Origin of the sequence: Enterobacter soli (assembly GCF_964208575.1) — a bacterium.
GTDB classification, from domain to species: Bacteria; Pseudomonadota; Gammaproteobacteria; order Enterobacterales; family Enterobacteriaceae; genus Enterobacter; species Enterobacter soli_A.
This window is the reverse complement of sequence record NZ_CAXOFU010000003.1, coordinates 1-57671: the sequence shown is the minus strand read 5'-3', so window position 1 is coordinate 57671 and position 57671 is coordinate 1. Positions and strand designations below refer to the sequence as shown.

At 57.2% G+C, this 57671-nt stretch carries 48 protein-coding genes (1 of these 48 running past the window's edge); 31 read left to right on the top strand and 17 right to left on the bottom strand.

The genetic code is table 11. The features are described 5' to 3' along the window. Positions 1–453: the 3' portion of a helix-turn-helix domain-containing protein gene (locus AB6V08_RS03705; protein WP_368541420.1), read on the top strand. It extends 171 nt beyond the left edge of the window; only the last 453 of its 624 coding nucleotides appear in the window; its start codon lies beyond the left edge, outside the window; it ends in the stop codon at positions 451–453. On the opposite strand, the gene AB6V08_RS03700 is transcribed toward AB6V08_RS03705, so the two are convergent. Further along, positions 454–1110, bottom strand: coding sequence for a hypothetical protein (locus AB6V08_RS03700; protein WP_368541419.1), 657 nt, complete (start codon positions 1108–1110; stop codon positions 454–456). Beyond that, positions 1110–2684 carry a peptidoglycan-binding protein gene (locus AB6V08_RS03695; protein WP_368541418.1) on the bottom strand — a complete coding sequence of 525 codons (1575 nt, stop codon included), beginning with the start codon at positions 2682–2684 and terminating at the stop codon, positions 1110–1112. Before AB6V08_RS03695 ends, AB6V08_RS03700 begins: the two co-directional genes overlap by 1 nt. Before the next feature lie 149 nt (positions 2685–2833). Here AB6V08_RS03695 and AB6V08_RS03690 point away from each other — a divergent pair, with 149 nt between their 5' ends. The 16 genes from AB6V08_RS03690 (at position 2834) to AB6V08_RS03615 (ending at position 19303) form a co-directional block, all read left to right on the top strand. Next, entirely contained in the window at positions 2834–3031 is a 198-nt protein-coding gene (locus tag AB6V08_RS03690) for a hypothetical protein (RefSeq protein WP_368541417.1), read from the top strand. Further along, positions 2982–3713: a type II secretion system protein GspC gene (gspC, locus tag AB6V08_RS03685; protein ID WP_368541416.1), complete on the top strand. Its 732-nt coding sequence runs from the start codon at positions 2982–2984 to the stop codon at positions 3711–3713. Before AB6V08_RS03690 ends, gspC begins: the two co-directional genes overlap by 50 nt. A gap of 13 nt (positions 3714–3726) precedes the next feature. Continuing rightward, positions 3727–5655: a type II secretion system secretin GspD gene (gspD, locus tag AB6V08_RS03680; protein WP_368541415.1), complete on the top strand. Its 1929-nt coding sequence runs from the start codon at positions 3727–3729 to the stop codon at positions 5653–5655. 14 nt (positions 5656–5669) lie between these two features. Next, positions 5670–7148 carry a type II secretion system ATPase GspE gene (gene gspE, locus AB6V08_RS03675; RefSeq protein WP_368541414.1) on the top strand — a complete coding sequence of 493 codons (1479 nt, stop codon included), beginning with the start codon at positions 5670–5672 and terminating at the stop codon, positions 7146–7148. Further along, positions 7148–8356: a type II secretion system inner membrane protein GspF gene (gene gspF / locus AB6V08_RS03670; RefSeq protein ID WP_368541413.1), complete on the top strand. Its 1209-nt coding sequence runs from the start codon at positions 7148–7150 to the stop codon at positions 8354–8356. Before gspE ends, gspF begins: the two co-directional genes overlap by 1 nt. 4 nt (positions 8357–8360) lie before the next feature. Next, positions 8361–8810 carry a type II secretion system major pseudopilin GspG gene (gene gspG, locus AB6V08_RS03665; protein WP_234674577.1) on the top strand — a complete coding sequence of 150 codons (450 nt, stop codon included), beginning with the start codon at positions 8361–8363 and terminating at the stop codon, positions 8808–8810. Further along, positions 8810–9295 (top strand): type II secretion system minor pseudopilin GspH, encoded by a 486-nt coding sequence (gene gspH, locus AB6V08_RS03660; RefSeq protein WP_368541412.1) that lies wholly within the window; start codon positions 8810–8812, stop codon positions 9293–9295. The genes gspG and gspH overlap by 1 nt, the downstream gene beginning before the upstream one ends. After that, on the top strand, positions 9288–9674 hold the full coding sequence (gspI, locus tag AB6V08_RS03655) for a type II secretion system minor pseudopilin GspI (protein ID WP_368541411.1): 387 nt from the start codon (positions 9288–9290) through the stop codon (positions 9672–9674). Before gspH ends, gspI begins: the two co-directional genes overlap by 8 nt. Further along, positions 9671–10324 (top strand): type II secretion system minor pseudopilin GspJ, encoded by a 654-nt coding sequence (gene gspJ, locus AB6V08_RS03650; protein WP_368541409.1) that lies wholly within the window; start codon positions 9671–9673, stop codon positions 10322–10324. Before gspI ends, gspJ begins: the two co-directional genes overlap by 4 nt. Continuing rightward, positions 10321–11334, top strand: coding sequence for a type II secretion system minor pseudopilin GspK (gspK, locus tag AB6V08_RS03645; protein WP_368541408.1), 1014 nt, complete (start codon positions 10321–10323; stop codon positions 11332–11334). The genes gspJ and gspK overlap by 4 nt, the downstream gene beginning before the upstream one ends. Positions 11335–11349: 15 nt before the next feature. Continuing rightward, the gene (gspL, locus tag AB6V08_RS03640) at positions 11350–12495 is read left to right on the top strand and encodes a type II secretion system protein GspL (protein ID WP_368541406.1); all 1146 of its coding nucleotides are present in this window, start codon (positions 11350–11352) and stop codon (positions 12493–12495) included. After that, the gene (gspM, locus tag AB6V08_RS03635) at positions 12492–12977 is read left to right on the top strand and encodes a type II secretion system protein GspM (RefSeq protein ID WP_368541405.1); all 486 of its coding nucleotides are present in this window, start codon (positions 12492–12494) and stop codon (positions 12975–12977) included. Before gspL ends, gspM begins: the two co-directional genes overlap by 4 nt. After that, positions 12974–13771, top strand: a complete 798-nt coding sequence (locus AB6V08_RS03630; protein WP_368541404.1) for an A24 family peptidase — start codon at positions 12974–12976, stop codon at positions 13769–13771. Before gspM ends, AB6V08_RS03630 begins: the two co-directional genes overlap by 4 nt. Positions 13772–14027: 256 nt before the next feature. Then, on the top strand, positions 14028–16730 hold the full coding sequence (locus AB6V08_RS03625) for a glycosyl hydrolase family 18 protein (protein ID WP_368541403.1): 2703 nt from the start codon (positions 14028–14030) through the stop codon (positions 16728–16730). A gap of 136 nt (positions 16731–16866) precedes the next feature. Next, on the top strand, positions 16867–17313 hold the full coding sequence (iagB, locus tag AB6V08_RS03620; protein WP_368541402.1) for a type III secretion system invasion protein IagB: 447 nt from the start codon (positions 16867–16869) through the stop codon (positions 17311–17313). A 139-nt stretch (positions 17314–17452) separates the two neighbouring features. Then, positions 17453–19303, top strand: a complete 1851-nt coding sequence (locus AB6V08_RS03615; RefSeq protein ID WP_368541400.1) for a glycoside hydrolase family 19 protein — start codon at positions 17453–17455, stop codon at positions 19301–19303. 97 nt (positions 19304–19400) lie between these two features. Here the strand turns inward: AB6V08_RS03615 and AB6V08_RS03610 are convergent, their stop codons facing one another. From AB6V08_RS03610 to poxB, 4 genes are all read right to left on the bottom strand, one after another. After that, positions 19401–20414, bottom strand: coding sequence for an NAD-dependent epimerase/dehydratase family protein (locus tag AB6V08_RS03610; RefSeq protein ID WP_368541399.1), 1014 nt, complete (start codon positions 20412–20414; stop codon positions 19401–19403). Positions 20415–20507: 93 nt separating this feature from the next. Then, positions 20508–21944, bottom strand: coding sequence for an SDR family oxidoreductase (locus AB6V08_RS03605; RefSeq protein WP_368541398.1), 1437 nt, complete (start codon positions 21942–21944; stop codon positions 20508–20510). Between the two features lie 13 nt (positions 21945–21957). Further along, positions 21958–22959 (bottom strand): low-specificity L-threonine aldolase, encoded by a 1002-nt coding sequence (gene ltaE, locus AB6V08_RS03600; protein WP_368541397.1) that lies wholly within the window; start codon positions 22957–22959, stop codon positions 21958–21960. A 38-nt stretch (positions 22960–22997) separates the two neighbouring features. Next, positions 22998–24716 carry a ubiquinone-dependent pyruvate dehydrogenase gene (gene poxB / locus AB6V08_RS03595; RefSeq protein ID WP_368541395.1) on the bottom strand — a complete coding sequence of 573 codons (1719 nt, stop codon included), beginning with the start codon at positions 24714–24716 and terminating at the stop codon, positions 22998–23000. A gap of 151 nt (positions 24717–24867) precedes the next feature. On the opposite strand from poxB, the gene AB6V08_RS03590 reads away from it, so the two are divergent. After that, entirely contained in the window at positions 24868–25302 is a 435-nt protein-coding gene (locus AB6V08_RS03590; RefSeq protein WP_368541393.1) for a DoxX family protein, read from the top strand. Between the two features lie 133 nt (positions 25303–25435). Here AB6V08_RS03590 and hcr read toward each other — a convergent pair whose 3' ends face one another. The 4 genes from hcr to aqpZ all read right to left on the bottom strand — a co-directional run bounded on the left by hcr (position 25436) and on the right by aqpZ (position 29977). Further along, on the bottom strand, positions 25436–26404 hold the full coding sequence (hcr, locus tag AB6V08_RS03585; protein WP_368541392.1) for an NADH oxidoreductase: 969 nt from the start codon (positions 26402–26404) through the stop codon (positions 25436–25438). Positions 26405–26414: 10 nt separating this feature from the next. Beyond that, positions 26415–28067 carry a hydroxylamine reductase gene (gene hcp / locus AB6V08_RS03580; protein ID WP_368541391.1) on the bottom strand — a complete coding sequence of 551 codons (1653 nt, stop codon included), beginning with the start codon at positions 28065–28067 and terminating at the stop codon, positions 26415–26417. 144 nt (positions 28068–28211) lie between these two features. Next, positions 28212–29111 carry a lysine exporter LysO family protein gene (locus tag AB6V08_RS03575; RefSeq protein ID WP_368541389.1) on the bottom strand — a complete coding sequence of 300 codons (900 nt, stop codon included), beginning with the start codon at positions 29109–29111 and terminating at the stop codon, positions 28212–28214. Positions 29112–29281: 170 nt separating this feature from the next. Continuing rightward, positions 29282–29977 carry an aquaporin Z gene (aqpZ, locus tag AB6V08_RS03570; protein WP_368541388.1) on the bottom strand — a complete coding sequence of 232 codons (696 nt, stop codon included), beginning with the start codon at positions 29975–29977 and terminating at the stop codon, positions 29282–29284. A gap of 374 nt (positions 29978–30351) precedes the next feature. Here aqpZ and AB6V08_RS03565 point away from each other — a divergent pair, with 374 nt between their 5' ends. Continuing rightward, complete coding sequence (locus AB6V08_RS03565) at positions 30352–32010, top strand: ATP-dependent endonuclease (protein ID WP_368541387.1); 1659 nt, start codon at positions 30352–30354, stop codon at positions 32008–32010. Here AB6V08_RS03565 and AB6V08_RS03560 read toward each other — a convergent pair. Beyond that, on the bottom strand, positions 32007–32963 hold the full coding sequence (locus AB6V08_RS03560) for a VirK/YbjX family protein (protein ID WP_368541385.1): 957 nt from the start codon (positions 32961–32963) through the stop codon (positions 32007–32009). The two genes, AB6V08_RS03565 and AB6V08_RS03560, sit on opposite strands and share 4 nt — an antisense overlap. A gap of 159 nt (positions 32964–33122) precedes the next feature. Between AB6V08_RS03560 and macA the strand changes: the two genes are divergently transcribed. Both macA and macB read left to right on the top strand, forming a co-directional pair. Further along, on the top strand, positions 33123–34238 hold the full coding sequence (gene macA / locus AB6V08_RS03555) for a macrolide transporter subunit MacA (protein WP_368541384.1): 1116 nt from the start codon (positions 33123–33125) through the stop codon (positions 34236–34238). After that, positions 34235–36175: a macrolide ABC transporter ATP-binding protein/permease MacB gene (gene macB, locus AB6V08_RS03550; RefSeq protein ID WP_368541383.1), complete on the top strand. Its 1941-nt coding sequence runs from the start codon at positions 34235–34237 to the stop codon at positions 36173–36175. The genes macA and macB overlap by 4 nt, the downstream gene beginning before the upstream one ends. 70 nt (positions 36176–36245) lie before the next feature. On the opposite strand, the gene cspD is transcribed toward macB, so the two are convergent. Next, entirely contained in the window at positions 36246–36467 is a 222-nt protein-coding gene (gene cspD / locus AB6V08_RS03545) for a cold shock-like protein CspD (RefSeq protein WP_100777020.1), read from the bottom strand. 267 nt (positions 36468–36734) lie between these two features. Here cspD and clpS point away from each other — a divergent pair, with 267 nt between their 5' ends. From clpS to AB6V08_RS03530, 3 genes are all read left to right on the top strand, one after another. Beyond that, complete coding sequence (clpS, locus tag AB6V08_RS03540; protein ID WP_368541382.1) at positions 36735–37055, top strand: ATP-dependent Clp protease adapter ClpS; 321 nt, start codon at positions 36735–36737, stop codon at positions 37053–37055. A gap of 27 nt (positions 37056–37082) precedes the next feature. Beyond that, positions 37083–39362: an ATP-dependent Clp protease ATP-binding subunit ClpA gene (gene clpA / locus AB6V08_RS03535; RefSeq protein WP_368541381.1), complete on the top strand. Its 2280-nt coding sequence runs from the start codon at positions 37083–37085 to the stop codon at positions 39360–39362. Positions 39363–39801: 439 nt separating this feature from the next. After that, on the top strand, positions 39802–40239 hold the full coding sequence (locus tag AB6V08_RS03530; RefSeq protein WP_368541380.1) for a hypothetical protein: 438 nt from the start codon (positions 39802–39804) through the stop codon (positions 40237–40239). A 221-nt stretch (positions 40240–40460) separates the two neighbouring features. Here the strand turns inward: AB6V08_RS03530 and infA are convergent, their stop codons facing one another. The 5 genes from infA to trxB form a co-directional block, all read right to left on the bottom strand. Continuing rightward, positions 40461–40679, bottom strand: a complete 219-nt coding sequence (gene infA / locus AB6V08_RS03525) for a translation initiation factor IF-1 (RefSeq protein ID WP_002211347.1) — start codon at positions 40677–40679, stop codon at positions 40461–40463. Between the two features lie 286 nt (positions 40680–40965). Then, positions 40966–41670, bottom strand: coding sequence for a leucyl/phenylalanyl-tRNA--protein transferase (aat, locus tag AB6V08_RS03515; protein ID WP_368541379.1), 705 nt, complete (start codon positions 41668–41670; stop codon positions 40966–40968). A gap of 46 nt (positions 41671–41716) precedes the next feature. Further along, positions 41717–43438 carry a heme ABC transporter ATP-binding protein/permease CydC gene (gene cydC / locus AB6V08_RS03510; protein WP_368541377.1) on the bottom strand — a complete coding sequence of 574 codons (1722 nt, stop codon included), beginning with the start codon at positions 43436–43438 and terminating at the stop codon, positions 41717–41719. Beyond that, positions 43438–45204 (bottom strand): heme ABC transporter permease/ATP-binding protein CydD, encoded by a 1767-nt coding sequence (cydD, locus tag AB6V08_RS03505; RefSeq protein ID WP_368541375.1) that lies wholly within the window; start codon positions 45202–45204, stop codon positions 43438–43440. The genes cydC and cydD overlap by 1 nt, the downstream gene beginning before the upstream one ends. A 114-nt stretch (positions 45205–45318) precedes the next feature. Next, positions 45319–46287 carry a thioredoxin-disulfide reductase gene (trxB, locus tag AB6V08_RS03500; protein ID WP_368541374.1) on the bottom strand — a complete coding sequence of 323 codons (969 nt, stop codon included), beginning with the start codon at positions 46285–46287 and terminating at the stop codon, positions 45319–45321. 543 nt (positions 46288–46830) lie between these two features. Here trxB and lrp point away from each other — a divergent pair. From lrp to AB6V08_RS03465, 7 genes are all read left to right on the top strand, one after another. Continuing rightward, positions 46831–47325 carry a leucine-responsive transcriptional regulator Lrp gene (gene lrp / locus AB6V08_RS03495; RefSeq protein ID WP_000228469.1) on the top strand — a complete coding sequence of 165 codons (495 nt, stop codon included), beginning with the start codon at positions 46831–46833 and terminating at the stop codon, positions 47323–47325. A 135-nt stretch (positions 47326–47460) separates the two neighbouring features. After that, entirely contained in the window at positions 47461–51135 is a 3675-nt protein-coding gene (locus AB6V08_RS03490) for a DNA translocase FtsK 4TM domain-containing protein (protein ID WP_368541372.1), read from the top strand. A 129-nt stretch (positions 51136–51264) separates the two neighbouring features. Then, entirely contained in the window at positions 51265–51876 is a 612-nt protein-coding gene (gene lolA / locus AB6V08_RS03485; protein WP_368541371.1) for an outer membrane lipoprotein chaperone LolA, read from the top strand. A gap of 9 nt (positions 51877–51885) precedes the next feature. Next, a complete protein-coding gene (gene rarA, locus AB6V08_RS03480) occupies positions 51886–53229 on the top strand; it encodes a replication-associated recombination protein RarA (RefSeq protein WP_368541370.1) in 1344 nt (447 codons plus the stop codon). A 92-nt stretch (positions 53230–53321) separates the two neighbouring features. Continuing rightward, positions 53322–54614: a serine--tRNA ligase gene (serS, locus tag AB6V08_RS03475; protein ID WP_368541369.1), complete on the top strand. Its 1293-nt coding sequence runs from the start codon at positions 53322–53324 to the stop codon at positions 54612–54614. 210 nt (positions 54615–54824) lie between these two features. Beyond that, a complete protein-coding gene (gene dmsA / locus AB6V08_RS03470; protein WP_368541368.1) occupies positions 54825–57269 on the top strand; it encodes a dimethylsulfoxide reductase subunit A in 2445 nt (814 codons plus the stop codon). A gap of 10 nt (positions 57270–57279) precedes the next feature. Then, positions 57280–57671, top strand: a 392-nt coding sequence (locus AB6V08_RS03465; protein WP_368541367.1) for a 4Fe-4S dicluster domain-containing protein, incomplete at its 3' end; no start/stop codon positions are given.

The window sequence follows — 57671 nt, the reverse complement described above, 5'->3', positions numbered from 1 at the left end:
TCTGACGAGCTGTGCATGTTTACGCTGCAGGGCCAGTGCATTTTTGGCTTATCCGCCATTTTCTATAATTCCTCCCACATGTACGGCCTGGTGCGTTCTACCACGGTGGTTCGCGCCATCAAAAAAGAGGAATTTTGCCGTCTGATGACCGAAAAAAACCTGTGGCCGCAGCTTACCAAAGTGCTCTCCTGGTACATTTGCATGTTGAGCAAACGTGACGATGTGCTGGTGGCTCGCAGCGCTTATTCCGTAGTGCGTGAATTTTTATTAGAAATTAACGAACTGATTGTTAATCACCAGCGCGATATTAACGTTTACGATTATATTCAGGAATACACCAACCTGGCTCGCAGCACCATTATTAAAATCCTCTCCGACCTGAAAAAAGGGCAGTATATCGTCGTGGAAAAGGGTCGACTCCTGAACATCACCACGCTGCCAGAAAAATATTAACTATTCCAGCCGGTCTCCCTTCTCACTGAAGGGAGACTTTTTTATGTCCTGATGGTCAGTTTTCACTCCAGCGCTACCCTGCGTTTCGTCAACCGGCGGCGCGGGGGTTTTGCCTTGCGCAAAATCCTTCTGCTGTTCCTCTAATGCCTGCTCAAAAATCGCTTTTAGCGACGCATCGTCAGCGGTGTCCGGACTGCCGGACGCCGCCTCGTGCGCCTGGGTTCCCGGTAGGGTATCGCGCGAGGTGTCATGAGGCACATCCTGCTGAATATCGCCGTTGGGAGCCTGCTGCCAGTCGGCATCGTCGCCGCTGATGGGCAGATCCTGCATCGCCGGAACGTTTTCATGCACGGGCGCCGGCATCGGGGCCGGTTTTGGCTGCGGATGCGGGAACGGTTTGCTGACGTAAACGTAATGCATATCTGAAAGCTGCGTTTCCGGCGTGGCGACGCTCACCTTGACCTGCGGCGGTGGCGCAGGGTGGCGCATCGTCCAGTAAACGTGGGCGTAGACGCCGACGGCCAGCATGGCGCAGAGCATTGCCATCCATAAAAGGAAGATGCCGAAGATTTTTTGCAGGCTGGGGAGGCGGTAAGAAAACCAGACCGCTTCCCCCGTCGCGTAGCTGCGCTGAGCCGCGAGGCATATCGTGGACATTATGAATTTTTCTCCTGCGTTTTCGCGCCGGACGCGGCGTGTGATGCCTGAATCAGCACGCTCGGTGTGGTGTTGGTTTCACGCATCAGCTGCATCAGGGTATCTTCCCCCGGAATGCCGTCTACGTGCAGATCCATTTTTTGCTGGAACTCGCGGGTGCGTTTCATCATCTCCGCCGTCCAGGTCTGGGCGTGCGTTTCCGGCTGGGAAAGCGCCTGGCTCAGCTGCCCATCGAGCCAGGTTAAATCTTTGCTGCTGCTCGCGGCGCTGATTTCGTCTTTGCCGTCCGGCGTCAGGCGGTGCAGCTGCGTGTAGTTGCCGGTGGCGTGCCGGGTAAACCAGCTGCGGCTCACCTGCCAGGTGCGGTTGTTCAGCAGCAGATCCATCGAATCGGTTCCGACGCGGGCGACCACGGCGTAGTTAAGATGATCGCCGGTTTTCAGCTCGCTTATCCACGGATAACCCTCTTTCGCCAGCGCCTCAACCGGGGCGCTTCCCTGTTTACACATCAGGTTCACTTTCGCGGCGTTCTGGCACAGGGCATCTTCGGCGGACGCATCGTAGCCCCACATCACATACAGCTGATGCATGGCGTCGGGCTGGTTGACCATCTCATCGTCGATGCGCGGCACGACCGGCGCTTTCACTTTTGGCGTCTGGTGATGCCAGCTCACCGGAACCGGCAGCGGAACGGGCAGTTTTGCGTTGATCGCGGAGGTCATATACCAGCCGCAGGCGGCAAACAGCACCGAGGCAAAAAGGCCGACGGCTGCCAGACCTTTGCCGCGCTTTTTCGCCGGCAGGGTTTCACCCGCGGCCAGACGCAAATGACGTGGTCCCACCATCGGCGCACGTTCGGTCCACGCGGCGAGCAGCGCCATATGCGCCAGCTCGTTGAATTTACAGACGTGGCCCTTCGTCAGCGCGTGCATTTTACGCACGCGGGCAGGGGAGACAGGTGACGTGTCGGCGCCGTGTTCGTCGCACTGGGCCTGCACATAGTTCAGGTATTCCCGGCAGGTTAACGTGCGCAGCGCGTGGCGCGTGTGAACGTACTCCTGCAGGCCGGACTGCGCCATCAGCACCGCTTCCTGCTCCGCGTTACCCGTCAGCACGATGGATAATGCGAACTCAAGCTCCTGCGCGCGGGTCAGCAGCAGGGCCAGCACGTCGCGGCAACTCTCTTTCATCGCTTCCACGTGAGAAATCACCAGCACCTTGCGGTTCGCCTTACGGGAGGAGGCGTCCTGCCACTGACGCAGCACAGCGTCAACGGCCTGAATGCGGGAATGGCTCTCTTTGGTGCCGGGGTTGAGCTTATACAGCAGGCTGCTGGCGCTCAGTTTTGGAAACGCGTTAATCGCCAGCACCGCCAGGCTATTGGCTTTTAATGCGTCGCTAAACTGACCGAGCAGCTGCGCGTCGTTGCAAAAGAGTCCTGTAATACCCGCCTGCCGTGTTTTCTCTTTAAGCAGGTTGAACACATCCTGGTGATAAGGCACGAAAAAATCACCCGATGGACGAGTGACCTTTCTGAATGGCGGAATTTTAAAATTAAAATGACTCAGATACATAACGACTTACCGGCTCTACGTGAATAGCGATGGAGCGAAAGTACGGGAAGCCGTGAATATGGTCAATTTGCAATCAGAGTAAAAATAACCTGTTTGTAATCCCTAACATCACGTTTTTTAACGGTCAACCCTTTTCTTCATGAAAGTTAATGGCGAAGCAAGTGGTCGATAATGCGGCAGCTATTTACTATTTGCGTCACATATTGGCGCAGCACAACGCTGCTTATTTTCGCTTTGCTAAAGGCCAGATGAATAATGAGGTTCTCATTTCTTTCCCGGTTGATTACGCCCTTAATCATGTTCGTGATGCTGATTTTTTGTGGACAGCAGGGATATATGATCTTTAAAGATTATAAAAAAGTAACAACCAAGTTGGCGAATGCTGATAAGAAGCCACAAAAAAGCCGCCGTACCGATAATCAATTTGCGTTATTCACCGCCGCAGTACGCCAGGACAACCAGCCAAAAGCGGTGAAAGCCCCGCTGGCCGCGGAAATTGAAGGGATCGTCAGCAGTGACGAGGCCTGGCTGTCGTTTGCCGTGATTAAAACCCCGGGCGGGCAAAAGAGCTACCGGGAAGGTGAGAGTTTAAGTGGCTTTAACGACGCCTTTATTGAAGAAATTAATCAGGACAACGTCGTGATTAATTACGAAGGGGCTGAACAGGTCCTCGCATTAAAAAAACCGGAATATTTCAGGGGCGGCGTAGAAAGCGGCCCGGTAACCAAATCGACAAAAGATGCAGGCGCTGACAGTTTGCATCTGGATGATTATCTGGTGTTAAAACCGCTAATCGAAAAAGGCCACCTCGAGGGCTATAACCTCAACCCGCGGAATGCTTCATCTTTCTATAGCCATTCCGGGCTAAAGAAAGATGATGTGGTGGTGAAAATTAACGCTGTCGATATGACCGAAGCAGCACAGGCGAAAAGTATTATCGCCAGCTGGTCAAAAATGAAAGAAGCGGAGGTTGTCGTAAGACGTCACGCTCACCTGGAAAATATTCGGGTTAATGTTCTTAACAATTAACAAGTGTACAGACATGAAGAAATTTCCCTGGGCGTGCGTAGCGCTGACCGCATTGTCGTTATATTCCAGTTCGCTGCTTGCAGCTAACTTTAGCGCCAGTTTTAAAAACACGGATATCCGCGAATTTATTGATACGGTAGGTCGTAACCTGAATAAAACCATTCTGGTCGATCCGTCCGTACAGGGAACCGTATCCGTAAGAACCTATAACGTCCTGACGGAAGATGAATACTATCAGTTCTTCCTCAGCGTGCTCGACTTGTACGGTTTATCGGTGATTCCGATGGACAACGGCATGGTCAAAGTCGTGCGCTCCAGCGTCGCCCGTACCGCGGGCGCGCCGCTGGCGGACAGCAAAAATCCGGGCAAGGGCGATGAAATCATCACCCGCGTCGTGCGCATGGAAAACGTCCCCGTGCGTGAACTCGCGCCGCTGCTGCGCCAGCTTAACGACGCCACCGGCATCGGTAACGTGGTGCACTTTGAGCCGTCCAACGTGCTGTTATTAACCGGTAAAGCCTCGGTGGTGAACCGCCTGGTGGATCTGGTTGAGCGCGTCGACCACTCCGGCATGCAGCGCCGCGAGATTGTCCCGCTGCGCTATGCCTCCGCCAAAGAGCTTTCGGATATGTTGAACAACCTCAACAACGAAGAGCAGAAAGGGCAAAACGCGCCGCAGCTCGCCACCAAAGTGGTGGCCGACGACGAAACCAACAGCCTGGTGATCAGCGGCACGGAAGATGCCCGCGCGCGTACCCGTTCGCTTATCGGCCAGCTCGATCGCGAGCAGAACAACGAAGGGAACACCCGCGTGTTCTACCTCAAGTACGCCAACGCCACCAAGGTGGTGCCGGTGCTGACCGGGATCGGCGAACAGCTGAAAGACAAAGCGGGCGCGGCGAAAAGCAAAACCACGACCGCCAGTTCCGATCTGAACATTACCGCAGACGAGTCCACCAACTCGCTGGTGATCACCGCGCAGCCTAACGTGATGAACTCGCTGGAGAAGGTCATCGACAAGCTCGATATCCGTCGTCCGCAGGTGCTGGTTGAAGCCATTATCGCCGAAGTACAGGACGGCAACGGCCTGGATCTGGGCGTGCAGTGGACCAGCAAGCACGGCGGCGTGCAGTTCGGCTCAACCGGCCTGCCGATAAGCCAGGTGAAAGCGGGCCTGAACAAGGGCGCCAGCTTTACCGGCATGGCGACCGGCTTCTTCAACGGCGATTTCGGCGCGCTGATGACCGCACTCTCCACCGAGGGGAAAAACGACATTCTTTCCACGCCAAGCGTGGTCACGCTGGACAACAAAGAGGCGTCGTTCAACGTCGGTCAGGACGTTCCGGTGCTGTCCGGCTCCCAGACCACCAGCGGCGACAACGTCTTTAACTCGGTCGAGCGTAAAACCGTTGGTACGAAGCTCAAAATCGTTCCGCAGATCAACGACGGCGACATGATCCACCTGAAGATCGAGCAGGAAGTCTCCAGCGTAGACACCAGCGCGACGGAAGATGCGAGCCTCGGCCCGACCTTCAACACCCGCACCATCAATAACGAAGTGATGGTGCACAGCGGGCAGACCGTGGTGCTCGGCGGCCTGATGGAAAACGTCACCAAACAGTCGGTTTCTAAAGTGCCGTTGCTCGGCGACATTCCGCTGGTGGGCCAGCTGTTCCGCTACACCTCGCAGGATACGTCCAAGCGCAACCTGATGGTGTTTATCCACACCACCGTTCTGCGCGATGACGATAACTACAGCGCGGCGTCGAAGGAGCGCTATGACCAGATGCGCGCGCGTCAGCAGCAGCGTATTGAAGAGAAAAAGCTGGGCATTATTGCCCCCGCTGACAACGCCGTGCTGCCCGCGTTCCCTCAGCAAAGCAGCGCCGCGCCGGTGAACACCCGCGCCAGCGCGGCGACCCGCAATCCGTTTAAAGAGTAAGGCGGAGGCGCAACGTGGACGAACTGAGTAAGTATCTGTGCAGCAGTAGCTACGCGAAAGACAACGGCATTCTGTACTTCGACGGCGACGTGTACGTCCGCGACGACGTGCCGGCGTTTGCCCTGCTGGAGATGCGCCGGGTTCTGGAGCGTTCTTTCGTTCCCGTCACCCTGGCGGCGGAAGCCTTTGACGAGATGCTGGCGAAAATCTGGCAGCAGAACAGCGGCGTATCGCAGCAGCTGGTTGACGACATGGATGCGGATATCGATCTGATGGCGTTAACCGAAGAGATCCCCGACAACGAGGATCTGCTGGATAACGACGAAAACTCGCCGGTGATCCGCCTGATCAACGCCATTCTCGGCGAGGCGGTGAAGGACGGGGCGTCGGATATTCACATCGAAACCTTCGAGCGCACCCTGAGCATCCGTTTTCGCGTCGACGGCGTGCTGCGCCCGGTGCTGCAGCCCGCGCGCAAGCTCGCGCCGCTGCTGGTGTCGCGTATCAAGGTGATGTCGAAGCTCGACATCGCTGAAAAACGTCTTCCGCAGGATGGCCGTATTTCACTGCGCATCGGCCGCAAGGCGATCGACGTGCGCGTCTCGACCATTCCGTCGCAGTACGGCGAGCGCGTGGTCATGCGTTTGCTGGATAAAAGCAATCTCAAGCCGGATATCAACAAGCTCGGCCTGATTGATGAAGAGCTGGAAAAATTAAAGGGGCTGATAGACCGCCCGCACGGCATTATCCTGGTCACCGGGCCCACGGGCTCCGGTAAAAGTACCACCCTGTACGCCATTCTTTCGGCGCTGAACGGCCATGAACGCAACATCCTGACCGTTGAAGATCCGATTGAATATGAGCTTGAAGGGGTGGGGCAGACGCAGGTTAACCCGCGCGTGGACATGACCTTTGCCCGCGGGCTGCGCGCCATTTTGCGCCAGGACCCGGACGTGGTGATGATCGGCGAGATCCGCGACGGCGAAACTGCACAGATTGCCGTGCAGGCGTCGCTGACCGGTCACCTGGTCATGTCTACGCTGCACACCAACAGCGCCGCGGGGGCGATTACCCGCCTGCGCGATATGGGGCTGGAGTCGTTTTTAATCGGTTCATCGTTACTCGGTGTCATTGCCCAGCGTCTGGTGCGTCGGCTGTGTTCCCACTGCCGCACCACCAGTCCGCTGGATGATAATGAAAAAGCCTTGTTCAGCTTTATGGACACCCCGCCGAAGGCGATTTATCGCGCGGTCGGGTGCGAGCACTGTCGCCAGAGCGGCTACCAGGGACGCGCGGGCATTCATGAATTTCTGGTGGTCGACAGCGCCATGCGCCGCGCCATTCATGAAGATAAAGACGAAATGTCCATCGAAACGCAGCTCTTCAAGCAGGCCTACAGCCTGCGCGAGAACGGGCTGCTGAAGGTGATTAGCGGCGTCACCTCCCTTGAAGAGGTAATGCGCGTCACCGCCGAGCGCGGAGGGGACGAGTAATGGCCTTCTACGCCTGGACGGCGACGGACGCGGCGGGGAAAACCCGTCGCGGCACACTGCAGGCCGAAGGGCAAAAGCAGGTTCGCCAGATGCTGCGCGAACAGAAGCTGATGCCGGTCAGCATTACCGAGACCCGTGAAAAAGCGGTGACCGGGAAAGCCGCCACCGGGGCGAAGCTCTCCACGCCGGTGCTGTCGATGTTTACCCGCCAGCTCTCCACGCTGGTGAACGCCGCGCTGCCGCTGGAAAGCGCGCTCAAGGCGATTTCCAAACAGACTGAAGACAAAAAGCTGGCGGCGATGGTGGTGGACATTCGTGAAAAAGTGGTAGAAGGGCATACGCTTTTCGACGCCTTCAGCCAGTTTCCGCGCACCTTCGACAAGCTCTACTGCACGCTGGTGATGGCTGGGGAAAAAACCGGCCACCTGGGCGACGTGCTGGAAAAGCTGGCGGAGTACAACGAACAGCGCCAGAAGATGAAAAGCAAGCTGACCCAGGCGATGGTCTACCCGATCACCCTGACGGTGGTGGCCATCGCGGTGATCAGCATTTTGCTGGTGGCGGTGGTGCCGCAGGTGATCGAGCAGTTCACCCACATGAAGCAGCAGCTGCCGATCACCACCCGCACGCTGATTGCGGTGAGCGATTTCCTCCAGGCCTACGGGATTTTTATCGCCGGGGGGCTGGCGGGGGCGTTCGTCGGATTCAAAGCCTGGGTCAGAAACGCCAAAAACCGCTTTAAGTGGCACAGCTGGCTGGTCAACGGCTCACCGATTAAGAAGCTGGTGTGCGCTATCAACAGCGCCCGCTATATCCGCACGCTCAGTATTTTGCAGGCGAGCAGCGTGCCGCTGCTGGAAGGGATGTATATCGCGATGGACGGTATCGAAAATCTCTACGCCCGGCAGGTGCTGGAGCAGGCGGCCGACACCGTGCGCCAGGGGGCGTCTCTATATGCCGCGCTGGAGCAGGCGAAATTATTCCCGCCCACCATGCTGTATATGATTGCCTCCGGCGAAGAGAGCGGTGAATTAGGCAATTTAATGGATCGCGCGGCTGAAAATCAGGAATCGGCTTTACAACATCGAATTACATTAACGCTGTCGGTATTTGAACCGGCGCTGGTGGTATCCATGGCCACGATTGTTTTATTCATCGTGCTGTCAATATTACAACCGCTTCTGCAACTTAATAATATGGTAGGTTAAATCAATGGCTATTAAACGTAAAAACCTGGCTCGCCAGGCGGGCTTCACTTTGCTCGAATTAATGGTGGTAATTGTTATTCTCGGCGTGCTCGCCAGTATGGTTGTGCCTAATTTAATGGGCAATAAAGAGAAAGCCGACGCCCAGAAAGCCACCAGCGATATTGTCGCCCTCGAAGGCTCGCTGGATATGTATAAGCTGGATAACCACCGCTATCCAACCACCGAGCAGGGCCTTCAGGCGCTGGTCACCAAGCCAGAAATCGCGCCAATCCCGAACGGCTACCGCGCGGACGGCTATATTCGCCGCCTGCCGCAGGATCCGTGGGGCAGCGATTATCTGATGGTGAGCCCGGGTGAACACGGTGCGGTAGACGTATTTTCCGCAGGCCCGGACGGCGAAGCGAATACCGCCGATGACATCACCAACTGGTCACTCGATAAAAACGCGAAATAATGAAAAAGCAGCGCGGCTTTACGCTGCTGGAAATTATCCTGGCGCTGGTGATATTTGCCAGCTGCGCCATGATGGTGGTGTCCACTATTCCCTCGCGTAGCGGTGCGGATATATTTGGCCAGCAGCTAAAAGCCCTTGTGGATTATGGTTCAGACCGCGCGGTGATGGACGGAAATATCGTCGGGTTAGTCATTACCACGGATAAATATCAGCTGGTGACGTTAAAAACCGTTAAGGGCGAGCGTCAGTGGGTGCCTTTATCCGCCGGGCGAATTATGACTAACGGCGCTTTTCCCGAAGAGATGCACGTCTCGCTCTCTCCGCAGCGTCTGGCCGCCACGGTGGACGCCGAGCCGCAAATCGTCTTTTTACCGGACGGTGAGATTGGTCGCTTCACGCTGACGCTGCAAAGCTACGACAAACAGCACCATTTCCGCGTGGTGTCGCAGGGCGCGGCTCCCGTGTCGGTAGAGAACGATGACTAAACGCAAAGCAAAACAGCAGGGGATGACGCTGCTGGAGGTGATGGTCGCGCTGGTGATCTTCTCCACCGCGGCGCTGGCGCTGATGAACTCCGTGTCCCTGAACGTGCGTTTTACCCACGGCCTGAGTGAAACGCTGCAGGCGAGCTGGGTGGCGGAAAACGTGCTTGCACAAGCGAAGCTCAGCCAGAGCGACTTCCCGGACGCCGACGAGCAGGGAACGGAAATCATGGGCGGGCGCAGCTGGAACTGGCACAAGCAGCGGGTCAAAACCGCCAGCAGCGGCTGGGCCAATGAAGTCCGCGTTTACGCCGAAGGCGATGAAAGCCAGCCGGTTGTAGCCCTGCAAATCATTCCGCCAGAAGAGAAGGTGGGCAAGTGAAAAAGACGCGACGCCAGCGTGGCTTCACCCTGCTGGAGATCATGATCGCCCTGACGATTTTCGCGGTGATCAGCACCCTGGCCTGGCAGATCCTGGACGGCGCGATGCGCACCAGCTCGGCCACCGATGCCAGTGCGGCAAAGCTTAACCAGGTGCAGCGCGCCTGGAGCCTGATGGAGCGCGACTTCTTCCAGCTTCAGGGGCGTGCGCCGCGCAATGAATCCGGCGTTTTCGTGCAAACCGACGACGCCATCGAGCTGACCACGCTGAACGGCGTGAGCGGCACCGTCCAGCTGGAGCGCGTGCGCTGGCGGCTGGAAGAGGGGCGTCTGTATCGCGACATCTGGCCGGCGATTGACGGCCCGCAGAGCGTGAAGCCCGAAGAGGTGCCTGTCGTCAACGACGTGAAATCGATGAAGTGGCGCTTTTACAGCAAAGGCTGGCAGAAAAGCTGGACCGACAGCACCCGCCAGCCCGACGGCGTGGAGGTGACGCTAACGATGGAAAATGGCGATAGCTGGCGCTGGATCTTTACCACGCCGGGGGACATGCCTGCCGTGACCGCGCCGCCTGCCCCAGAGAAAAAAGAGAGCCCGTCCAGCGCCGCGCCGCAGCCGGCGGGGCAGGCCGCACCGGGAGCCCCGCAATGAGCCGAACGGACAAACAGAAGGGCGTCGCCCTGCTGGTGGTGCTGATCCTGCTGGTGATGATGTCGGCGCTGGCGGCCAAAATCAGCCAGCAGTTTTGCCGCAGCCTGCAAAAGACGCACTACCAGGTGAGCCAGCAGCAGCTGCGCTGGGCGATGCAGGCGCAGGAAAAGGCCGTCAAAGACCTGCTGCAAACGCAGGCCAGCGGGGAAAGTAAAGCCCTCGCGCCGGACGGCGACTGGCATCAGCCGCTGGAAACCCGGGGCGATAACTACACCGTCGTCGGCCAGGTCGAAGACGCGCAGAACTGCTTTAACGTCAACAACCTGCTGGCCGAAGATAAAGCCCCGGCGGGTAAAGACGCCCCGGCGGCGGCGGTGGAAAAACCGCGTAAAGAGCAAATCGTCGAGCAGATCCTGACCGACAGCGGCGTGAGCCCGTCCGGCGCCGAAGAGATTTATCTCCAGTTGGTGGATTACCTCGACGGGGATTCCGTCACCGTAAAAGAGGGCGCCGAGAGCGACGCCTGGGCCGGTGTTGTCCCGGCTCGCCAGCCCGCCAACCAGATGATGCGCAATATCGCGGAGATCAAGCTCCTGCCCGCGTTCCCGGCGGCGGCCTATCCGAAGGTGAGCAAGCTTCTCTGCGCCCTGCCGGACTACGCCAGCAAGGTGGACGTCAACACGCTCAAGCCCGAGCAGGCAGGGGTGATGGCGGCGTTCTTCCCCGGAAAGCTGACCGAAGAGGACGTGAAGCGCCTCATCGACTCTCGCCCGGAAGCGGGCTGGGAGAGCATGGAGGCCTTTACCCAGGTGCTGGAGCTGAACTTTCCGCAGCTGAAAGACGATTTGCCGAAGGTGGCGGAGGAGTTTGCCATTAACAGCCGCTATTTCCGCGTTGACTATACCGGCAACACGGACGATTTGACGCTGCTCGCGGTCAGCCAGCTTCAGGTGAACAACGAAGCCGGTGAGATTGTGACGTGGCAGCGTCGTTACCGAATGATTGAATAACAAAAGTCGATATCTATGAAACAGGTGCTTTTTATTCGTCCCGACAGCCGCGAGGACGGGAAATTATGGTGGTGCGAGTCCGGTAGTCAGCAGGTTGAATCGCTGGAGAACATGGCTGAACTCAGCACCCTTGCCGGACATCCTCTGGCGGCGCGCGTCTGTCTGCTGCTGCCCGCAGGGGAAACCGTCTTCCGCCACTTCACGCTGCCGAAAAAAGGGATGAACGCCCAGACGGCGGCGTTCTCCTGGATGGCGGAAGAGACGCTGATTGGCGACGTGGACGGCCTGCACTGGACGGTGCTCGGCAAAAAAGGGCGCGAGGTTGACGCCGTGGCCATTGACGCCGCGCGCCTGCGCCACTGGCTCGAGCGCTTCAGCGCCGCCGGGCTGACCGTGGTGCAGGCGGTGCCGGATGCCTGGCTGCTGCCGGTGTCTGCGGGCGGCTCCACGCTGGTATCGCTGGAAGATAACTACTGGCTGCGCCTGTCTCCGGCGTCGGCCGGCGAAGTGGATGCCACCCTGCTGCCGCTGCTGATGCAGAAAGCCGGGGAGGGCGAGGTGTGCTGCTACGGCGACGCGCCTGCGGGAGTCGAGGTGGACGAGCGCCTGGCGTGGGTTCACCCGCTGGTGCTGATTCAGACCCAGTGGCAGGCGAGCCGCGTGAACCTGCTGCACGGAGAGTTTGGCCCCCGCAGCGCCGGCAACGGCCTGCCGAAAGGCCTCAAGGTGGCCATCGCGGCGGCGGGGCTGCTCTCCCTTGGCCTGCTGCTGGGCCCGCGCGCCGCTCTGGCCTGGATGCTGGTGCAGGAAGAGAACCACGTTCAGCAGGAGATTGTGCAGGTGTATCAGCACCACTTCCCGAGCATGCGCCAGCAGACCAACCTCAAATATCACTTTGGACAGAACATCAAGAAACAGCCTAAGGGCATCTTCCTGCAGCTGGATGAGCTGGAGCAGGCCAAACGGGCGGTTCCGGCGCTGGAAATCAACCAGGTGGAATACGACGCCGCGCAGGGGGGGCTTGTCCTGAGCGTGACCGCGCAAGATCAGCAGTCGCTGCAGACGTTCATCAACCAGACCCGCGCAGGCTTTGATTTTTCGCTCCAGCCTGTTTCAAGAGAGGCGCCGTATACCGCCATGATTACAGGGAAACATAAATGAAAGAGAGAGTCGCGCAGCTGAAAGCGCGTTATCAAAATTACAGCGCCAGGGAAAAAACATTATTAAAAAACGGTGCCGCAGCGTTGTGCTGCGCCGCGATTTATTACGCAGGAGTGATCCCTTTGGATAATATGATTCAAAGCAGTAAAACCACGCTGGCTCGTCAAACCGAAACGCTGAACTGGATGCGTACGGAAATTGATAAAAACCATCTCCAGATGCTGCAGGTAAAAACGGATAATCCGCGCAGCGTGGTGGAAAATAGCGCGCACGAGATTAATGTCTCATTAACGGACGTCCGTCAGGACGGGCAAACCCTCTCTTTCGTGGTGGGGCGCGTGAATGTCTATGAATTAAAAAACTGGCTGCGCGAAATAAACCAGACGTCGGGTATTCGTTTGCAGAAAATGAACCTCACGCCGGTTGACCATATCAGCGACGTGAAGGCCGAAATTCAGCTGACCTGGAAAAAACTGGCATGAATACCTTCGTACTGGTACGTGAGGTTTACCCGGTTGGGTTCCCCGTCATGAGTGCAGTGCTGGGGGCGATAACGGGCAGTTTTCTCGGCGTGGTGGCGGAGCGCGTTCCGCCGATGGTGATGGACGAGGAGGGATGCGGCAATTTACTCTTTCCCGCCTCGCACTGCCCGGCGTGCCAGCATGCGCTCTCTGCCTGGGAAAACATCCCGCTGCTGAGCTGGCTGCTATTGCGGGGCCGCTGCAGCCGGTGCCGCACGGCGATCCCGCTACGGATCTTTTTGATTGAGCTTTTTACCGCGCTGTTCTTTGGCGTCACGGCCTGGTCCGTTCCGGGCATTCAGACCCTGTTCTCGCTCTGGCTGCTGGCCGCGTTTTTGCTGCCGCTGGCGCTGATCGACGGCAAACACCAGCTGCTGCCGGATTGCCTGACCCAGCCCCTGCTGTGGGCCGGGCTGCTGATTGCGACGCTGGGCAACACGCTGCCGCTGCGCGATGCGCTGTACGGTGCGGTGGCGGGGTATCTGTCGCTCTGGCTGGTGTACTGGGGATTTCGCCTGGCGACCGGGCGCGAAGGGCTGGGTTACGGTGATTTTAAGCTGCTGGCCGCGCTGGGCGCCTGGTGCGGGTGGCAGGCATTGCCCTCTATTGAATTAATTGCGGCGCTTTGCGGCATTGTCGGTTATTTCGCATGTCATAAAGCAAATAAAAATAACCAAACTATCTCTTTCGGCCCGTATTTATCTCTGGCAGGTCTCGCCGTGTTTATTGCCCAGGCGTTTGCTGTCACATTCTGAATATTTCGGTCAAGTTTTTTATCGCTTTTTTTCGCCGGGAAAAGGAAAGGAAGATGCTTTTTCTTGCGTGTATCGTACCGGGCATAAGCCAAAAGGAAAGTGAGCTTGTGACTGTTTAGGGAGGAATATAACCCGTCAACGTTTTTTGGTTACGATCCACAAATACTTTTTTAGATTGAGTTTTTAAATACATTCCATGAGCTCAAGGAAGTCATGGGTCATTATCGTTCACGTATAAATTTATCAGGAAATAGAAATGAATTTTATGAAGCCTAAATATCTGGCGCTCTTTATTGCGGCGGCAACAAGTTCGGCGTTCGCCGCGGCGCCAGGTACACCTTCTCTTACTTCCGGCAATGACAAGTTTGCGCTGGTAGAAGTCGATCAGGCGGCTCAGGATTACAATAACCTTATTAAAGTTCACAACGACGGTGTGGACGTGAAGGTTGAGTGGAACGTCTGGAGCGGTGATGCGCCAACGTCCGCAAAAGTCCTGCTGGACGGCCAGACCGTGTGGACCGGCGCAGGTAGCGCGGCGGGCTCTGCGACCTTCAAAGTGAAGAAAGGCGGTCGTTATCAGGAGCAGGTTGAGCTGTGTAATGACAGCGGCTGCACCAAAAGCGCCAGCAAGCTGATCATCGTGGCAGACACCGACGGTAGCCACCTGCTGCCAATGAACACGACGCTGCTTGAAAACAACAAAACCTTCTCAAAACACACCGATAAAGTGGTTGGCGCTTACTTCCCGGAGTGGGGCGTTTATGACCGCAACTTCTCTGCGGACAAAATCCCGGTCGCGAACATCAACCACCTGCTGTACGGCTTCATCCCAATCTGCGGCGGCGACGGCATCAACGACAGCGCCAAATCTTCCGGCGCGCTTGAGTCTCTGAAACGCGCGTGTGCAGGCCGCCCTGACTATACCGTTGCTATCCACGATCCGTGGGCAGCGCTGCAAAAACCTCAGTCCGGCGTGTCTAACTGGGACGACCCGTACAAAGGTAACTACGGTCAGCTGATGGCAATGAAAAAAGCCCATCCAGACCTGAAAATTCTGCCTTCTGTAGGCGGCTGGACGCTGTCTGACCCGTTCTTCCAGATGGACAACAAAGTTCTGCGTGACCGTTTCGTGGGCTCTGTTAAAGAGTTCCTGAAAACCTGGAAAGTGTTCGACGGCGTAGATATCGACTGGGAATTCCCTGGCGGCGGCGGTGAGAACGCCAGGCTGGGTAACCCGGCAACCGATAAAGCCACTTACACTGCGCTGATGCACGACCTGCGCGCCATGCTGAACGAACTGTCAGCAGAAACTGGCCGCACCTATGAGCTGACCACGGCGATTGGCGCGGGCAAAGACAAGATTGAAGACGTTGATTACAACACTGCCCAGCAGTACATCGATCACATCTTCCTGATGAGCTACGACTACTACGGCGCGTGGAGCAACACCGAGCTGGGTCACCAGGCTGCGCTGTACGGTGCTTCCTGGAAACCAGACACCAACTACACCACGGAAAACGCGGTGAAAGCGATGCTGGATCAGGGCGTGCAGCCGGGTAAAGTTGTTGTGGGTGCGGCAATGTATGGCCGCGGCTGGACTGGCGTTCACGGTTACACCGGCGACAATCCATTCACCGGTACCGCAACGGGCGCAATCGCGGGCTCATGGGAAGCAGGCATCCTGGATTATCGCGATATCGTGAACAAGATGCTGGGTAAACCAGGCTGGGAATACAAGTACGACACCGCGGCGGAAGCGCCATACCTGTTCAACAAGTCTACCGGCGAGCTGATCAGCTATGACAACGCCCGTTCTGTTGAAGCGAAAGGCAAATACGTGCTGAACCACAACCTCGGTGGTCTGTTCGCATGGTCTATTGAATCCGACAACGGCGACATCCTGAACGCGATGAACGAAAGCCTGCTTGGTAGCGGCTCCACGCCTGTTGACCCGGTTCCGACCAACCACGCTCCGGTCGCGTCCGCCGCTGACATGACCGTGACTGGCCCGGCTACCGTGACGCTGGACGGCTCTGCCTCTTCCGATCAGGACGGCGATGCGCTGACCTACAAATGGACGCAGGTTTCCGGTTCTTCCGTCACCCTGACCAACAGCACCAAAGCGAAAGCAAGCTTCAGCGTACCTGCGGTATCCAGCAACCAGACGCTGGTGTTCCGCCTGACCGTGACCGATGCGAAAGGTCTGAGCAGCTCAATCGACGTGCAGGTTGTTAACAAAGCACCTAAGGCCAACCAGGCGCCTGTTATCAATGCGATGGACAACGTTACCGTTGAATCCGGTGAAACGGTCTCTCTGCATGCCCAGGCAACCGATCCTGACGGCGACGCGCTGACCTACAGCTGGAGCGTACCGGCAGACATGAACGCGACCGGCACTGATTCTGCAAACGTGCGTATCACCGCCCCGGAAGTCGCGAACGCGTCTACCTATACGCTGAGCGTCATTGTTTCCGACGGCAAAACCAGCGTGCAGTCTAACGTTCAGGTCACGGTGAATCCGAAAGCCGCGGAGCCGGTTGACGAAGACACTAATCCGTCTGATGAAGGCACCAACCCGTCTGACGAAGGCACCACGCCATCTGACGAAGGTACCACGCCAGCTACCGGCAGCTGCGATGCGCCAGTGGATGCTAACGCGAGCAAGTACGTTGCCTGGTCTGCGACCAAGGTTTACAACAGCGGCGATACCGTCAGCTCCGACAACCTGGTATGGAAAGCGAAGTACTGGACTCAGGGCAACAAGCCTGGCTTCGACGTTGACGCATGGGAACTGGTCAGCCAGGTGAAAATGAACTGGCGTTCAGACAAGGTCTACAACGGCGGTGAAACCACGACCTTCGAAGGTAACGTTTACCGTGCGAAGTGGTGGACCCGCGGTGATAAACCGGGCAACAGCGATGTATGGGTGAAAGAAGGCGCGTCTGCGGACTGCAAATAATCTTCTGAACCTGACGTTACGGGTGTGATATCCACCCGCAACGGTTGACCGCACCCCGCTTCGGGTGCGGTCAACAACCCTCATTATGATTTGTGCGCAAGGAGAGAGTGGGAAAGTCAATTAGCAGGTAAATCAAATGAAACGCCTCATCTTTTTATTGTTAATCATTAGCCAGAGTGCAATGGCAAACTGTTGGGACAAAGCCGCGCATTATTATCATGTCGACCCCTACTTATTATTTGCGATTGCCAAAGTGGAATCGGGTATGAACCCCCACGCGGTAGGCTGGAATCACGACGGTTCACGCGACGTGGGTCTGATGCAAATTAATAGCTCTCACTTTAGTGAATTAGAACGCCACGGCATTGATGAATATCGGTTAATAACCGAGCCGTGTACCTCAATCATGGTTGGCGCATCCATATTATCCAACATGATTAAAGTCTATGGATATAACTGGGAAGCTGTCGGTGCTTATAACGCCGGCCTGAAAAAAGAGAATTATCCACAGCGAATGATGTATGCCCACAAGGTGTGGACGAAGTACCAGCAAATAAAATCACGTCAATCTTACGTGTACTGATTTTTATTTTTTGAAGAGTACCTGACGGTGTTCTTCAGAAAGTAAAAAAGAATCGCCTTCTCAGGTTTATTTATTAATGGACTAATACATAAGCCGGGAAAGCATCCACCATTGTTGCTTATATACAGGATTATTTGAAATGACTAAAAGGACATTACTGAGCATTCTCGTAGCGGGGGCTTGTGTGGCACCGGTTATGGCTCAGGCTGCAACGTTACAGGCGACCAGCAGCGAACCTTACACCATGAAAGCCAGCGACCTGGCTAAAAAGGAAAAAGAGCTTACCGATTTTCCGCTGATGAAGTCGGTGAAAGATACCATCCGTACGCTGGACAACAGCACGGTCGAGCAGATCGAGCCTGGCAAAGCGTCCAACCCGGACAACGTTAAGCGCGTTGAAGGTATCCTGAAAGAGAGCGACTGGGAATATCTGTTCCCTCTGCGCGCGAAGGATTACAGCTACAGCAACTTCCTGAAAGCCGTGGGTAAATTCCCGGCACTGTGCGACACCTACAAAGACGGTCGTGACAGCGACGCTATCTGCCGTAAAGAAATGGCAACCATGTTCGCGCACTTCGCGCAGGAAACGGGCGGCCACGAAAGCTGGCGTCCAGAAGCCGAATGGCGTCAGGCGCTGGTGTATATCCGCGAAATGGGCTGGACCGAAGGTCAGAAAGGCGGTTATAACGGCGAATGTAACCCCAGCGTGTGGCAGGGTCAGACCTGGCCGTGCGGGAAAGACAAAGACGGCGACTTCCTGAGCTACTTCGGTCGTGGCGCAAAACAGTTGTCTTACAACTACAACTACGGCCCGTTCTCTGAAGCCATGTACGGCGACGTAAAAGTTCTGCTCGAAAAACCAGAACTGGTTGCTGACACCTGGCTGAACCTGGCAAGCGCCATCTTCTTCTTCGCCTATCCACAGCCACCGAAACCAAGCATGTTGCAGGTTATCGACGGCACCTGGCAGCCAAACGATCACGATAAAGCCAACGGCCTGGTTCCGGGCTTCGGCGTGACCACGCAGATCATCAACGGCGGCGTGGAGTGCGGCGGCCCGACTGAGATTGCGCAGTCTGAAAACCGTATCAAATACTACAAAGAATTCGCCAACTACCTGAAAGTTCCTGTTGCGGCTAACGAAGTGCTGGGCTGTGCCAACATGAAGCAATTCGATGAAGGCGGCGCTGGCTCTCTGAAAATTTACTGGGAGCAGGACTGGGGATGGAGCGGTGATACGCCGGACGGTAAGACCTACTCTTGCCAGCTGGTGGGCTATCAGACGCCGTTCAGCGCGTTTAAAGAAGGCGACTACACCAAGTGTGTACAGAAGTTCTTTAACGTCAACATCATGAACGACGACGGCTCTGCGACCACGCCAACGGACGAAACGCCTGCGGACACTACGCCAGCAGACACCACGCCAGCGGATACGACTCCGGCGGAAGACACTACCCCGGCAGATACTACGCCCGCGGAAGACACCACCCCGGCGGCGGTGAACCACGCGCCAGTGGCGCAGATCGCAGGCCCCATCGGTGCTGTAGAAGCGGGGGCGCAGGTTTCCCTGAGCGCTGAAGGCTCTACCGACGAAGACGGCAACAAGCTGACCTACACCTGGCGCTCCCAGGACGGCCAGACGGTGTCCGGCGAAGATAAAGCGGTTGTCACCTTCAACGCGCCAGAATCGGCAACGGCACAGCAGTATGAAATCAGCCTGACCGTCAGCGACGGCGAACTGAGCAGCAGCACCACCTACCTGCTGAACGTGAAAGCGAAAGCGGCGACCCCATCTCAGGATGAAGGCACCTCTGGCTCTTACGCGCCGTGGAGTGCGAACAGTAAGTACAGCGCGGGCGATATCGTGAACAACCACGGTAAACTGTTCCAGTGCAAACCGTTCCCTTACAGCGGCTGGTGTAACAACGCTCCGGCGTACTATGAACCCGGCGCAGGCCTGGCATGGTCCGACGCCTGGACAGCGCTATAAAAAAGCAAACGGCAACCGAAAGGTTGCCGTTTGCTTTTTTATACCCTCTCCCCGTGGGAGAGGGCCAGGGTGAGGGCATCAGGCCGCACCCGCCTAACTACCGGTGCAGCTTCCCGTGATCCCGCAGCCACGCCGCCGTGCGCACAATCCCGTCATCCAGCGTCACAATCGGCTTATACCCCAGCTCGTTCTCCGCGCGGGAAATATCCAGCGTAAAATCAAAGTTAAGCTTCGACACGCCGTAGTGCGTCAGGGCCGGCTCTTTGGCGGATTTATTGCCGAAACGCTCCATGCTTCGGGCAATCATGTCCAGCATCGGATAGGGAACGGAGCGGATGCGGCACTGGATCTGCAGCTCGTCAATCAGCCGCTGCACGATGCTTCGCAGGGTGCAGGGCTCGCCGTTGGTGATGTTATACGCCCGGCCCGACACCAGCTTGTCGCACTCGCTCTGGCTTGCCAGCCACATGGCGTGAACCGCGTTTTCGTAATAGGTCATGTCCACCATAGCGTCGCCGCCGCGCGGCAGCAGCACGCTACCGTAGTGGTGCATCATCTGCGCCAGGCGCGGAATAAACACTTTGTCGTGCGGTCCGAACAGGCTTTGCGGACGCAGCACGGTAAAGCGCGTGTGCGGGTTCGACTGCGCCAGCAGGTCGATCACCTCTTCGCTGGCGGCCTTACTGCGGGCAAACTCGCAGGCAAACCGCGCCGGACGGAAATCTTCCTGAATATCGCGATGGTGGTGATAGTCGAAATAGAGCGACGGGGAGGAGATATGAATAAAGTTGCGCACGCCCCAGGCCACGGCCCACTCGCCCAGACGGCGGGTGGCGCGCACGTTCGCGAGATCGAACGCTTCCTGCGTGCCCCACGGGGAGGTAAAGCTGGAGCAGTGCCACAGCGTATCGATACCGGCGAGCATCACCTTCGCCTGGGAGGAAACCAGCTCCGTCAGGTCGGCATGGACAAACTCTGCGCCCATTTTTTGCAGCAGTTTACCCATCGCTTCGTTGCGACCGGTAGCCCTGACGCTAATGCCCTTGTTGCGCAGAAACTCGACCGCGTTTCGGCCCAAGCCGCTGGTCGCACCGGTAACCAGTACCTTCATATCGATCCACTGTGTTGAAAAAGAATTTCGTGCGCATTCTTCCGTGAATTACGCCCGTATGCAATGGGAAAGGTGAAAGATTAAGAGTTTTATTTAGCGACCGTCGTCCGTTTGTTCCGCGAGCTGCGCGATGCGTTTCGCCATCCCGCGGAAGATAAACAGATGCGCCGGGATCATCAGCAGCCAGTAGAATAAACCCGGCATGCCGTGGGGATGCCACCATGCGCGAACGTCCAGCTCGCGATGGCTGCCCTTGTCTTTAAGCGTAAAACAGAGCCGCCCCAGCCCCGGGGCTTTCATGCCAAACAGCAGCGCCAGCTGCTTTTCCGGCTCCACGATAATCACCTTCCAGCTGTCGACGGTATCGCCCACCTCAAGATACGGATGCGCAGGGCGGCCTTTCGCCAGCCTGTGCCCCACCAGCAGATCCAGCGCGCCGCGCGTCTGCCAGAGGATATTGCCAAAGAAGTAGCGCTCTTTGCCGCCAATCTGGTTCACCACCGCCCACAGCGAGGCCAGGCTGGCCTGGGTTTTCACCGTGCAGCCCGCCTGCTTCGGGTAATAGCCGTATTCCGGCCGCCAGCGGGCAAAGGCCTGGGCGTCGTACCCCCAGTCGCTGGAGTTCACCAGCTTCTCTTCTTCTTTCAGGGTATTGCGCACCGCGTCGTCAAAGCGGATCAGCGTCTGGGGGATCAGCGCGCGCAGTTCGCGATCGTCCGCCAGCAGATCGTGCTTCAGCCCCTGGATCAGCGCTTTGGCCGTGGTGGGCGGCACGGAGGTAATGACGTTTAAAAACCACACCGAGATCCAGCTGGTAGGGAAGGGAACGGGCACCAGCAGGCGCCGACGCCCGCTGACCTGCATAAAATGCTCGAACTGCTGCTGATAGCTCAGCACTTCCGGCCCGGCCGCTTCCAGCACGCGGTGCTCTGCGGCGGGATGGTTCAACAGCTCCACCAGATAGTGCAGCAGGTTCTCCAGCGCAATCGGCGTGGTGCGCGAACGCACCCAGCGCGGCGGGGTGAGCACCGGCAGGTTGTAGACCATATCGCGCATCACCTCGAAGGCGGCAGAGCCCGCGCCGACGATGATCCCGGCGCGCAGCTCGGTGAGGGGAATGTTCGCACTGCGCAGGGTGTCCGCGGTCAGCTGGCGGGCGCGTAAATGGTCGGACTGTTCATTTTCGGGGGCCTGCAATGAGCTTAAAAAAATCACCTGCTTAACGGGGGACTGCAGCAGGGCATCGCGCACGTTCATCGCCGCCTGACGCTCGTGGGCGATAAAATCCCCGCCTTCGCCCATGCTGTGAACCAGGTAGTAAAGCGTGTCTACCCCTTCCAGCAGCGTGGGCAAGTTCTGCGGCCAGCTTAAATCCACGCTGTGGCAGGTGACGTTGGGCAGGTTGAGCTTTTGCAGGCGTTCCACGCTGCGTGCCGCCGCCAGCACCTGATGCCCGTGCTGGCTTAACGCCGTGGTCAGATGCTGACCGATATAGCCGCTGGCGCCGAGCACCAGAATACGTTGCGGCACGTTACGCTCCTTCTTAACGCTGTAAAAATGCCTGCCAGTGGCTGACCACTTCCGCAAGCCGATCGCGGCTGACGTCCAGATGCATCACCAGGCGCACCACCGGCGAGGCGTTGATCAGCACGCCGCGCGCCTTCATGAACTCGCCCAGCGCGGCGGCGTTGTCATCGCCAACGCGCACGAACAGCATGTTGGTGTCGTGACGCATCACGTCTGCGCCAATCTCACGCAGCTGCGCGGCCATCCAGGCGGCATTGTCGTGATCCTCTTTCAGGCGGGCAACGTTGTTTTTCAAGGCATACAGACCGGCCGCCGCCAGAATGCCGGCCTGACGCATCCCGCCGCCGGTCATTTTGCGCCAGCGGTTGGCGCGCTTGATGTAATCCGCATTGCCCACCAGCAGCGAGCCAACCGGCGTGCCGAGCCCTTTGGAGAGGCAAATGGTGAACGAGTCGCAGTACTGCGCGATCTCTTTCAGCTCGCAGCCATATTCCACCACGGCGTTAAAAATACGCGCGCCGTCGACGTGCAGGCCCAGATTGCGCTCGCGGGTAAATTCCCACGCCGCTTTCAGGTACTCGCGCGGCAGCACTTTGCCGTTGTGGGTGTTTTCAATGCTCAGCAGCCTGGTGCGGGCGAAGTGGATATCGTCGGCTTTGATCTTCGCCGCGACCTTATCCAATGGAAGGGAGCCATCCGCCGCGGCATCAATCGGCTGCGGCTGAATGCTGCCAAGCACCGCCGCGCCGCCCGCTTCGTACAGATAGTTGTGCGCGCCCTGGCCGACGATATACTCCTCGCCGCGCTCGCAGTGGCTCAGCAGCGCCACCAGGTTCGCCTGGGTCCCGGTCGGCAGGAACAGCGCGGCCTCTTTGCCGCTCAGCTCGGCGGCATAACGTTGAAGCGCGTTAACCGTCGGGTCGTCGCCGTAAACGTCGTCCCCGACCGGGGCGGCCATCATCTCTTCGAGCATGGCGCGCGTCGGTCGGGTCACGGTATCGCTGCGTAAATCAATCATTGCACATCCCTTTAATTTTAGAGGTAATGTGCAACGTTTTACCTGAGCCAGTTGGTTTTTGCCAGTTCGATCACCTCGTCTCCGCGGCCGCTGATAATGGCGCGCAGCATATAGAGGCTAAAGCCTTTGGCCTGCTCCAGCTTGATCTGCGGCGGGATCGCCAGCTCTTCTTTGGCAACCACCACGTCCACCAGCACCGGGCCGTCGATGGAGAAGGCGCGCTGCAGCGCTTCGTCCACTTCGGAGGCTTTCTCCACGCGGATACCGGTAATGCCGCAGGCTTCGGCGATACGGGCAAAGTTGGTGTCGTGCAGCTCGGTGCCGTCGGTGAGATAGCCCCCGGCCTTCATCTCCATCGCCACAAAGCCCAGCACGCTGTTGTTAAAGACCACAATTTTGAGCGGCAGCTTCATCTGCACGACGGACAGGAAGTCGCCCATCAGCATGCTGAACCCGCCGTCGCCGCACATCGCCACCACCTGACGCTCCGGCGCGGTGGCTTTTGCGCCCAGCGCCTGCGGCATGGCGTTCGCCATCGAGCCGTGGTTGAACGACCCGAGCAGGCGGCGCTTGCCGTTCATCTTGAGGTAGCGGGCCGCCCAGACGGTTGGGGTGCCGACATCACAGGTGAAGATGGCGTCATCGTCGGCGAAGTGGCTGATCTGCTGCGCCAGATACTGCGGGTGAATGGCTTTGTCGCTCGGTTTGGCGAGATCGTCCAGCCCTTTACGCGCGTCGCGGTAGTCGCTGAGGGCTTTGTCGAGGAATTTACGCTCGGTTTTTTCCTCAAGCAGCGGCAGCAGGGCGGCCAGAGTGGATTTGATATCGCCGATCAGCGCCATGTCCACCTTGCTGTGCGCCCCGATGCTCGCCGGGTTGATGTCGATCTGAATGATTTTGGCATCCGACGGATAGAACGCGCGATACGGGAACTGGGTGCCGAGCAGAATCAGGGTGTCGGCGTTCATCATGGTGTGGAAGCCGGACGAGAAGCCAATCAGCCCGGTCATGCCGACGTCGTAGGGGTTGTCGTACTCGACGTGCTCTTTTCCGCGCAGGGCGTGAACAATTGGCGCTTTGAGCTTTCCGGCAAATTCCACTAACTCTTTATGCGCGCCCGCGCAGCCGCTGCCGCACATCAGGGCGATATTGCTGGAGTAGCGCAGCAGCTGCGCCAGCTTTTTCAGCTCCTCTTCCGCGGGCGTCACCACCGGCTGCGGAGCGTGATACCAGTGGGTGCTGGCAGTTTCCGGTGCGGCCTTCAGCGCCACGTCGCCCGGAATCACCACCACCGAAACACCGCGATTCAGGATCGCTTTGCGCATGGCAATCGCCAGCACCTGAGGGATTTGCTCGGGCGAAGACACCAGCTCGCAGTAGTGGCTGCACTCGCGGAACAGCTCCTGCGGGTGCGTTTCCTGAAAATAGCCGCTGCCGATCTCGGAGGAGGGAATGTGTGCGGCAATCGCCAGCACCGGAACGTGGTTGCGATGGCAGTCAAACAGACCGTTGATCAAATGCAGGTTTCCCGGCCCGCAGGAGCCTGCACACACGGCAAGCTCGCCCGTCAGCTGCGCTTCGGCGCCTGCGGCAAAGGCGGCGACCTCTTCATGGCGCGTCGGCATCCATTCGATCGTTTTCATTTTATTGAGGCTATCGCTTAAGCCGTTCAGTGAATCCCCGGTGACGCCCCAGATGCGCTTCACGCCAGCCTGTTCGAGCGTTTTTGCTATGTAAGCCGCTACGGTTTGTTTCATGGTTGTCCATCTCCTTTTTGTGATATCGCTTACAAGCTTAGAAGAAAGTCACCGTATTGCCCGCCTTACCCCCTCATTAAAAGGTGGTTTTCAAATGTAACTATTCGGCATAATCTTTCTGTACCTCGGGTAAAAACAGGAATAATTTCAAATGGTTAAATCAATGTTAATTGCTGTTAATAAAAAGCTAGCGTGCGACGATCTCGGCAAACTCTTGTTACGACTTGCCGTAGGCGGGCTGATGCTGTTTCACGGCCTGCACAAGCTGTTTGGCGGCGTGGGTTTCATCAGCGGAATGCTGGTGGCAAAAGGATTACCGGGGTTTATCGCCTACGGCGTCTTAATCGGTGAAGTGGTGGCGCCCATCCTGATTATTCTCGGGATTTTCACCCGCCCGGCGGCGCTGGTGCTGGCCTTCACCATGGTGGTCGCCTGGCTGATGGTGGGAACTGGCAAAACCTTCGCGCTGGACGCGGTAGGCGCCTGGGCAATTGAAAGCCTGGTCTACTTCTTTATCGGCTCGCTCGCCGTGGCGTTTTTAGGGGCAGGGCGATACGCGATGGGGAAAGATCCGGCCTGGCGATAAGGGCAACAAACGCCCGGCGAACCGAGCCCTGGAAGTGCAAACACATGCAACGTAGGTCGGGTAAACGCAGTGCCACCCGACAAAAAAAGCCCGGCAGCGCGAACGCTCACCGGGCTTTTGTCATTGACTGAAACTACGCGAGAACAAGATCGCCCTGCGGATGGCAGGAACAGGCCAGCACGTAGCCTTCGGCGATCTCCGCCTCCGTCAGCGTCATGGTGCTGGTGACGCGGTATTCACCGTCCACCACTTTCGTTTTGCAGCACCCGCACACGCCCGCGCGACAGGCGGCAACCACGGGCACGCTGTTGCTCTCCAGCGCTTCCAGCAGCGTGGATCCCACGCGACCAAAGAAGGTCTTTGCAGGCTGCAGCTTGGTGAATTTAATCCCGTTGGTCGCTGCTTCCGCCACCGGCGTGAAGAACTGTTCTTTAAAGAAGCGGGTCACGCCAAGCGCTTTCACGTCTTCCTCAACGATGTCCATATACGGCGCCGGGCCGCAGGTCATCACCGTGCGCGATGCGATATCCGGCACGCTTTGCAGCAGCTCGCGGCTCAGGCGGCCGGACACAAAACCGTGGGTTGCGTTATTTTCGGCCACCAGGGTGACGGGGTAGTTGCGCCATTCCTCGGCAAAAATCACATCCTCCGGGGAGCGAACGCTGAAAATCACCTGCACATCTGCCTGAGGGCGATGTTTCGCCAGCCAGCGGCGCATCGACATCACCGGGGTCACGCCGCAGCCCGCCGCCAAGAGCAGGAATTTATCCTCGGTCTTATCGTCGCAGGTGAAATCACCCTGCGCGTCGGACAGCCAGATATAATCCCCGCGCTTCACGTCGCGCGTCAGCCACCCGGAGCCCGCACCGTCGTCAATGCGACGAACGGTGAGCGTGATGTACTCGCTCACGCCCGGCGTTGAAGAGATCGTGTAGGCGCGCAGGGTATCCGCAGAATTACGCACGCTGACCAGCGCATACTGACCCGCACGGTACGGATAATAGTCATGGCACAGCAGCGAGAGCGTCCACACGTCCGGCGTTTCCTGATGGATGTGGTGAACCTGCATCCGCCACGGGCATTGTGGGGTTGGCATCGTCATGAATCGCTCCTTACGCGCTCAGCAGCTGCTGCATATCTTCTTCAACGGTGGTCACGGAACGCAGACCAAACTTCTCGTTCAGCACCGCCAGCAGGTCTGGCGTCAGGAAGCCAGGCGCCGTCGGGCCGGTCACGATGTTGGTCACGCCCAGAGAGAGCAGGGTCAGCAGAATGACAATCGCCTTCTGCTCGAACCATGAAAGCACCAGCGACAGCGGCAGATCGTTCACGCCGCAGCCCAGCTTCTCCGCCAGGGTCACGGCCAGAATAATCGCCGAGTAAGCGTCGTTACACTGGCCCGCATCCACCAGGCGCGGCAGACCTTCGATATTGCCGAAGTCCAGCTTGTTGAAACGGTACTTACCGCAGGCCAGGGTCAGGATCAGGCAATCTTCCGGCACGCTGGTGGCGAAATCGGTGAAGTAGTTACGCTCCCCGCGCGCGCCGTCACAGCCGCCAATCAGGAAGATGTGGCGCAGCTTTTCACGGCTAACCAGGTCAATTAAGGAATCCGCCGCGCCGAGCAGGGTTTCGCGACCAAAGCCGACGGTGATCAGGTGTTCGATTTCGCTGTACGGGAAGCCCGCCATCTGCTGCGCCTGGGCGATAACCGGGCCGAAGTCGTCGCCTTCGAGGTGGCTCACGCCCGGCCAGCCGACGATGCTGCGGGTCCAGATACGGTCGTCATACGCGCCCACGGTCGGGTCGATGATGCAGTTAGAGGTCATCACGATAGGGCCTGGGAAGCGTGCGAACTCAACCTGCTGGTTCTGCCAGCCGCTGCCGTAGTTACCCACCAGATGTTTAAACTTGCGCAGCTCCGGGTAGCCGTGCGCGGGCAGCATTTCGCCGTGGGTATAGACGTTTACGCCGGTGCCTTCGGTCTGCTTCAGCAGGTTGTAGAGATCTTTCAGGTCGTGGCCGGAGATCAGGATGCACTTGCCTTCGGTCGCCTTAACGTTCACCTGCGTTGGCGTCGGGTGGCCGTAGGTGCTGGTTTCACCGGCGTCCAGAATGCTCATCACCTTGAAGTTCATCTGGCCTATTTCCATTGAACACTCCAGCAGAGCGTTCATGTCGGAAGGCCAGGTGCCGAGCCATGCCATGATTTTATGGTATTGCGCGTAGATGTCGTTGTCGTACTGGCCGAGAACGTGCGCGTGCTCCATATAGGCCGCAGCGCCTTTCAGGCCGTACAGGCACAGCAGGCGCAGGCCGAGAATGTTCTCGCCAATCGCCGCTTTGTCTTTGTTCGGGGTAAATTCTGCCGCCTGACGCTGCAGGTCGCCCAGATCGTCGCTCACCAGCTGAAGCTCAGACATCGGGTTATCCACGCGCGCGCCGGCGTCCGCGCTCAGGCACTGGGCCTTCAGCGCTTCGCGCAGGGCGATGGCTTCGCGGGCGTAACCGACGATGCGCGGGGAGTCGAAGTTAACGTTGGTCAGCGTAGAGAAGAACGCGCGCGGCGCGAAGCTGTCCACGTAGTGGTCAACGATCCCGTATTCGCGGGCCTTAAACGCCCATGCGGAGAGGCCTTGCAGGGAGGCAATCAGCAGATCCTGCAGGTCTGACGCTTCTGCCGTTTTGCCGCACATACCTTGCGCGTAGGAGCAGCCATTGCCTGCCGGAGTACGGATAGTTTGTTCACATTGCACACAGAACATAATCACACCTGTTAAAGTTATATTTAATATACATGTTTAAGGTTATGCCTGAGCCAGAACGGTGAAAAGTTCTTTCTGCTACAAAATAGAGGGATATTGATTTAGCGCAATTTTGGCGGCAGAGGCTCTACCGCCAGCGGGGTATTATGCGGAAAAAAACGCCATCATAATCGGCACCAGCAGGCTTAAAATAAAGCCGTGCACGATGGCGGCAGGCACCATCTCCAGGCCGCCCGAGCGCTGTAGCACCGGCAGGGTAAAGTCCATCGATGTTGCGCCGCACAGGCCCAGCGCGGTAGAGCGGCTGCGCTGCACCAGCCCCGGGATCAGCATTATCGCCAGCAGCTCGCGCCCCAGATCGTTAAAGAAGGCGGCGCTGCCAATCACCGGGCCGAAGGATTCGGTCAGCAGAATGCCGGAAAGCGAATACCAGCCAAAGCCCGACGCCATCGCCAGCCCGGTTTTCAGCGGCAGGTCGAGAATAAAGGCGTTAATCACTCCCGCGACCATCGAACTGGCCACGACAACCACGGCGACGATCATTCCCCGACGATTGAGGACAATCTGTTTCAGAGTCATCCCGTTATTTCGAAGCTGAATACCAATCAGGAACAGCAGGAATATCAGGGTATATTCGCTGGCCTCGGTCGCGTGTTGTAAAAAAGACCAGCCGGTTAATCCCAGCAGAAAACCGAGAACCACAACGCCGCACAGTTTTAATGATTCCAGCGCCATCGCAATACGCGAAGGGAGTTTTTCCTGACGATGATGATTTGTCCACGGAATAGTGCGTTCGAGCCAAAGTAATGCGGCAATATTGCACAGCATAATAACCACAATGGTCACGGCAGAATAATGCAGGATCGACAGAAGATTGGTTGCCAGATTATCCAGAAACGCCAGACTAATTCCCATAAAGAAAAGAATGACGTAAACAATCCAGCTGAGAAAACGATTGATCAGCCTTAATGCGGATTCACGACGCAGAGGAATGAGATAGCCCACAATCAGGGGCAGCAGAATGATGAGGAGTCCCGAAAACATGAACAGCCGATCCTTTTGAGTGTCTGTTAAGCGCCAGTGACACTACCCAATAAAGGCTGACAGGTAAAGAAGCAATAAAAAAGCCGGGTGGCGCGTACGCTTACCCGGCCTGTGTGTTTGGCCTGTTGCCCTCACTCCGACCCTCTTCTGAAGAAAGAGGGAAGGAAAGATTAATCGCGTTTTTCCAGCAGGGTGCGGTAAATCACGCCGCCCAAAATACCGCCGATGATTGGCATCACCCAGAACAGCCACAGCTGCTGGAGCGCCCATCCGCCCTGGAAAATCGCCACTGCGGTACTGCGCGCCGGGTTAACGGAGGTATTGGTAACCGGAATGGAGATCAGGTGGATAAGGGTCAGCGCCAGACCGATTGCAATCGGCGCGAAGCCCGCCGGCGCGTGCTTGTCGGTTGCGCCGTGGATCACCAGCAGGAAGCCTGCGGTCAGCACGATTTCAATCACAATGGCAGACATCATGGAGTAGCCGCCCGGGGAGTGTTCGCCGAAGCCGTTTGATGCAAAGCCGCTGGCCGCTGCGTCAAAGCCTGCTTTACCGCTGGCAATAACATACAGAATGCCTGCCGCAATAATGCCGCCAACAACCTGAGCGATAATATAGCCAATAACGTCTTTAGCCGGGAAACGACCGCCGGCCCATAAGCCTAATGTCACTGCCGGGTTAAAATGACCGCCAGAAATATGTCCAACCGCGAACGCCATGGTTAAAACGGTTAAGCCGAATGCCAGGGCGACACCCGCAAAACCAATTCCTAATTCTGGAAATGCTGCTGCCAGAACTGCGCTGCCGCAACCACCGAACACCAGCCAGAATGTACCGAAACATTCTGCCGCTAATTTTCTGAACATAACCACCTCAATAATAAATTTCCGCACGCGTTCCTGCATACGGGCTATATCGCCATAAAGGGATGACGACTCAAAGAGCCATTATTTTAGAAACCAACATCATCCCTTCGCCACTTAAATAAATTAGATTAATTTGATTTAAGGCAATGTGATGTCATTCCTTGTTCAAACTGGAGGTAAATAGAGCATAGTCCAATTCTTGCGCGGTAGTATCTTGTCCAATTACTGTTATTTCAAATGAAAGTTATCGGCTAAATTCCGAATTTTTTGCGCGGCCTCGGAATATTCGACGCGTCTGGCGGTGTTATGCAGCGGCTCCTGCCGCTATACTCCTGATAACTTAAAGGAAAAAGTGGCCATTCCGTGGGGGATTTATGCTTCTCGAACGCGTGGAGATTGTTGGATTTCGCGGTATTAACCGCCTGTCGCTGATGCTTGAACAGAACAATGTTCTGATCGGGGAGAATGCCTGGGGTAAGTCCAGCCTGCTGGACGCGCTCACGCTGCTGTTATCACCGGAAGATGGCCTGTACTCCTTCGTGCGCGACGACTTCTGGTTCCCGCCGGGAGATGTTCAGGGGCGCGAAAAACACCTGCATATTATTCTGACCTTCCGCGAGGCGGAGCCGGGCCGCCACCGGGTGCGCCGCTTCCGCCCGATGTCGCCGTGCTGGGTGCCCTGTGAAGACGACTACCACCGCATTTTCTACCGTCTGGAAGGGGAGTTGGGCGAAAACGACACGGTATTAACCCTGCGCGAATTCCTTAATGAAAAAGGAAACCCGATCCCGCTGGAGAATATCGACGAGCAGGTCGGGCATCTTATTCGGCTTTCCCCGGTGCTGCGCCTGCGCGATGCGCGCTTTATGCGCCGGATCCGCAACGGCACGGTGCCGAACATGCCGGATGTGGAAGTCACGGCGCGGGAGCTGGATTTTCTGGCCCGCGAGCTGGTGTCTCGCCCGCAAAATTTGACCGACGGGCAGATTCGCCAGGGGCTGTCGGCGATGGTGCAGCTGCTGGAGCACTACTTCTCCGAGCAGGGCACGTCGCAGTCGCGCCACCGCCTGATGCGCCGCCGCTCGCACGATGAGCAGCGCAGCTGGCGCTATCTCGACATTATCAACCGCATGATCGACAGGCCCGGCGGGCGTAGCCATCGGGTGATCCTGCTGGGGCTGTTCTCAACGCTTTTACAGGCGAAAGGCACCGTCCGGCTGGACAAGGACGCGCGTCCGCTGCTGCTGGTAGAAGATCCGGAAACGCGGCTGCATCCGATCATGCTCTCCGTGGCCTGGCACCTGCTGAACCTGCTGCCGCTGCAGCGGATCACCACCACCAACTCCGGCGAGCTGCTGTCGCTGACCCCCGTCGAATACGTCTGCCGTCTGGTTCGTGAGTCGTCGCGCGTAACGGCCTACCGGCTGGGGCCGGGCGGACTCAGCGCGGAAGACGGGCGCCGCATCGCGTTCCACATTCGTTTTAACCGCGCCTCGTCGCTCTTTGCGCGCTGCTGGCTGCTGGTGGAGGGGGAAACCGAAACCTGGGTGATTAACGAGCTGGCGCGCCAGTGCGGGCACCATTTCGACGCCGAGGGGATAAAGGTTATCGAGTTTGCCCAGTCGGGATTAAAACCGCTGATTAAATTCGCCCGGCGAATGGGCATCGAATGGCACGTGCTGGTTGACGGCGACGAAGCGGGTAAGAAATACGCCTCAACGGTGCGCAGCCTGCTGAGCAACGAGCGGGAAGAGGAGCGCGACCATCTGACCATGCTTCCTGCAATGGATATGGAACACTTTATGTATCGCCAGGGGTTTGATGACGTTTTCCACCGCGTGGCGATGGTGCCGGTGGATGTCCCGATGAATATGCGCCGGGTGATTTCCAAAGCGATTCATCGTTCGTCAAAGCCGGATTTAGCCATCGAAGTGGCGACGGAGGCGGCAAGGCGGGGCGTTGAGTCGGTGCCAACGCTGCTGCGTAAAATGTTCTCCCGCGTGCTGTGGCTGGCGCGCGGGAGAGCCGATTAACCGCGGGCGGCGAGGGCAGTCTGATGAATCAGGCTGTCCAGCAGCTCGTAACGACGGCGGTACTCCGAGCGTTTTTTGCTCGCAATCTCTTCCATCGGCTTACGCGGCATGGTCAGCGGTAGCGCGAAATTGCCGCTGGCCTGCTTTTCGCCGCCCAGGGACAGCCAGAAGCTGTCGTAGTCGGCCAGCAGTTTTCCCTCTTTTTTCTTGCGGTAGCGCCAGCTGCGATAAATGTGTGTGGCGTTACTCACCGCCACAATCTGCTCGACCGGGAAGGCCGCGCCCAGCGTCATTGCCGCTTCAACGATCAGGCGTTTCGGGAACAGGCCGTGGCAGGCTTTGGTCGCGCCCTGAATCAGCTCGTGCGGCACGTGCGCTTTCGCCCCCTGCAGGCCACCGATAAAGAGCGTCGATTTGCCTTCAAACTGGCACAGGGTAAAGGTCATTTCAGCCAGCACAATGTTCTGACGATCGCAAAATGCGAGCGTCGCTTCACCTTCTTTATCCAGAAATGCATCGGCGCAAAGACGAATGGTAAATTGCTGTTCATCTTTTCCTGTTATGGTCGCCAGCGTGACGCCCGGCTTAGACAGATAGCCGCTCACCAGCGTGGCCGGAAGCTTGCGGCTCATCGTCTGGTAGTGCCAGTTCAGGGATTCCAGCGCGTGCTGACGGGTCATATCCACCGTCAGCCACGGGCGATGCAGGCGGCACGGCAGGCCAGGCTGAACCTGTAACATTTGCAGCAGACGAGGCTGTTTCGCCAGGTGCGTCAGCAAACGCGCGGTGCTGAAAGGCGTTGCCAGCGAACGTAGCATGAACTTACGTCGATAAGCGGGGTTTTGCCATGCCAGTCCCGGCGTCAGTTTGCCGAATGCCAGGCTTTTGAAAAGCTGCCAGCCGGACGTGGGCTGCGGCTGATGGGAATAGGGGGTGTCGACGATGGAAGACATGATGGCTCTCGCTTCATTTGGCAGATCCTTATTTCAGCAGGAGGTTTATCAACATCTCGTAAACAATTTATGACGATTCCAGGAAACAGGGGTTTCGTTGAGGTGATGTTTAGTTAGAATCAACGGTTATGATTGCCAGAACATTTATTTGGAATTTTTATGAACTTTAAGGGAAAACGCAGAAAGCTGTTTCTGCTGCTGGCGGTAGTGGTCTTAGTGGGCGGATTCTGGCTGTGGCAGGTGCTGAACGCGCCCGTGCCGCAGTACCAGACCTTGATTGTTCGCCCCGGCGAGCTGCAACAGAACGTGCTCGCCACGGGCAAGCTTGACGCCCTGCGCAAGGTGGATGTCGGTGCGCAGGTCAGCGGGCAGCTGAAAACGCTGTCGGTGGAGATTGGCGACAAGGTGAAAAAAGGCCAGCTGCTGGGCGTTATCGATCCCGAGCAGGCGGAAAACCAGATCCGTGAGGTTGAAGCCACGCTGATGGAGCTGCGCGCCCAACGCGCCCAGGCCCAGGCTGAGCGTAATCTCGCGCAGGTAACCCTGACGCGCCAGCAGGCGCTTGCCAAAACCCAGGCGATTTCAAAGCAGGATCTGGATACCGCGGCCACGGAGCTGGCGGTAAAACAGGCGCAGATTGGCACCATCGACGCGCAAATCAAGCGCAACCAGGCCTCGCTGGATACGGCTAAAACCAACCTCGACTATACGCGCATCGTGGCGCCGATGGCGGGAGAAGTCACCCAGAACACCACGCTGCAGGGGCAGACGGTGATTGCCGCCCAGCAGGCGCCAAACATCCTGACGCTGGCGGACATGAGCACCATGCTGGTGAAGGCCCAGGTGTCAGAGGCGGACGTTATCCATCTGAAGCCGGGGCAGAACGCCTGGTTTACCGTGCTCGGCGATCCGCAAACCCGCTATGAGGGCGTGCTGAAAGATATCCTGCCGACGCCGGAAAAGGTCAACGACGCCATCTTCTACTATGCGCGCTTCGAGGTGCCTAACCCGCAGGGCGTCCTGCGGCTGGACATGACCGCGCAGGTGCACATTCAGCTGACCGGCGTGAAAAACGTGCTCACCATTCCGCTCTCGGCGCTCGGCGAGCCGGCGGGGGACGGGCGCTATAAAGTTAAAGTGCTGCGCAACGGTGAAACCCGCGAGCGGGAAGTGACCATCGGCGCGCGCAACGACACCGCTGTGGCGATTACCAAAGGGCTGGAAGAGGGCGAAGAGGTTGTCACCAGCGAAAGCCTGTCCGGAGCCGCTAAATGACGGCGTTGCTTGAGCTGACGAACATTCGCCGCAGCTACCCTTCCGGCGACGGGCCGGTCGAGGTGCTAAAGGGGATCTCCCTGAGCGTGCAGGCGGGCGAAATGGTGGCGATTGTCGGCGCGTCGGGTTCCGGTAAATCCACGCTGATGAACATTCTCGGCTGCCTGGATAAACCCACCGACGGCACCTACCGGGTGGCGGGGACGGACGTCTCGACGCTGGACGGTGACGCGCTGGCAAAGCTGCGTCGCGAACATTTCGGCTTCATCTTCCAGCGCTACCATCTGCTTTCCCATTTAAGCGCCGCGCAAAACGTCGAGGTTCCGGCGGTCTACGCGGGCGTGGAGCGCAAAAAACGCCTTGAGCGGGCGAAGGCGCTGTTAACCCGCCTCGGGCTGGCCGAGCGCGTGGATTATCAGCCGTCGCAGCTTTCCGGCGGCCAGCAGCAGCGCGTCAGTATCGCCCGCGCCCTGATGAACGGCGGCCAGGTGATCCTGGCGGACGAACCGACCGGGGCGCTCGACAGCCGTTCCGGCGAAGAGGTGATGGCTATCCTCCACCAGCTGCGCGATCAGGGCCACACGGTGATTATCGTCACCCACGATCCGCTGGTGGCGGCGCAGGCAGAGCGAATTATCGAGATCCACGACGGCGAGCTCGTCAGCAACCCGCCGCCGCGTGAATCCAGAGCGGCGGCACCGAAAGAGGCACTGCCCGCAGCCACCGGCTGGGGACAGTTCTCCAGCGGCTTTCGTGAAGCGCTGACGATGGCGTGGCTGGCGATGGCGGCCAATAAAATGCGCACCCTGCTGACCATGCTCGGCATCATTATCGGCATCGCCTCGGTGGTGTCGATTGTGGTGGTGGGGGATGCCGCGAAGCAGCTAGTGCTGGCGGATATCCGCGCCATCGGCACCAACACCATTGACGTCTATCCCGGCAAGGACTTTGGCGACGACGAGCCGCAGTACCAGCAGGCGCTGAAGTATGACGATCTGCTCGCCATTCAGCGACAGCCGTGGGTCAACTCCGCCACGCCGGCGGTGTCGCAAAACCTGCGGCTTCGCTACGGCAATATCGACGTGGCGGCGAGCGCGAACGGGGTCAGCGGCGACTACTTCAACGTTTACGGCATGACCTTCAGCCAGGGCGCGACCTTTAACGCCGAACAGCTGGCGGGCAGGGCGCAGGTGGTGGTGCTGGACGACAACTCCCGCAGGCAGCTGTTCCCCAATAAAGCCAACGTGGTCGGCGAGGTGATTCTGGTGGGCAACATGCCAGCGACGGTCATCGGCGTGGCGGAAGAGAAACAGTCGATGTTTGGCAGCAGCAAAATCCTGCGCGTCTGGCTGCCGTACACCACGATTTCCGGGCGGATTATGGGGCAGTCGTGGCTCAACTCTATTACCGTTCGCGTGAAAGAGGGCTACGACAGCACCTTAGCGGAACAGCAGCTTGAACGTCTGCTCACGCTGCGCCACGGGAAGAAGGATTTCTTTACCTGGAACATGGACGGCCTCTTGAAAACGGCGGAAAAGACCACACGTACTCTTCAGCTGTTCCTGACGCTGGTGGCGGTTATTTCGCTGGTCGTGGGCGGTATCGGGGTGATGAACATCATGCTGGTGTCGGTCACCGAGCGCACCAGGGAGATTGGCATCCGCATGGCGGTTGGCGCCAGGGCAAGCGACGTACTGCAGCAGTTTTTGATAGAAGCGGTGCTGGTTTGCTTGGTCGGTGGCGCGATGGGCATTGCCTTATCGATGATGATCGCCTTCGCCCTGCAGCTCTTTTTACCCGGCTGGGAGATTGGCTTCTCCCCCGTGGCGATCCTGACCGCATTTTTGTGTTCGACCTTCACCGGCATTTTGTTTGGCTGGTTGCCCGCACGCAATGCGGCGCGGCTGGATCCGGTCGATGCGCTGGCCCGCGAATAGCCTGAAAATAAAAATGCCAGCCGATCGGGCTGGCATTTTGACTGAGGGATGTACACAATGAAACAGAGGGCTACGCAACCGCTTCTGCTTCGATGGGCACGATAACGCTGGCATGATTGCCCTTCGGCCCCTGGTGAACATCGAACCGGACGGACTGCCCGGCTTTTAGCGTTCTGTAACCATCCATCTGAATGGTGGAATAGTGAGCGAAGATATCCTCGCCGCCGCCTTCGGGGCAGATGAAACCAAACCCTTTGGCGTTGTTGAACCACTTAACAGTACCCATTTCCATGCTTCGACATCCTTCGTAAATCTTATAAGTTAAGATGGAATGAACCGGTGGTGGAGTGGGGGCTGTTCAAAACCTCGCCATCTCACGCTTGTACAATTTAGATAAACGAAACAAGCCGTCAAGCGTTAGGCGCTGGAGATGGGACAATAATCAACCAAAATTTGAAGCAGTTAACGCTATTGCCACGGTTTGTGACAGACATCGCGGATGACAGTAATAGATGCTTGTTATCTAACATCTGAGGTAGATTCAAAGTGATTATGCAAAATGGGTAAGAGTAACGACTGGCTGGATTTTGACCAGCTGGCGGAAGACAAAGTGCGCGACGCGCTAAAACCGCCATCTATGTATAAAGTTATGTTAATGAACGATGATTACACGCCAATGGAATTTGTTATTGACGTGCTACAAAAGTTCTTTTCTTATGATGTAGAACGTGCAACGCAACTGATGCTTACCGTTCATTATCGTGGCAAAGCTATCTGCGGCATCTTTACAGCCGAAGTGGCGGAAACCAAAGTGGCGATGGTGAACGACTACGCGAGGGAGAACGAGCATCCGTTGCTGTGTACGCTGGAAAAGGCCTGATAAGGCATAAAATTGGGGGAGGTGCCTATGCTCAATCAAGAACTGGAACTCAGTTTAAACATGGCTTTCGCCAGAGCGCGTGAGCACCGACATGAGTTTATGACCGTCGAGCACTTGCTGCTCGCACTGCTTAGCAACCCGTCTGCCCGAGAAGCGCTGGAAGCGTGCTCCGTGGATCTGGTCGCGCTACGTCAGGAACTCGAAGCCTTCATCGAACAAACCACACCGGTGCTGCCTGCCAGTGAAGAAGAGCGCGACACGCAGCCAACGCTCAGCTTCCAGCGTGTATTGCAGCGCGCGGTATTCCATGTCCAGTCATCCGGTCGCAGTGAAGTTACCGGCGCAAACGTACTGGTCGCCATCTTCAGCGAGCAGGAGTCACAGGCTGCCTATCTGCTGCGCAAACACGAAGTCAGCCGACTCGACGTGGTCAACTTCATCTCTCACGGAACGCGAAAAGACGAGCCTAACCAGGCGTCGGATTCCAGCAGTCAGGTCAATAACAATGATGAGCAAGCAGGCGGGGAGGATCGTATGGAAAACTTCACCACCAACCTTAACCAGCTTGCTCGCGTTGGCGGTATTGACCCGCTGATTGGCCGCGATAAAGAGCTGGAGCGCGCGATCCAGGTGTTGTGCCGTCGCCGCAAGAACAACCCGCTGCTGGTGGGTGAATCTGGCGTGGGTAAAACCGCGATTGCCGAAGGCCTGGCCTGGCGTATCGTGCAGGGCGACGTGCCGGAAGTGATTGCCGATTGCACCATCTACTCGCTGGATATCGGCTCTCTGCTGGCGGGCACTAAATACCGTGGTGATTTCGAAAAACGCTTCAAGGCGCTGCTCAAACAGCTTGAGCAGGACACCAACAGCATTCTGTTTATCGATGAAATCCACACCATCATCGGCGCAGGTGCCGCTTCGGGTGGTCAGGTGGATGCCGCGAACCTGATCAAACCGCTGCTCTCCAGCGGCAAGATCCGCGTGATTGGCTCCACGACCTACCAGGAGTTCAGCAACATCTTTGAGAAAGATCGCGCGCTGGCGCGTCGTTTCCAGAAAATCGACGTGACCGAACCGTCCGTTGAGGAAACGGTGCAAATCATCAACGGCCTTAAGCCGAAGTACGAAGCGCACCACGACGTGCGTTACACCGCGAAGGCGGTGCGTGCGGCGGTGGAGCTGGCGGTGAAATACATCAACGATCGTCATTTGCCGGATAAAGCCATTGACGTGATTGATGAAGCGGGCGCCCGTGCGCGTCTGATGCCTGCCAGCAAGCGTAAGAAAACCGTTAACGTGGCGGATATCGAGTCTGTCGTCGCCCGCATCGCGCGTATCCCTGAGAAGAGCGTTTCTCAGAGCGACCGCGACACGCTGCGCACGCTCGGCAATCGCCTGAAAATGCTGGTCTTTGGTCAGGATAAAGCCATTGAGGCCTTAACCGAGGCGATCAAGATGGCCCGCGCCGGACTGGGGCATGACCACAAGCCTGTCGGTTCCTTCCTGTTCGCTGGTCCAACCGGTGTGGGTAAAACCGAGGTCACGGTACAGCTCTCCAAAGCGCTGGGCATTGAGCTGCTGCGTTTCGATATGTCCGAGTATATGGAGCGTCACACCGTCAGCCGTTTGATTGGTGCGCCTCCGGGATACGTTGGCTTTGACCAGGGCGGCCTGCTCACCGACGCGGTGATCAAGCATCCGCACGCGGTACTGCTGCTCGATGAAATCGAGAAAGCGCACCCGGACGTGTTCAATATCCTGCTGCAGGTGATGGACAACGGGACGCTGACCGACAATAACGGGCGCAAAGCGGACTTCCGCAACGTGGTGCTGGTGATGACCACCAACGCCGGGGTGCGTGAAACCGAGCGTAAATCTATCGGCCTGATCCACCAGGATAACAGCACCGATGCGATGGAAGAGATCAAGAAGATCTTTACGCCGGAGTTCCGTAACCGTCTGGACAACATTATCTGGTTCGATCACCTGTCTACCGAGGTGATCCATCAGGTGGTGGATAAGTTCATCGTCGAACTGCAGGTTCAGCTGGATCAGAAAGGCGTGTCGCTGGAAGTGAGTCAGGAAGCCCGCAACTGGCTGGCTGAGAAAGGCTACGACCGTGCGATGGGCGCCCGTCCGATGGCGCGTGTGATTCAGGATAACCTGAAGAAACCGCTGGCGAACGAGCTGCTGTTTGGCTCGCTGGTGGACGGCGGCCAGGTGACGGTGGCGCTGGATCAGGCGAAGAACGAACTGACCTACGATTTCCAGAGTGCTGCGAAGCATAAGCCGGAAGCGGCGCACTGATATTGATGGTTGGTCTTAAAAACCGGGCATTGGCCCGGTTTTTTTATGCCTGCTTTTCTCCCTCTCCCTGTGGGAGAGGGCCGGGGTGAGGGCATAAGGCCGCAGAAGAATTTTGCGAGGCGCTTTCCAGTTTCTTTCGATGTCAGTTGCTGGATAAATCCACAGTAATAGAATGGCGGCGCACCTGCAAAATCAGGTGCCGGGATTGGCGTCCTGATTACACACGAGAAATGATGTTGATTCGTCGACTATCATCGGGTTCGTTCACACTTTTGAAATCTAGCGATATAATCCGCAGACTCAATTATGGTGGGCTGAACTGGGGCTTCGTAGAAGCGCCGATTTTCTCGTGTGAGTCGGTACGCCAAACCGGTTCAGTCTGCCACCTGAGTTGGCGTTCGGGTGGAGAACTCAAAATTTCACACGGAGTCATACATAAATGGAAAACCAGTCAATTCCGCAACTCTACAGCGAACTCTCCCAACACCCCGATCTCCCAACCCTTGCCTCACGCTGCAAGCTGCTCACTGAAATTCTGCTCGACTGCCATTCGCTCCCGCAAACCCAGCCCGTTTGCCGCTGCCTTGGGGCGTATCTTGATGAAATCAAACTCGGCCTTAAAGCGTCAATGAGTGATTTTCAGGTGGTGGAATTCGAAGACGAAGAGCAACTACCGCGAACAAAATCGTGGCTGCTGGAAGATACCGAAACGAAGTGCGACTACTGCCAGGCGCTCAATCATGTTCTTCTGATATCGCACTTCGACCGCGATATGCTCCCGCATCTGACGGGCCTGCTTCATGATATTACCCTTGGGATGGAAACTGACCTGGTAATGTCATCAAGAGAGGCCGCAATAATCCGTATAACGTCCTGATGACAACCCAGTGCCAGGGGAACGTGCTCTGGCACTTTGCAAAATCTCGTTCGGCGGGCTCTTACTGTTGCTTTTGTTTCATCACAAAAATGCGGTATCCGTTAAATTAAACCAACGCGTTCCCCGTCGGATAAACAGCCTTTCATCAACCGCCACAAATAAAAAAGGCCGGGATTATCCCGACCTTTTAAATATTCATCTGCCATTACAGGCGAAAACAATTAGCGACTACGGAAGACAATGCGGCCTTTGCTCAGGTCGTACGGGGTCAGTTCAACAGTCACTTTGTCGCCCGTTAAAATGCGGATATAGTTTTTGCGCATTTTACCGGAGATGTGCGCAGTTACCACGTGACCGTTTTCCAGTTCTACGCGAAACATGGTATTAGGCAACGTATCGAGTACGGTACCCTGCATTTCAATATTGTCTTCTTTGGCCATCTAATCCTCTGGGGTATCACTACCAAGTTTTGAACCGGCAAGATAATGCCGAAATTCATCAATTAAGTAAAGAATTGCGCGTTTAAAACGCAGCAAAACAGTTTCGGCGCATTGCCCAAGCGTCACGGTTTAACCGCACGAGAAGCGCATTCGTAAAGGGGAAACGACAGGATAAACGTCAGGACGTTATCTGAAGCGAAGGAACCCAAACGGCGGCGGGGCAACAGGCAGAACCTACTCTGCGGCGTAATTATAACACCCTCATAAAAAATATGCGGTAAAACATTTATGCATTGGGCATAAAGAGCGTGCGGGGCACCCAGAAGTCGCGCGGGAGCTTCTCCAGGCGGTAAACATCGAGATGCTGGATGTAGTCGCGTCGTGCGATTTCAACGGCGCCCAGGGACGCGGTGTGCTCGTTAAGAACCTGGCAATCCAGCAACTGCCCGCCGCGTGCGGCAAACGCCTCGCAGAAAACCAGCAGCGCGGTTTTTGAGGCATTTACCGCGCGGGAGAACATCGACTCACCGCAAAACAGCGTGCCTTGCGCCACGCCGTACATGCCACCCACCAGTTCGTCTTTCTCCCAGACCTCTATCGAATGCGCGTAGCCCAGCTCATGAAGCTGGTGATAAGCGGTGACAATATCGCGGGTTATCCAGGTCCCTTCGTGGCGATCGCTGGCGCAGCCTTCGATAACCCGATCAAACGCGTGGTTCAGGGTCACCCGATAGGGCGATTTCGCGTGAAAGCGCTTCATGCTGCGGCTGAGGTGAAACTGCGTCGGCCACAGTACGGCGCGGGGATCGGGCGACCACCATAAAATGGGATCGCCGGGAGAAAACCACGGAAAAATACCGCGCTGGTACGCCATCAATAGCCGTGCCGGGCTGAGATCGCCGCCAAGCGCCAGCAGCCCGTTAGGTTCGCGCAGCGCTCCCTCCGGGGAAGGGAACGCAATATTATGACGAGAAAGCTGGACCAGGCGCATGACAGCAGAACTCCAATACGCGAGTTAGGATCGGTTCAAATATAGCCTACAGACGCTGTTTAAACTGGTAATAACGACCCTGTTTCGCCAACAGTTCTGCGTGACTACCTTGCTCAATAATGTGCCCGTTGTCCATCACAATTATCCGATCGAAATTCGCCAGCCCGCGCAGGCGGTGCGTCACCATCAGCACCGTTTTGCCGCTCATAACAGTTGCCAGTAAATCAAGGATTTGACTCTCGGTTGTGGCATCCAGTCCTTCGGTGGGTTCGTCCAGCAGCATCAGCGGAGCGTCGTGCAGCAAAGCGCGCGCGATCGCCAGGCGGCGTAATTCTCCCCCCGAGAGCTGACGCCCCCCTTCACCGAGCCAGCTGTTTAACCCGTCATCCTCAAGAAGCTTGTGCAGGCCAACCTGTTCGAGGATGGCGCGAAGCGCTTCGTCATTCGCCTCCGGGGCTGCAAGAAGCAGGTTTTCGCGCAGGGTCGCGCTGAACAGATGCACGCGCTGCGGCACCACGCTGACGGTCTTGCGAAGCGCATGCTCGCTAAAGGCGTTCAGCGGGGTGTCGTTCAAGAGAATGTCGCCGCGCTGAGGATCCCATGCGCGGGTCAGCAGCTGCAAAAGCGTGGATTTACCGCAGCCGGTTCGCCCAAGAATGGCAATGCGCTGGCCCGCAGAAACCGAGAGCGAAATGCCATCCAGCGCGTTTTGCGCCTGCTGGTCATAGGAAAACACCACGTCTTTCAGCGTCAGCGCAACCTGCTGCGGAACGGGGGTTTGCGTCGCGGAGAAGGTCACGTCGGGCTCCTGTTCCGCGATTTGCGTAATGCGCAAAGCCGAGGCGATAACCTGCCCGAGGTGCTGGAATGCGCCCGTTACCGGAGCCAGCGCTTCGAATGCCGCCAGTGCGCAGAACACGAACAGCGCGATGAGTGCGCCGGGCTGCGTATTCCCGCCCACGCCGCCGGAGGCCATCCACAGCATCGCGACAACGGCAAAACCGCCGATCAGCATCATCAGCGCCTGGGAAAACGCGGTCAACTCGGACTGTCGGCGCTGTGCTTCATGCCAGTTCAGCTCGGTGCTTTCCATGCGGGCGCGGTAGCGCTGGCTGGCACCAAAAATGGTCAGCTCGGCCTGGCCCTGTAACCATGAGGTCAGCTGCTGGCGGTACTCGCCGCGCAGACGCGTCAGATTTTCTCCGGTCGGTTTGCCGGCGCGGTAAAAGAGCGGCGGCAGGAAGAACAGCGTCACCAGCATGATGCCGCCCAGGGTCAGGGCGATAGTCACATCGAGCATGCACAGCCCGAGCGTAACGACCACGATCACCACAAACGCCCCTACAAGCGGGGAAATCACGCGCAGGTAGAGGTGATCCAGCGTATCGACATCCGCGACGACGCGGTTAAGCAGCTCGCCCTGGCGAAAACGCGCCAGACCGGCAGGGGAGAGGGGCAGCAGCTTACTGAAAGTGTAAATACGCAGGTGCTGGAGCACGCGGAAGGTCGCGTCGTGGCTCACCAGACGTTCAAAATAACGCCCGGCGGTGCGGGTAATGGCCGCACCGCGCACGCCTGCCGCCGGGAGCATATAGTTGAAGCTGTACAGCCCGGCGACGCCTACCACGGCAGAGGCCGACAGGAACCAGCCGGAAAGGGTCAGCAACCCAATGCTGGCAAGCAGGGTGATAATCGCCAGCACGATCCCGAGCGTCAGCATCCATTTATGGCGCTTATACAGGGCAAGATAAGGCAGCAGGGCGCGCATCAGATATCCTCCTGACGGTTAGCCAGCAGGGTGGCAAACGGCCCCTGCGCGGCAACGAGAGAGGCGTAATCGCCTTGCTCGACAATGTGACCATTCTCCATGACCCAAATCCGATCCCAGTCGGTAATGCCTTCCAGCTGGTGAGTCACCATCAGCGTGGTTTGTTGCAACGACGCCGCGTTCAGGGCGTGCATGACGCGCTGCTCGCTGTGGGCATCGAGGCTTGCCGCAGGCTCGTCCAGCAGCATCAGTTGGCAGGGGTTAAGCAGAGCGCGCGCCACGGCGATACGCTGAGCCTGCCCGACGGATAAACCCACCGCCTGGTCGCCCACCACGGTATCCACACCCTGCGCCAGCAGCGGCAGAAACTCGCTGACCCAGGCGCGGTCAAGCACAGACTGAAGCTCGTCCTCGCGCGCGTCCGGGCGGGCAAGCAGAACGTTTTCACGCAGCGTAGAGGCAGGAAGCTGCGGGTTTTGTCCCACCCAACTGAGCTGTTTGCGCCAGGCATCCGGATCCAGCTCGCGGAGTTCCACTTTGTTAATGCGCAGCGATCCGGTATAGGCCATAAACCCGGACAGCGCGTTCAGCAGCGAGCTTTTACCCGACCCGCTGGTGCCTACCAGCACAACGCGCTGACCGGCTTCCAGGGTAAAGTTCAGCGGCCCGGCCAGCACGTTGCCCTCAGGGGAAAGCACCGAGAAGTCGACGGCTTCGACGGTCACCGGATCGTTGGCGTTGAGCGTGACGTCACCGCGCTCAGGGTGAGCAAGCGGCGTTTCAAGGAAGGTTTTCAGGCTATCGGCAGCGCCCACGGCCTGAGCTTTTGCGTGGTAAAACGTCCCCAGATCGCGCAGTGGCTGGAAAAACTCCGGCGCCAGGATCAGGGCAAGGAAACCGGCCGACAGCGTAACGCCGGTGCCGTAATGGCCAAAATCGAGCTCGCCCAGGTACGAGAAACCGAAGTAAACCGCCACCACGGCAATCGACAGCGAGGTAAAGAACTCCAGCACGCCGGAAGAGAGGAAGGCTAAACGTAAGACTTCCATTGTGCGCTGGCGAAAGTCCTGGGATGCCAGGCGGATATTTTCCGTTTCGGCTTCGCCGCGCCCGAAGATCCGCAGGGTTTCCATTCCGCGCAGGCGGTCAAGGAAGTGTCCGCTCAGGCGACCAAGCGCGAGGAAGTTACGACGGTTGGCATCGGCTGCGCCCATTCCCACCATCGCCATAAATAAAGGGATTAGTGGCGCGGTGCAAAGCAGGATCAGCGCCGCCACCCAGTTAGACGGGAAAATAATCGCAACAATTAACAGCGGGACGCACACCGCCAGCGCCATCTGCGGAAGATAGCGGGCGTAGTAATCGTGCATATCGTCGATTTGTTCGAGGATAAGCGTCGCCCAGCTCCCGGCAGGCTTCCCCTGAATCCAGGCGGGCCCCGCTTCCTGGAGCCGGTCGAGCACCTGACGGCGGATCTCATAGCGAATGTGCTGTCCGGCGTGGAACCCCACGCGCTCCCGCAGCCAGACCACCCAGGCGCGCAGAATAAAAATCAGGACTAAGACGATAAAGGGCAGCAGAAGCGCTTCCCGCGGGATGTTCTCCATGATCATATGATTGAGAATGCGGGCCAGCAGCCATGCCTGGGCAACAATCAACAGACCGCTGATAAGTCCCAGCAGACGGGAAATATTCAGCCAGCGGCGGGAAAGAACGCTTTGCTGTTTCAGCCAGCGTGTTAACTCTTGTTGACGGGTTTTTTCCATTGCGTACTTTGCAGGTGACGTTATTAGAAATTGGGCAGCGCAATGTTACAACGGGGAGACAATAAAGGCGACTTATCGCCGCCTTTATTTACGTTTGTTACTGACTTGTAAAGATTATTTACTTTGTTCGGCCAGTCCATCCAGATAGCGTTCAGCGTCCAGCGCGGCCATACAGCCAGTACCGGCAGAGGTGATCGCCTGACGGTAAATGTGATCCATTACGTCGCCCGCCGCGAAGACGCCCGGGATGCTGGTCTGGGTCGCGTTACCGTGAATACCGGACTGCACCTTAATGTAGCCGTTTTCCAGCTCCAGCTGGCCGTCGAAGATCGCGGTATTCGGGCTATGGCCGATAGCCACGAACAGGCCGGCAACTTCCAGCGACTCGACGTTGTCGGTGTTCTGCGTATCGCGAATACGCAGGCCAGCAACGCCCATCTGATCGCCTGTCACCTCTTCCAGGGTACGGTTGGTGTGCAGCACGATATTGCCGCTCGCCACTTTATCCATCAGACGTTTGATCAGGATCTTCTCTGCGCGGAAGGTATCGCGACGGTGGATCAGGTGAACTTCAGAGGCGATGTTCGCCAGATACAGCGCTTCTTCTACTGCCGTGTTACCGCCGCCGATCACCGCCACTTTCTGGTTACGGTAGAAGAAACCATCGCAGGTAGCGCAGGCAGACACGCCGCGGCCTTTGAACGCTTCTTCAGACGGCAGGCCCAGGTAACGGGCAGAGGCACCGGTGGCGATAATCAGCGCATCGCAGGTGTATTCGCCGCTGTCGCCGGTCAGGCGGAACGGACGGTTTTGCAGGTCAACCTTGTTAATGTGGTCGAACAGGATTTCGGTTTCGAACTTGGTCGCGTGCTCGTGCATACGCTCCATCAGCAGCGGCCCGGTCAGGTCGTTCGGGTCGCCTGGCCAGTTTTCTACTTCGGTCGTGGTGGTCAGCTGACCGCCTTTTTCCATGCCGGTAATCAGAACCGGTTGCAGGTTAGCGCGTGCAGCATAGACCGCCGCGGTATATCCCGCAGGTCCAGAACCAAGGATGAGTAGCTTACTGTGTTTGGCCGTGCCCATGAGATCCCCATTGTTGTTGGCAGACATTTGGCTGGATTGTAGGGAATTTGTTGCCGTAAAAAAAGAGCACAGCAATTTTGATATCGATATGTGCGATAGACACTGGCGATGAGTTAAGCGCTACAACATAACGCTTTCTACTGAAAACCGGTTGATTATAAGGCAGTAAAATGAGGATTAATGACCTACCGTAATGAATATCCGGCATGTTGTACTAAAAATCGATGTTTTGCTTTGACAATCCCCTGCGCTTTTGCGAAAACATTGAAGGAAGAAAAAAAACCGCGTTAACAGTGTGCCGCATCGGTATGCACGTAAATGCCATTTTTACCGGGTCAGTGAAATCTACGCATGGTGTGGACAGACGCCATACGTGATGTCGGTGACTGCCATTCGGCACCGGTCTTCTTACCGTAGAACCCGAATCCGCATCGCGTAAATTACATAATCAGTCGATGCGATGAATAACGGGTACAGGCTCTGAACAGTGATGTGCACAGGGTCCAGGCAGGAGTAGGGAAGGAATACAGAGAGACAATAATAATGGTAGATAGCAAGAAGCGCCCTGGCAAAGATCTCGACCGTATCGATCGTAACATTCTGAATGAGTTGCAAAAGGATGGGCGTATTTCCAACGTCGAGCTTTCAAAACGTGTGGGACTTTCCCCGACGCCGTGCCTTGAGCGTGTGCGCCGACTGGAAAGACAGGGTTTTATTCAGGGCTATACGGCTCTGCTGAACCCGCATTATCTGGATGCCTCACTTCTGGTATTTGTTGAGATTACTCTGAATCGTGGTGCACCGGATGTGTTTGAGCAATTTAACGCCGCTGTACAAAAACTTGAAGAAATACAAGAGTGTCACCTGGTTTCCGGCGATTTCGACTACCTGTTGAAAACCCGTGTGCCAGACATGTCCGCCTACCGTAAGCTGCTGGGTGAAACCCTGCTGCGTCTGCCGGGCGTGAACGACACCCGTACCTACGTGGTGATGGAAGAGGTCAAACAGAGCAATCGTCTGGTTATTAAGACGCGCTAACACGGAACAGGTGCAAAATCAGCGTAGTTTGATTACACTCCTGTTAATCCATACAGCAACAGTGCCGGGGTTACCCGGCGCTGTTGTCCGTTTTAGCAAACAGGCAGGAATTGCCTGATACCTGGAGAGCCTTTCTTGAGCCAGGAATATACTGAAGACAAAGAAGTCACATTATCGAAGCTAAGCAGCGGACGTCGGCTCCTTGAGGCGTTGCTGATTGTTATTGCCCTTTTTGCCGTCTGGCTGATGGCAGCCTTACTCAGTTTCAACCCCTCAGATCCCAGCTGGTCACAAACCGCATGGCATGAGCCTATCCATAATTTAGGCGGCGTTCCCGGCGCCTGGCTTGCGGACACGCTCTTTTTCATTTTCGGTGTCATGGCCTACACCATTCCCGTCATTATTATTGGCGGCTGCTGGTTTGCGTGGCGTCACCGCCAGAATGATGACTACATCGATTACTTCGCCGTGTCGCTGCGCTTGATTGGCGCGCTGGCGCTGATCCTCACCTCCTGCGGTCTGGCGGCCATTAACGCCGATGACATCTGGTATTTCGCCTCCGGCGGGGTCATTGGCAGCCTGTTGAGCTCCGCGCTGCAGCCGATGCTGCACAGCAGCGGCGGCACCTTAACCTTACTCTGCATCTGGGCGGCGGGTTTAACGCTGTTCACCGGCTGGTCGTGGGTGAGTATCGCCGAAAAGATCGGCAGCTTTATCCTCACTCTCCTGACGTTTGCCAGCAATCGCACCCGTCGCGACGATACCTGGGTCGATGAAGAAGAATATGAAGACGAGTACGAAGATGACGATGCGCCCGTGCAGCGTCGTGATTCTCGTCGGGCGCGCATTATGCGTGGTGCGCTGGCACGCCGTAAGCGCGTCGCCGAAAAATTTGCCAATCCGTTAGGCCGTAAAACGGACGCTGCGCTTTTCTCCGGCAAGCGTATGGATGATGAAGAGCAGATTGAGTACCGGGCGGGCGGGGCGTCAGTCGATCCTGACGACGTGCTGTTCTCCGGAAATCGCGCTATGCCGGGCGATTACGATGAATACGATCCGCTGCTTAACGGTCATTCCGTTACCGAGCCGGTTGCCGCTGCCGCAGCGGCAATGACCGCGGCTCAGGTTCACGCTGCGCCGGTTGAAGCCGTGATGCCGTCTGCACCCGTCTACGAGCCAGAGCCCGTTGCTCAGCAGCCCGTTATTCACTGGCAGGAGGCGCCTGCCATTCCTGCCCATGAACCGGTGATTGCGCCTGAACCGCATTCGTATGCGCCCGTCCAGCCTCAGGAGCAGTGGCAGCAGCCGTATCAGCCTGAGCCGGAACCCGTGCCGCAGCCTTATGCAGAGTACGAACCACCGGTAGCCCAGCCTTATCAGGAATATGCCGCACCAGCCGAAGAGCCCGTTCAGCCTGACGTTGAACCGCAGATTGAGGTGGAAGAGGTTAAACCGACTCGTCCGCCGATGTACTATTTTGAAGAGGTTGAAGAGCGCCGGGCGCGCGAGCGCGAGCAGCTTGCAGCCTGGTATCAGCCTGTCCCTGAGCCGGTTCAGGAGCCAGCATTTAAAGCGACTTCAGCCCCGGTGGTTGAGCCTGCGCCTGCGGTTACGCCTGTCGCTGAAAGCGTCAAGCAGGCTACCGCCCCGGTCGCAGCGGCGGCAACCGCTGCTGCACCTGTGTTTAGCCTGGCAACAGGCGGCGCGCCACGACCTCAGGTTAAAGAGGGGATAGGCCCAACGCTTCCTCGTCCAAACCGCGTGCGCGTGCCAACGCGTCGTGAGCTTGCCTCTTATGGCATTAAGCTGCCTTCTCAGCGTATGGCAGAGGAGAAGGCGCGTGAGTCCGGGTACGAAGACGACGCGGATGAACTGCATCAGGATGAGCTGGCTCGTCAGTTTGCCGCCCAACAGCAGCAGCGCTACGGCGAAGAGTATCCGCAGGATCATCAGCAGAGTCAGGCTCCCGAAGATGAAGACGATGCGGCAGAAGCCGAGCTGGCTCGCCAGTTTGCGGCCACGCAGCAGCAGCGTTACTCCGGCGAACAGCCTGCGGGGGCAAGTCCTTTCTCATTGTCGGACTTCGAATTCTCGCCAATGAAGGATCTGGTTGATGACGGCCCTAGCGAGCCGCTGTTTACGCCAAGCGTCATGCCAGAAGCAGAAACCGCGCGCCAGCAGCCTGCGCCGCAATCTTATGCGCAGCCGCAGCAGCCACAACAGCCTCAGCAGCCGCCGCAGTTCCAGCAGCCCGCTGCACAGCCGCAGGAGAGCCTGATTCATCCGCTGTTAATGCGTAACGGGGACAGTCGTCCGCTGCAAAGGCCAAGCACGCCGCTGCCGTCGCTGGATCTGCTCACGCCGCCGCCGTCAGAAGTTGAGCCGGTGGATACGTTTGCCCTGGAACAAATGGCGCGTCTGGTGGAAGCGCGTCTGGCTGATTTCCGCATCAAAGCGGACGTCGTGAACTATTCTCCTGGACCGGTCATTACCCGCTTCGAGCTGAACCTGGCGCCGGGCGTTAAAGCCGCGCGTATCTCAAACTTGTCCCGTGACCTGGCGCGTTCCTTGTCTACCGTGGCGGTGCGCGTGGTAGAAGTGATTCCTGGCAAACCTTACGTGGGCCTGGAGCTGCCAAACAAAAAACGTCAGACCGTTTATCTGCGCGAAGTGCTGGATAACGCGAAGTTCCGCGAAAATCCATCTCCGCTGACGGTCGTGCTCGGTAAAGACATCGCAGGCGACCCGGTAGTGGCTGACCTTGCGAAGATGCCTCACCTGCTGGTTGCGGGTACGACCGGTTCCGGTAAGTCCGTCGGCGTGAACGCCATGATCCTGAGTATGCTCTATAAGGCGCAGCCGGAAGATGTGCGTTTCATCATGATTGACCCGAAAATGCTGGAGCTCTCCGTATACGAAGGGATCCCGCATCTTCTAACCGAAGTTGTGACCGATATGAAAGATGCCGCCAACGCGCTGCGCTGGAGCGTCAACGAGATGGAGCGTCGCTACAAGCTGATGTCAGCCCTGGGCGTGCGTAATCTCGCCGGTTATAACGAAAAAATTGCCGAAGCGGTGCGTATGGGCCGTCCGATTCCGGATCCTTACTGGAAGCCGGGCGACAGCATGGATGCCCAGCATCCGGTGCTGGAAAAACTGCCTTATATCGTCGTGCTGGTGGATGAATTCGCCGACCTGATGATGACCGTAGGTAAGAAGGTGGAAGAGCTGATCGCACGTCTGGCACAGAAAGCGCGTGCGGCAGGTATCCACCTGGTGCTGGCGACGCAGCGTCCGTCTGTAGACGTCATTACGGGTCTTATTAAAGCCAACATCCCGACGCGTATTGCGTTTACCGTATCGAGCAAAATCGACTCGCGCACCATTCTCGACCAGGGCGGTGCGGAATCCCTCCTGGGCATGGGTGATATGCTCTATTCCGGGCCAAACTCGACTTCACCGGTACGTGTTCACGGCGCGTTCGTTCGCGATGAGGAAGTTCACGCGGTGGTTCAGGACTGGAAAGCGCGCGGGCGTCCTCAGTACGTTGATGGCATTACTTCCGACGCTGAAAGCGAAGGCGGCGGCGGTGGCTTTGACGGCGGCGAGGAGCTGGATCCGCTGTTCGATCAGGCGGTTCAGTTCGTCACTGAAAAACGTAAAGCGTCCATTTCCGGCGTTCAGCGTCAGTTCCGTATCGGCTACAACCGCGCGGCGCGCATCATTGAGCAAATGGAAGCTCAGGGGATTGTGAGCGAGCAGGGCCATAATGGTAACCGTGAGGTGCTTGCTCCACCGCCGTTTGATTGACCTTTCAGCGATTGCAAAGTTGGGTAAATCAGCAAAAATTAAGCATATTCTTCTGTCGCCTGCCTGCGGGCAGGTACACAATAGATGGCGGAACACCCATATCGGGATGACGTATTTTAAGGAATAACAATGAAAAAATTCGCAATCGCCTGTGCATTACTGACCAGTTTTGTTGCCAGCAGCGTCTGGGCCGATGCAGCCAGCGACCTTAAAAGCCGACTGGATAAAGTAAGCAGCTTCCACGCAAGTTTCACCCAGAAAGTGACCGACGGCAGCGGTAACGCGGTGCAGGAAGGTCAGGGGGATTTGTGGGTTAAGCGCCCGAACCTGTTTAACTGGCACATGACCCAACCGGATGAAAGCATCCTGGTTTCTGACGGCAAAACCCTGTGGTTCTTTAACCCGTTCGTTGAGCAGGCAACGGCGACCTGGCTGAAAGATGCCACCAGCAATACGCCGTTTATGCTGATTGCCCGCAACCAGTCCAGCGACTGGCAGCAGTACAACATCAAACAGAACGGTGATGAATTCGTCCTGACGCCAAAAGGCGGTAACGGCAACCTTAAGCAGTTCACCATTAACGTGAGCAGCAACGGTACGATCAATCAGTTCGGTGCAGTAGAGCAAGACGATCAGCGCAGCAGCTATCAGCTGAAATCTCAGCAAAATGGTGCCGTTGATGCATCTAAATTCTCCTTTACCCCGCCACAGGGCGTAACGGTGGACGACCAACGTAAGTAAGAGGCGTGAGTGAGCAACCTGTCGCTCGATTTTTCAGATAACGCGTTTCAACCTCTGGCCGCCCGTATGCGGCCAGAAAATTTAGCGCAGTACATCGGTCAGCAGCACCTGCTGGCTGCGGGTAAGCCGTTGCCCCGTGCTATCGAAGCCGGGCATTTGCACTCGATGATCCTCTGGGGCCCGCCAGGTACCGGTAAAACAACCCTTGCCGAAGTGATTGCTCGCTACGCTAACGCCGATGTTGAGCGCATTTCTGCGGTCACGTCAGGCGTGAAAGAGATCCGTGAGGCCATCGAGCGCGCGCGCCAGAACCGCAATGCCGGGCGCCGCACGATCCTTTTCGTTGATGAAGTCCACCGCTTTAACAAGAGCCAGCAGGATGCGTTCCTGCCGCACATTGAAGACGGCACGATCTTTTTTATCGGCGCGACAACCGAAAACCCTTCGTTTGAACTCAACTCGGCACTCCTTTCCCGTGCGCGTGTTTACCTTCTTAAATCCCTGACCACGGAAGATATCGAAAAGGTACTGACTCAGGCGATGGAGGATAAAGCCCGCGGCTACGGCGGTCAGGATATCGTTCTGCCGCACGAAACCCGACTTGCGATTGCGGAACTGGTCAACGGTGATGCACGGCGTGCATTAAATACGCTGGAAATGATGGCCGATATGGCCGAAATCGATGCTTCCGGCAAGCGGGTGCTGAAGCCTGAACTGCTTACTGAAATCGCGGGTGAACGCAGCGCGCGCTTTGATAACAAAGGCGATCGTTTCTACGATCTGATTTCGGCGCTGCATAAGTCGGTTCGCGGCAGTGCGCCTGATGCGGCGCTTTACTGGTATGCGCGGATCATTAGCGCCGGCGGCGATCCGCTGTACGTTGCCCGCCGCTGCCTGGCGATTGCGTCAGAGGATGTCGGCAATGCCGATCCGCGCGCGATGCAGGTGGCGATTTCCGCCTGGGATTGCTTTACCCGCGTAGGCCCCGCCGAGGGCGAACGCGCCATTGCGCAGGCGATTGTCTATCTTGCCTGCGCGCCGAAAAGTAATGCAGTGTACACCGCCTTTAAAGCTGCGCTGGCCGACGCGCGTGAACGCCCTGATTATGATGTTCCGGTGCATCTGCGGAATGCTCCGACCAAACTGATGAAAGAGATGGGCTACGGGCAGGAGTATCGCTATGCCCATGATGAACCTAATGCTTATGCCGCCGGGGAGGAGTATTTCCCGCAGGAGATGGCACAAACTCGCTATTATCACCCCACAAACAGAGGTCTTGAAGGTAAGATTGGCGAAAAGCTCGCCTGGCTTGCCGGACAGGATCAAAATAGCCCTATAAAACGCTACCGTTAGAACGATCGTTGCGGTAATGTTGGCAATGTATCTCTGTGGCTGCAGGCTGTGGCCACATTTCCCTATTTTAATTCGATAAGCACAGGATAAGCATGCTCGATCCCAATCTGCTGCGTAATGAGCCAGACGCAGTCGCTGAAAAACTGGCACGCCGGGGCTTTAAGCTGGATGTAGATAAGCTGCGCGCTCTTGAAGAGCGTCGTAAAGTCTTGCAGGTACAAACTGAAAATCTGCAGGCAGAGCGTAACTCACGATCGAAATCCATCGGCCAGGCGAAAGCACGCGGGGAAGACATTGAGCCATTACGCCTGGAAGTTAACAAGCTGGGCGAAGAGCTGGATCAGGCTAAAGCCGATCTGGATGTGCTTCTGGCTGAAATCCGTGATATCGCGCAGGCTATCCCGAACATTCCTGACGACAGCGTTCCTGTCGGCAAAGACGAAAACGACAACGTTGAAGTGAAACGCTGGGGTACGCCTCGCGAGTTCGACTTCGAGGTTCGCGATCACGTTACTCTTGGCGAAATGCACACAGGTCTGGACTTTGCCGCTGCGGTTAAGCTGACCGGCTCTCGCTTTGTGGTGATGAAAGGGCAGATTGCCCACCTGCACCGCGCGCTGGCGCAGTTCATGCTGGATCTGCACACCGAGCAGCACGGCTATAGCGAAACCTACGTTCCGTATCTGGTAAACCACGATACGCTGTACGGTACGGGCCAGCTGCCAAAATTTGCCGGTGATCTTTTCCACACGCGTCCTCTGGACGAAGAAGCCGACAGCAGCAACTACGCGCTGATCCCAACCGCCGAAGTGCCGCTGACCAACCTGGTTCGCGACGAAATCATCGACGAAGACGATCTGCCAATCAAACTGACCGCGCACTCGCCGTGCTTCCGTTCTGAAGCCGGTTCATACGGTCGTGACACCCGCGGTCTGATCCGTATGCACCAGTTCGACAAAGTTGAAATGGTTCAGATTGTGCGTCCGGAAGACTCTATGGATGCATTGGAAGAGATGACCGGTCACGCTGAAAAAGTGCTGGAGCTGCTGGGTCTGCCGTACCGCCGCATGGCGCTCTGCACCGGCGATATGGGCTTTGGTGCCTGCAAAACCTTCGACCTTGAAGTCTGGGTTCCTGCGCAGAATACCTACCGCGAAATCTCTTCCTGCTCTAACGTCTGGGATTTCCAGGCGCGTCGTATGCAGGCGCGCTGCCGCAGCAAATCTGACAAGAAAACCCGTCTGGTACACACCCTGAACGGTTCTGGTCTGGCTGTGGGCCGTACTCTGGTTGCCGTAATGGAAAACTACCAGCAGGCTGACGGTCGCATTGAGATCCCGGAAGTGCTGCGTCCTTACATGAAAGGCCAGCAGTACATCGGTTAATTTCGTTTAAATCAAAAAAGCGCCTGAGGGCGCTTTTTTTATGCCCCTGCTTTGACACGAAGCAATAACTCCTGCTCCTAAAGTAGTAATACTCCCCCGAACGAAAGTCAGCATAAAAATCCAATAACGAAGAAATTCGTTATACATAAATCTATATAGCGGTTTTTGCCGCAACTCTTTTTTATTTGTGAGCAACCAAAGTGAGTCTCTATGAAAATCAAAGCGCCTGATGCTTTACTGGCTGCCGAGGTCACTCGCCGTGGTTTGATGAAAACCACGGCAATTGGCGGTCTGGCCGTTGCCAGCAGCGCGTTCACGTTACCTTTTTCACGTATGGCGTCGGCAGCGGATGCACTTTCTCCTGCTACAGCCCCTGAAAAAATAGTGTGGAGCGCCTGTACTGTAAACTGTGGTAGCCGTTGTCCGCTGCGTATGCACGTGGTGGATGGCGAAATCAAATATGTCGAAACGGATAACACCGGCGACGATAACTATGAAGGGTTACATCAGGTTCGTGCCTGTCTGCGCGGTCGATCTATGCGCCGTCGCGTCTATAACCCCGATCGCCTGAAATACCCAATGAAACGCGTGGGCAAGCGCGGTGAAGGCAAGTTCGAGCGCATCAGCTGGGAGGAAGCCTACGACATCATCGCCACCAACATGCAGCGTTTGATTAAAGAGTACGGCAACGAATCCATTTACCTGAACTATGGTACGGGCACGCTCGGCGGCACCATGACCCGCTCCTGGCCGCCGGGAAAAACGCTGGTAGCTCGCCTGATGAACTGCTGCGGCGGCTACCTGAATCATTATGGCGACTACTCCTCCGCGCAGATTGCCGCAGGTCTGAACTACACCTACGGCGGCTGGGCAGACGGCAACAGCCCATCGGATATCGAAAACAGCAAGCTGGTGGTGCTGTTTGGTAACAACCCGGGCGAAACCCGGATGAGCGGCGGCGGGGTTACGTACTATCTCGAACAGGCTCGCGCGAAATCCAATGCCCGTATGATCATCATCGATCCGCGCTACACCGATACCGGCGCCGGGCGTGAAGATGAGTGGATCCCAATCCGTCCGGGCACCGATGCCGCGCTGGTGAATGCGCTGGCGTGGGTGATGATCACCGAAAACCTCGTTGACCAGCCTTTCCTCGATAAATACTGCGTTGGCTACGACGAGAAAACCCTGCCGGCCAGCGCGCCGGCAAACGGGCACTACAAAGCGTACATTCTCGGTCAGGGCAGCGACGGCGTGGCGAAAACGCCGGAGTGGGCTTCAACTATCACCGGGATCCCGGTCGAGCGCATTGTTCAGCTGGCGCGTGAAATCGGGTCGGCAAAACCGGCCTATATCAGCCAGGGCTGGGGCCCGCAGCGCCACGCTAACGGTGAAATTGCGACCCGTTCGATTTCCATGCTTTCCATTCTGACCGGCAACGTGGGCATCCACGGCGGTAACAGCGGCGCACGTGAAGGTTCTTACTCCCTGCCGTTCGAACGTATGCCAACCCTGGATAACCCGGTTCAGACCAGCATCTCTATGTTCATGTGGACCGACGCCATCGAGCGCGGCCCGGAAATGACCGCCCTGCGCGACGGCGTTCGCGGCAAAGATAAGCTGGACGTGCCGATCAAGATGATCTGGAACTATGCCGGTAACTGCCTGATCAATCAGCACTCCGAGATCAACCGTACCCACGAGATCCTGCAGGACGACAAGAAGTGCGAGATGATTGTGGTGATCGACTGCCACATGACCTCGTCGGCAAAATATGCCGATATCCTGCTGCCGGACTGCACCGCCTCTGAGCAGATGGACTTCGCGCTGGACGCCTCCTGCGGCAACATGTCTTACGTGATCTTCACCGACCAGGCCATCAAACCGCGCTTCGAGTGCAAAACCATCTATGAGATGACCTCCGAGCTGGCGAAACGTCTTGGCGTCGAGCAGCAGTTCACCGAAGGGCGTACCCAGGAAGAGTGGATGCGCCATCTGCATGAGCTTTCCCGTAAAGCGATCCCGGATCTGCCTGATTTCGATACCTTCCGCAAGCAGGGGATGTACAAGCAGCGTGACCCGGAAGGCCACCATGTGGCGTACAAGGCGTTCCGTGAAGATCCACACGCGAACCCGCTGACCACGCCGTCGGGCAAAATCGAAATTTACTCCGAAGAGCTGGCAAAAATCGCCTCCACCTGGGAGCTGCCGGAAGGGGACGTTATCGATCCGCTGCCCATCTACACGCCGGGTTTCGAAAACTATAACGATCCGCTGACGGCGAAATTCCCGCTGCAGCTGACGGGCTTCCACTACAAAGCGCGCGTTCACTCAACCTACGGCAACGTTGACGTGCTGAAAGCGTCCTGCCGCCAGGAGATGTGGATCAACCCGATGGATGCGAAAGCGCGCGGTATTGCCAACGGCGATCGCGTGCGCATCTTTAACGGTCGTGGCGAAGTGCATATCGAAGCCAAAGTGACGCCGCGTATGATGCCTGGCGTTGTCGCGCTGGGGGAAGGGGCCTGGTATAACCCGGATGCGAATCGCATCGACCAGGCGGGCAGTATTAACGTACTGACCACGCAGCGCCCGTCGCCTCTGGCGAAAGGCAACCCGTCCCACACGAACCTTGTTCAGGTTGAGAAGGTGTAAGGAGTAACCGATGACAACCCAGTATGGATTTTTTATTGATTCCAGCCGCTGCACCGGTTGCAAAACCTGCGAACTGGCCTGCAAGGACTATAAGGACTTAACCCCGGACGTCAGCTTCCGCCGTATCTACGAATACGCGGGCGGCGACTGGCAGGAGGACAACGGCGTCTGGCATCAGAACGTCTTCGCCTATTACCTGTCGATTGCCTGCAATCACTGCGAAGACCCGGCCTGCACCAAGGTCTGCCCGAGCGGTGCGATGCACAAGCGCGACGACGGGTTTGTGGTGGTGAATGAAGACGTCTGCATCGGCTGCCGCTACTGCCATATGGCCTGCCCGTACGGCGCGCCGCAGTACAACGCCGCTAAAGGCCACATGACCAAGTGCGACGGCTGCCACTC

Excerpts from the sequence above, each read along its gene's own strand:
- gspC (WP_368541416.1), top strand. The coding sequence starts at position 2,982 with ATGTTCGTGATGCTGATTTTTTGTGGACAGCAGGGATATATGATCTTT.
- aat (WP_368541379.1), bottom strand. The coding sequence starts at position 41,670 with ATGCGCCTGGTCCAGCTTTCTCGTCATAATATTGCGTTCCCTTCCCCG.
- trxB (WP_368541374.1), bottom strand. The coding sequence starts at position 46,287 with ATGGGCACGGCCAAACACAGTAAGCTACTCATCCTTGGTTCTGGACCT.
- macA (WP_368541384.1), top strand. The coding sequence starts at position 33,123 with ATGAACTTTAAGGGAAAACGCAGAAAGCTGTTTCTGCTGCTGGCGGTA.
- dmsA (WP_368541368.1), top strand. The coding sequence starts at position 54,825 with ATGAAAATCAAAGCGCCTGATGCTTTACTGGCTGCCGAGGTCACTCGC.
- serS (WP_368541369.1), top strand. The coding sequence starts at position 53,322 with ATGCTCGATCCCAATCTGCTGCGTAATGAGCCAGACGCAGTCGCTGAA.
- AB6V08_RS03575 (WP_368541389.1), bottom strand. The coding sequence starts at position 29,111 with ATGTTTTCGGGACTCCTCATCATTCTGCTGCCCCTGATTGTGGGCTAT.
- cydD (WP_368541375.1), bottom strand. The coding sequence starts at position 45,204 with ATGGAAAAAACCCGTCAACAAGAGTTAACACGCTGGCTGAAACAGCAA.
- gspH (WP_368541412.1), top strand. The coding sequence starts at position 8,810 with ATGAAAAAGCAGCGCGGCTTTACGCTGCTGGAAATTATCCTGGCGCTG.
- macB (WP_368541383.1), top strand. The coding sequence starts at position 34,235 with ATGACGGCGTTGCTTGAGCTGACGAACATTCGCCGCAGCTACCCTTCC.
- AB6V08_RS03590 (WP_368541393.1), top strand. The coding sequence starts at position 24,868 with ATGGTTAAATCAATGTTAATTGCTGTTAATAAAAAGCTAGCGTGCGAC.
- AB6V08_RS03690 (WP_368541417.1), top strand. The coding sequence starts at position 2,834 with ATGGCGAAGCAAGTGGTCGATAATGCGGCAGCTATTTACTATTTGCGT.
- cydC (WP_368541377.1), bottom strand. The coding sequence starts at position 43,438 with ATGCGCGCCCTGCTGCCTTATCTTGCCCTGTATAAGCGCCATAAATGG.
- hcp (WP_368541391.1), bottom strand. The coding sequence starts at position 28,067 with ATGTTCTGTGTGCAATGTGAACAAACTATCCGTACTCCGGCAGGCAAT.
- lrp (WP_000228469.1), top strand. The coding sequence starts at position 46,831 with ATGGTAGATAGCAAGAAGCGCCCTGGCAAAGATCTCGACCGTATCGAT.
- gspM (WP_368541405.1), top strand. The coding sequence starts at position 12,492 with ATGAAAGAGAGAGTCGCGCAGCTGAAAGCGCGTTATCAAAATTACAGC.
- poxB (WP_368541395.1), bottom strand. The coding sequence starts at position 24,716 with ATGAAACAAACCGTAGCGGCTTACATAGCAAAAACGCTCGAACAGGCT.
- AB6V08_RS03630 (WP_368541404.1), top strand. The coding sequence starts at position 12,974 with ATGAATACCTTCGTACTGGTACGTGAGGTTTACCCGGTTGGGTTCCCC.
- gspD (WP_368541415.1), top strand. The coding sequence starts at position 3,727 with ATGAAGAAATTTCCCTGGGCGTGCGTAGCGCTGACCGCATTGTCGTTA.
- AB6V08_RS03700 (WP_368541419.1), bottom strand. The coding sequence starts at position 1,110 with ATGTCCACGATATGCCTCGCGGCTCAGCGCAGCTACGCGACGGGGGAA.
- AB6V08_RS03610 (WP_368541399.1), bottom strand. The coding sequence starts at position 20,414 with ATGAAGGTACTGGTTACCGGTGCGACCAGCGGCTTGGGCCGAAACGCG.
- gspG (WP_234674577.1), top strand. The coding sequence starts at position 8,361 with ATGGCTATTAAACGTAAAAACCTGGCTCGCCAGGCGGGCTTCACTTTG.
- iagB (WP_368541402.1), top strand. The coding sequence starts at position 16,867 with ATGAAACGCCTCATCTTTTTATTGTTAATCATTAGCCAGAGTGCAATG.
- hcr (WP_368541392.1), bottom strand. The coding sequence starts at position 26,404 with ATGACGATGCCAACCCCACAATGCCCGTGGCGGATGCAGGTTCACCAC.
- AB6V08_RS03695 (WP_368541418.1), bottom strand. The coding sequence starts at position 2,684 with ATGTATCTGAGTCATTTTAATTTTAAAATTCCGCCATTCAGAAAGGTC.
- gspL (WP_368541406.1), top strand. The coding sequence starts at position 11,350 with ATGAAACAGGTGCTTTTTATTCGTCCCGACAGCCGCGAGGACGGGAAA.
- cspD (WP_100777020.1), bottom strand. The coding sequence starts at position 36,467 with ATGGAAATGGGTACTGTTAAGTGGTTCAACAACGCCAAAGGGTTTGGT.
- infA (WP_002211347.1), bottom strand. The coding sequence starts at position 40,679 with ATGGCCAAAGAAGACAATATTGAAATGCAGGGTACCGTACTCGATACG.
- AB6V08_RS03530 (WP_368541380.1), top strand. The coding sequence starts at position 39,802 with ATGGAAAACCAGTCAATTCCGCAACTCTACAGCGAACTCTCCCAACAC.
- gspK (WP_368541408.1), top strand. The coding sequence starts at position 10,321 with ATGAGCCGAACGGACAAACAGAAGGGCGTCGCCCTGCTGGTGGTGCTG.
- gspI (WP_368541411.1), top strand. The coding sequence starts at position 9,288 with ATGACTAAACGCAAAGCAAAACAGCAGGGGATGACGCTGCTGGAGGTG.
- AB6V08_RS03625 (WP_368541403.1), top strand. The coding sequence starts at position 14,028 with ATGAATTTTATGAAGCCTAAATATCTGGCGCTCTTTATTGCGGCGGCA.
- lolA (WP_368541371.1), top strand. The coding sequence starts at position 51,265 with ATGAAAAAATTCGCAATCGCCTGTGCATTACTGACCAGTTTTGTTGCC.
- gspF (WP_368541413.1), top strand. The coding sequence starts at position 7,148 with ATGGCCTTCTACGCCTGGACGGCGACGGACGCGGCGGGGAAAACCCGT.
- ltaE (WP_368541397.1), bottom strand. The coding sequence starts at position 22,959 with ATGATTGATTTACGCAGCGATACCGTGACCCGACCGACGCGCGCCATG.
- clpS (WP_368541382.1), top strand. The coding sequence starts at position 36,735 with ATGGGTAAGAGTAACGACTGGCTGGATTTTGACCAGCTGGCGGAAGAC.
- AB6V08_RS03565 (WP_368541387.1), top strand. The coding sequence starts at position 30,352 with ATGCTTCTCGAACGCGTGGAGATTGTTGGATTTCGCGGTATTAACCGC.
- aqpZ (WP_368541388.1), bottom strand. The coding sequence starts at position 29,977 with ATGTTCAGAAAATTAGCGGCAGAATGTTTCGGTACATTCTGGCTGGTG.
- AB6V08_RS03615 (WP_368541400.1), top strand. The coding sequence starts at position 17,453 with ATGACTAAAAGGACATTACTGAGCATTCTCGTAGCGGGGGCTTGTGTG.
- AB6V08_RS03560 (WP_368541385.1), bottom strand. The coding sequence starts at position 32,963 with ATGTCTTCCATCGTCGACACCCCCTATTCCCATCAGCCGCAGCCCACG.
- clpA (WP_368541381.1), top strand. The coding sequence starts at position 37,083 with ATGCTCAATCAAGAACTGGAACTCAGTTTAAACATGGCTTTCGCCAGA.